This is a genomic window from Nocardiopsis sp. TSRI0078 (assembly GCF_001905145.1).
Lineage (GTDB): Bacteria > Actinomycetota > Actinomycetes > Streptosporangiales > Streptosporangiaceae > Nocardiopsis.
This window is the reverse complement of record NZ_LWLB01000034.1, coordinates 56,568-113,559: the sequence shown is the minus strand read 5'-3', so window position 1 is coordinate 113,559 and position 56,992 is coordinate 56,568. Positions and strand designations below refer to the sequence as shown.

The window sequence follows — 56,992 nt, the reverse complement described above, 5'->3', positions numbered from 1 at the left end:
CGGTCGGCCGTCGAGTGGATCATCGACCGCTACCAGGTCAAGACCGACAAGGCCAGCGGGATCGTCAACGACCCGAACGACTGGTCGGAGGATCCCCGGTACATCATCGACCTGCTGGGGCGCATCGTCACGGTGAGCCTGGAGACGGTCGACATCGTGGAGGCGCTGCCTCCCATGGAGATCCTGGACGCCTGACGGTAGACACCTTCCACGCGGCGTGTAGTGGAATACGGAAAGGCGCCCCTGGTCGAGACCAGGGGCGCCTTTTCACCTCCGGGAACGGACTGCGTCAACAGCGCCGTCCGGAGCGGGAGGACGGCCAGGCTGACAGTGCCCACCGGGAAGGCAGGGCCTCAGCCGTTCTCCTTCTGGATGCGCTGGACCAGCATCTGCTTGCCCTGCTCACCGGCCTTCTGGTTGTTCTCCTGGATCCGGCGGAACCAGCGCGCGAGTTCCTCGTCGCCCTGCTTCTCGGCGTCCTTGATGTAGGTCTCCAGGCGCCAGACGTTCTCCAGCGACTGGTGAACGGCCCAGACCAGGTTGTAGTTCTTGTCCTTCAGCGCGCTCTCCGGCTCCGAAGCCATGACAACCTCCTCGGTGTCGTGCTTTCCCCTGCCGCGAATCCCCTGCCCGAACAGGCCGGTGAGTACACACCGCTACAGGCCATGACGTTCAGCCCTTGCCGACTCTTGGCTCAGGCCGGTACGGGGATGCGCCTGAGGGCGCGTCGACCAGCACGGAAGCCCTTGAGGACGTCGGTCGGGCCGGTGGTGGCTCCCGGAATGTGTCCGCCCATCGAGCGGGCCCAGGGGCGGGTGGCGGGCGGGTCGGTGTGCGGCCACAGGGCGAGGAGGAGGGCGTCGACATCGCGGGCCTCGACCATGCCGGTGGGGGTGATGGCCCAGAAGGACTGCGTGGCCTCGCCGTAGTAGACGATCAGGTGGCGGTGGTGGGCCTGGATCGCGGCGGCCTGGGCGTGTTCGCGGCCGAACTCGGAGCGGTGGCCTCCGAGACGGGGAAGCCTCTGGGCTCGGCGGAGGCGGCAGGAGGGGTGGTCGCACACCGGGCAGACCGGGCCGATGAGCGGGGTCCGGCGCGGAAGCGGCCGGGGCATGGGGCGAAAGTCGTCCGAACGGCGGGGCGAGGGGATAGGATTCCGCATCAGATCCTCTTTCCTTACTTATGTCTGGGTTGGGTTTTGGGGGATTCAGGGCCCGGGAGAAGCGCTGCAACGCTTTCCTGGGCCCGTCTCATGTCGTCGACATGTCAGAGGTGAGGGTCACCGGCCGGTGTGGGTGTTCCAGCGGCTTCCAGCCAGATCGAAAGCCAGGTAGAACCACACGCTGCGGAACTCCGCGTTGCCGTTGTCGCCCCACTCCGAGGACAGGGCGTCCACCAGGGCCAGGCCACGACCCGACTCGGCGCTCAGGTTCAGACCGCCCTCCTTCGGCTTGAGGCGGGCGTCCTGTGTGCGCAGGCCGCCACGGTCCCGGCAGGTCAGGTGCAGCCCGGTGCGGTGGCGGTGGACGAGCAGGGTGTAGCTGCCGCCGGGCTGGCCGGAGAGGCTGTGCCGGATGGCGTTGTTGGCCAGCTCGCTGCCGAGCAGGGTGAACAGGTACCGGTAGTCGATGGACTGGGCGGCTGCGCAGGTGTCCAGGAACGCCCGGACCAGGGGCATCACCGCCGGAGTCCCGGCGAAGTCGTAGCGGCGCATCCGGTAGTGGGGCCGCTCAGGGGTCCGGGAGAAGTAGTGGCGGTGGACCGGCTGGATGAAGCTGGACAGCGGCACCGTGGCCTCTCCCAGTACGGGCGTCGGGGCGGTCGAAGGCACGACGAACACACTCCTTGCGTGGCAGAACACATGAGTAGGGGTTACGTGGGCCCGTTGGAGGAGTCTCACGGATGCCGTGATGTGCGGAACGGGCAAGGCGTAGCCTGACCGACATACACACTGGGTGATGTGTCAGTGACTACACATTCAAGCTAACCTGCATGATGCAACTATCGCAAGTGATTCTTGCATCTACTGGTAAGTAGTTAGTTAGACTGATGCCATGCAAGATCCTCGGAGTCCTTCCCTACGTCTACGCCGCCTTGCCACAGAACTCCGCCGAACACGAGAGAGCTCGGGCTTCACTGCTGCCCAGGTAGCCAAGGAACTTCGATGGAGTTCAACCAAGGTCACCAGAATGGAGTCAAAAGAAGCAAAACGCATCAAACCGGACGACCTCGACAGATTGATGGACCTGTACGGCATCACTGACCCCGAGAAGCGCGGATCCATGCAGGCCCTCGCCAAAGACGCGCGGGTGCGCGGATGGTGGTCGAAGTACAAGGACGTCTTCAAAAACGAGTCGCTACCGGACTTCGAGGCCGAAGCCTCACTCTTGAGGACCTATCAATCACAGGTCATCCCAGGGCTGTTGCAGACACCTGAGTACACGGAAGCCATCTTCCGTGGTGGAAGGTACACGGACCCTCGTGAGATCGAACGGCGTGTAGAGGCCCGCATGGGACGTCGAGAGATCCTAACCAGGTTCAGTCCCGTACACCTACGTGCTGTCGTCGATGAGTCAGCCTTCAATCGTCTAGTCGGTGGGACGGAAGTACTGGTCAGGCAACTTGAACACCTGCTTCACATGGCTCAAATGCCCCACATCGACGTGCAGATGCTTCCTCTCAGCGCAGGCGCACATTCTGGCTTGACAGCCCCGTTTACGATCTTGGACTTCCCAAACCCCTTGGACGCCTCCATCGTGTGTGTGGAGACACTAGCTGACGCGCTCTACCTGGAAGAGCCTCACGAAGTCAAGCTGTACAGTGCCACCTTCGGCGACGTGCAAGCGTCAGCTATCAGTGCTGCCGAAACAGCCAACTACATTACAGAGCACATCAAGACCCTGGAGAGCACTTCATGAGAACTCCAAAGTTGGCCTTCTACAAGAGCAGCTACAGCGGGCAAGGGGTCGACTGCGTCGAGGTCGCACACCTCCCCACCGACTTCCGCAAGAGCAGCTACAGCAGCGGCGAAGGCGAGTGTGTGGAGGTGAGCGACCTCCCCTGCGGCGCCGCCATCCGCGACTCAAAGCACCCCGACGCCGGACACCTCCCCTTCCCCACCTCCGAGTGGACCACCTTCCTCGATGCCGCTCGCGGCCAAAAGCTCTAGCGGCCCGGCACCTCTACCCGCCACCCCTGGCCCGCGACGCGCGTAACCCACAGCACCCGGCAGCCCTCACCAGGGCCGCCGGGTGCTCCGCTGCGTCCTCTGCGCCTTCCGTGTCTTTCTAGTCGAGGGAGCCCGGCGGCAGCCGGACGGTGTCCCCGCTCCCCTCCCCGACACCTTCTGCGGCCGCGACGGCCTCCGGGACACCGGAACCGCGCGCGACAGGGGCGGCGTCGCGTTCCCGGACCATCCGCTCCAGGCGCTCGACCTGCTGCCCGAGTTCCGCCAGACGCGCCATGACCGCCTCGTGCTGGACCTCCTCCACCTCCTGGTCCTCGGCCCAGCGGACCTCGCTGACCTCCTGCTCCAGCGACGTCACGATCACACCGATCACCAGGTTCAGCATGATGAACGTCGTCAGCACGATGTACAGCACGAAGAACGTCCATCCCATCGGGTGGTTCTCCAGCACGGCGTCCGAGACGTCCGGCCAGTTCTCCAACGTCATCAGCAGGAACATCGTGTACAGGGACGTGCCCAGGTCGCCGAAGAACTGCGGCACGTCCCTGCCGAACAGCTGGTTGGCGATGATCGCCGCGGTGTAGATGACCACCAGGAGCAGGCCGATCACCGTGCCCATCCCGGGCACGGACCTGAACAGCGCGGTGATGATGTGCCGCATCTGCGGAACCGCGGTGATGACCCGCAGGATCCGCAGCACCCGCAGGATGCGGAGCACGGCGAACGGGCCGATCGCCGGAACCAGGGAGATGGCGACCACGAAGAAGTCGAACCAGTTCCAACCGTCCCGGAAGAACCCGCCCCGCCAGGCGTAGAGCTTGAGGCCCATCTCAATGACGAACAGCCCGACGACGACGTGCTCCGCGACGAGCAGATACGGAAGTGCCGAACCTCCATAGGTCGCCCAGCCCAAAATCGCGGCATTGACCAGAATCACCACGAGCATCGTGTTGGAGAACCATCGGCCCTCGACCACCTGGGTGATCTGATCGCGCCTCAATGCCACTTCCCCCTCCGCAATTCCACTCCTATTCGGACATGGAGCAACCAAATATATCGAAGCGGACTTCACTTCTCCGTGGCGCGCCATCCACGGTGAGGCGCGTACACGTTCTCCTGCGTCTCCCGCGCTTCTTCGGTATCTCCACCAACACCGTTCCAGCTGGTGGCGACACCCGGAAGCTACGCCCTCGCCCGGGGCCGGCGAGAGAAGGAAAAGCCGTCGACAGGGGAAATCCGGAGTGCGACATCCCACAGCCGCGTTTTCGGCCTGAACAACGGCCAGCCGCAGTGAGACCGGAAACGCTGTGCCTGAGCCGTATCCGCGCCGCGCCGGTCGGGGGACTCCCCTCCCGCCCGGTGAACCCTTCCGGTGGGAGGGCCGGTTACGGGCGGCCAGCGGTGCTGAGCCCCTGGCCGGTCACTGGTATGTTCTCTGCTGGCCACGGCAGGAAGCCCGAGCCGTCGACAGCGCCAGCGTCAGCGCCCCCGACCCCCACCTCCGATCTAGGAAGAGACATGGCGGAGCTGAAGTACTTCACCGGGGCGATGAACTCGGGCAAGAGCACCATGGCCCTCCAGGAGCACCACTCACGCGGTGGAGAAGGCGCGCTGTACACGAGGCAGGACCGCGCGGGCGAGGGCATCATCTCGTCCAGGCTCGGCCTGAAGTCGCCCGCCATCGAGGTGACCGACGACCTGGACCTGTACGACGACGTCGCCGACCGCAACGTGCCCTACGTCATCTGCGACGAGGCCCAGTTCCTCTCCTTCAAGCAGGTGGGCCAGCTCGCGGGCGTCGTGGACGGGATGAAGATCGACGTGTACTGCTACGGGATCCTCACCGACTTCCAGGGGCAGCTCTTCCCCGGATCTCAGCGCCTGGTGGAGCTCGCGGACAAGATAGAGGTCCTGCCCGTCTCCGCGCGCTGCTGGTGCGGCGACCGCGCCACCCACAACGCGCGGGTGGTCGACGGCGTGATGGTCTACGTGGGCGAGCAGGTGCACATCGGCGGCAACGAGTCGTACGCGACCCTGTGCCGCCACCACTTCATGGCCGGAGTCGCCTGAGCCACCCAGGGCCCAGCAGACCCTCAAGCCCGCAGGATCACTGGGGAATCATAGTTCCGAGGTCATTACCCAGACGGGTCTCCAGTTTCATAACCTCGTGTGAGAACTCCCCAGGCGAAGCACCGTCTTCGGAGATCATATTGACCATGAACACCCCGCTTCTCTTCCTTGCGACCACGGTGTAGAAATTCCCCACACCGCCCTCCGGGATGCCATAGAAGTAGTGGGCCTCGTCAACCATGGGGTAGGACCCGCTCTCCTCGATGGTGATCCCAGAGGATTCAATCTCCTCGACCCAGGCTTGCATGTCCGCCTGAGCCAAATCATTCCGGTCATCATCAGGAGAGTAGATCACAGCTCGGTAGGAGAATTCGAACTCCCAGGGAACCGTATACGTCGCATCAGGGCGGACAATTCCACCGCACTCCCCCGACCGGACAAGGTCGTCCTCCGAAGGAGGGCCACCGTCGATTGATTCGTCCTCCGGTTCCTCGGACCCGGAAGTCAAACTGAGTTGGATCGCAGAGATGGAATCAATGATCTCGCAGAGATCAAACTTATCTTCCAGGAATTCATCACGGGGAGCAGTCGGCTGAGCAGCAACAGAATTGGCAGGTCCTTGGTCTTCCGAAACAAAACCGGATGACAGAGTAGAGACGAAGGTCCCGAGAATAGCGACGACGACTCCGAAGACACCGAAGGCCGCCAGGGTCCCGCAGCCGAAGACCGCCGCAGCGGCCTTCCAGCCGTGTAGCCCCTGCTTCTTGGGCGGTGCCTTCTCCTCAACCACGACTGTCCAGTGCCTCCAGCTGGGCCTTCACATCCGGGTGCTCGAACGGACGGGTGAAACCGGTGATGTCCGAACGATTGGGGTCATCGTACTCGCGCACCGCGATCGGGCCACAGTCGGTGCACCAGGCTTCGACCATCAGCCCGTCGCCGATCACCATTCCCACATGCCCGGGCCCCGGCGGTTCACCGGACCGTGTCACATTGAAGAACACCAGGTCACCGGGCTGTTCTTCTCCGCTGGGGATCTCGGGCCCGAATTTCCACTGGTCCTGGGAGACACGTGGAATGGTGACGCCGATACTCTCGTAGGCCTTCTGCATCAGCCCGGAGCAGTCGTATCCGACCGGTCCGACGCCACCCCAGATGTAGGGCTTTCCGCGCTGGTCCAGGGCCCAGTCGACCACGGCCTGGGTGAGGTTGTCGGGAGCCTGCCCGATCAGCGTTCCCGCCTCGTCGAACTGGCACATGACCGCGGTCTGGACGGAACCCGACGTGTCGTAGTTCCCGTCCGCGTACTCCTCCGCCCATCCCATGACGTCGTCCACGTACCACCAGGCGTGGTTGTAGCCGTAGATGGCCTGTCGGACGTCCTCCTTCAGACCGTGGGCGATCAGGTAGTCGGCGGCGGCCGGAATGGCGTCGGCGGGGTCGTAGACGTTGACGATCCCGTCGTCGTTGCCGTCGACGCCGTACCCCTGCTCCGGCCGCTCCTCGACGGGTTGGATCGGTTCACCGCCCCAGCTGTTGCCCGCCGCGGAGTTGTCCAGGGCGCCGAACTGCATCGGTCCGGCCGCACCCCAGTCGTTGTGCCCCTCGGTGATCCCCGGGCCCTCCCAGCGCCCGTGGTGGGACTCCACCTGTCCGACGCCCGCCAGGATGTTCCACGGAATCCCGCGGTCCTCCCCGACCTTCCGGTACAGATCCAGGTAGTTCTCGGGGATGGAGTCCATCGCGTAGCCGCTCGCGTCCGGCTGCTCTGCGTCCTCGTCCGGGTCACAGGTGAGACCGTTCGTCATCAGGGACCCGATCTGCTGTGTGGTGTTGCTGATCACGGGGATCACGAACATCGCCGCCATGATCATCAGGGAGACCGCGATGGTGACAGCGGCACCGAACCACAGACCCGCCGCTCCCCGGTCGGAGGACTCACGGGTGAACAGGGAGATCAAGGGATCACTCCTCTCCTCCGAACTGGCCGACATCAGCGGGCTGGAAGTCGAAGACGCGCCAGGAGTCACCACTGCGCACGACGGTGACGGCGAACTCTCCGAGTTCCTCGTCGAACTCCGCGTCGGCGGTCTCGGTGATGGACTGCGCCGTCACGACGAAGGTGATCGAGTCCTCCCCGAAGGTCCGCATCGAGTCGACCGTCGCCCGCCCTTCGGCGACGGCCTCGGCCTCGGACATCTGGTCCCAGAAGGCGCCGACCCTGCTCGTCTCGGACAGGACATCGGCGAACTCGTTGGTGGCCAGTTCCTCCATCGAGGCGTAGTAGCTCTCAGGCGACTGGGTGTAGTCGATGGTCCCGTAGGCCTCGGCGAAGGCACTCGCGGTCGCCCCGGCCGCACGGAGGTCCTCCTCGGTGAAGGGGAACCAGTCGAGGACGTTCACGTCATCGGCGGCGGTCGTCGGTATCGGGCTCGGTTCGACGGTGGACAGCGCGTCCGGACCGCCGGAACCTCTCGTGCCCTGCTGTCCCTGGGAGGTCTCGGACTCCGGAGGGGCCGCCGCGGGGCCCTCCTCGTCCGCGTCCGGTCCGAAGCCGCCGAAACTCAGGTACAGCCCGAACGCGACCAGCACGATGATCAGTCCGATGAAGACAGCACGCTGGGCGCGTTCGGGGAGAGGGTTGGGCATCGCTCGGGGCCTTTGTTCGTCAGTCGTCGTTCAACCAGAAGGGGACGTCGCGCTTCCGGTCCCTGGTGGGGGAGGAACTGCTCTCGCCCCAGAAGGGGGTGATGGGCGCGTTGTCCCCGCGCTTGCCGGAGCCGGTCAGCCAGCCGCCGTCACCGTCGCCCCGGCCGCGGCTCTCGCTGGAGGGCGCGGGCCGGGCCGGACGCTGCGGAGCGGGACGCTCGCGCTTGTCCCTCGGGACGCTCCAGCGTGAACCACGGGCGTTGGGGTTCCCCCGAGGCGGGGTCTCCTCGCGTCCGCTGAAGATGCCCCGCCCGCTGCTGGCGTCGGGCCGTTCGGAGCCCGCCGCACGGCTGTTACCGGAGACGGATCCGCCGCCGAACATGGCACCGCCGCCGCCTCGGCCACTGGCGCTGTCGCCGCCGCGCCGGTCGGAACCGCCGCGGCTTCCGGTGCCGGTCCCGAACACGGAGGCCCAACCGCTGTCCCCTGTGCCGGTGTAGCCACCACTGGGACGGGGCGGGATGGAGCCCGCAGCCGATCCGCTGCCGGAAAGGCTCGGAGCCTGGTCCCCGCTGCGGCTGGGAACGCCGTTCCGGGTGCCGCCACCGCCGGCACCACCTGTGGGGGCGCTCTTGGTGACGTTGAGGGGCGGGGCCGCGTTGTCCCGCACCCTGCCGTACCCGGCGACTCCACGTGCCCGTGCACCCTCTGCGCGGACCGGTCCGCCATCGGGAGAGGTGTCCTCGGCGCCGCCGACATCGGTTCCAGCGGCCGGTACTCCTCCGCCGCCCGCCGGCACCCCGGCGGCCACTCCCGCGATCTGGGGCCCCCGCCGCAGGCCCCAGGCCTGGGCCTTCAGGTTGGCGACCGGAGGCAGGACCACCGCGCTCCTGCTGAGCGCCTGGCTCTGCGCGGCGTCGCTGACGATGCGCGAGGTGAAGGTGTTCGCGTTGACCGAGGTGAAGAGGTAGGCGAAGGGCTTGCGGTAGACGAACAGGGCCACGGTGAAGAGGGCCAGCAGGATCATCTGCAGGCCCCAGCCGAGGCTGGTGGACATGACCATGCCGTAGCACATGACCAGAAGGGAGATCAGGAGCACGATGAAGATCTGCTTGAGCAGGAAACCCACCATCAGTTCAACCCAGCGCAGCAAAACCAGACGCCCGTAGCCAGGGTGGATGCCGATGAGCAGGAAGATCGGTGACAGGAGGAAGAGAAGCAGAAAGGCAATCTTCAAAACGATGAGTGCCACAGAACCGGCAAGGATCAACCCTCCAGCGAAGATCGATGCGAAAAGCGCGAGTGTGGCAACCCCTAGACGGCTACCCTGGTCTTCTCCCGAGAAGAGAGGGTAAAGGCTGGGGTAGTACTCCTGCACGTCAGCAGCAATGGCTTCATAGGCCCCCTGCTTCTCCGAAATAAGGGTGTTAGCGTCGATCTCTTCGTCAACAATCTGCTGCTGTTCGATTCGGCTGATTCCCTGAGCTGCAATGAGGTCAGTCCCATGAACATAGGCTGCTGACTCGGCTATGTCTCCGTTTCCGAACTGGCCAGCGATCCAGGGTTGGCACACCAGGCTCGACCACAGCATGTCCGCGTTGCGCCTGACCTGGAAGTCCGCCTCCGACTCCCATTCCGCCCGCTCTGGGGCATCGGCACCAGGCGGGCAGGTCCCCGAACCGCCCCCGTAGGGCACCTGCCCAACGGCACTGGTCACCAACTGACTGCCGGAGTTCACCAGGCTGCTGGCCATACCCATGATCTGCGCCGGGTTGACCATGATCCACAGACCGAGCGCCGTCGCGGCGACCATCCAGATGCTGGATTCGATCGTGAGCGTCATCCGCTTTCGGATGAGCCCGTACCAGCCCAGCCACAGCGCGCCGAGAATGACGACGGTGGGAACCAGTGGCCGCCAGATTCCCTCCCTCAGCGTGACCACGACGTTCTCGACCAGTTCGTTGAAACTGGCGAGGAGGCCGTCGGATGTGGCGGCCTGGTAAACCGTGATCGTCGACTGGTTGATGGTCTTCGAGAGGTCCCAGGCCGTGTTGGCGAGAGTGGCCTGTGCACCGTTGCTGATCCCGTCGACGCAGGACTCGGTGATCATGTGCCACTGCTGGCCGGCGGTGCCGTACTGGCCGTACATACTGGCGTCGGGCGGCAGGCCGTCCGGGGAGCCCTCGATGGAGGACTGCGACTGCGGAGGCACCAGCAGACCGTCCGAACCGCTCCCCGCCGACTCCGGCAGCGGCGCGGGCTCCCCCGGGCACAGGGGAGCCGCCTGGGCGCCGCTGAGCGGCAGCACGAGGATGCCCGCCAACATCAGGAACGTCATCAGGATGCGTCGCCATCCGCGCCGTCGGACGTGCTGATGCGTCATCTGCTGGCTCCTGCGTCGTGGTTCGGACCGGGGTGGACGTTCGCAGACACGGGGCCCTGCTGGTCACACCCGCGCACGCGTGCTCGACGCACGCGGCCGTGCGCGACCGCAGGGCCCCCGCATGTCTTTACCCCATCCTCTATGGTGCGTCATCACCCGCCGAGGAGATGAGTGCAACGCGACGGATTTTCCGCTTCCTGCCACCCAAACGATCAGAACCCGGTGGACAAAACCGACTCCTACCAATGTTTGCGCAGGTAGTAGACGCGAACGGCCTTCCGAAACACCCCAAAACCGCGAGGCCACAATTCGCCAGCCCCCTCGGCACTATGAGGGGCGTCACACACAGTTTCATGTCCAAAAGTGGACACCACGTCTTAAACCGGACTGACACCCGGTACCAGTTCCGCCTTCGGTGAGAGCCCGAGTCCCCATTGCCGTAGGACCGAAACCTGACGTAGGACCACGGCTACATCACCCGCACCACCAGTGCCCCTTGCGTCACAACCAGCCTCTTCGTCCTCTCCACCTGCTCCGGCTTCGCCGACTCCTCAGGACTTCGGCACTCCCGCCTTTCCAGACCCCGCCGCCCTTCGGCCGACCACACGGAATGCGGGATATCGACGCGCCACGGGGAAGGGGAACAGGACCACCCCGTCCCGTCCGCGACCGGAGGTCCCCGCCATGGCCGCTGAGCCCACTCCCCCGTCCGGACCATCCAACCCCCCGGGCCCGTCCCCGTCCTCCCCACCGGGGCCCGCCCGCCGACCCCTGTCCGGTGGGGGCACCATCGCGCTCGTCGTGAGCGGCGTCCTGTACCCGCTGCTGGTCTCGGGCCTCCTCCTCGTGGGCGGGGCCCTGGTGCTGTTCGCCCTCACCACCGGGGCCGCCTGGCTCGCCGCGGGTACCGCGCTCGCCCTGTGCGTGCTGGTCCCGGGCGCCCACCGGCTCCTGCTGCTGCTCCTGCGCCGGGCCCGTGTCCCCCGCCCTGGGGCCACCGCCGCCCTGTTCGCGGGGTCGGTCGTGCTGGCGTTCGCCCAGGTGGCGTTCTCGACCTTCGTCCTCGGCACCGGCTGGTTCGGGAGCGCGCCGCTCACCGCGGCCTTCCAGGGGGTCGTCGCCGCCACCGTGCTGGCCGTGAGCCGGGGCCGCGCGCTCGGCCGGGCCTGGGCGGCGGTGTGCGCGGTGATGGTGGCGGCCGCGCTGGTCTCCTTGTAGGCCCCCACGTGCGGGCCCGCCGGCGACGGCCCAAAGGCATGGGGCGGACACACTCCGCAGGGCGGCACGGTGGAACCTCAGCGGCCTACCGCGAGGACTGCGCGCACGAGCGCACCAAGGACGAGGACCCGCGGAGACCATCGCGCGAACCGGGCGAGACGGTGCCTTCCCGTCCTTCCCCTCGCCTTCCCGTCCTTCCCCTCCCCCGGTCCGCACGGCTCCCCCTCAACCCGGAAGCGCCCGAAGGCGTCACACCAGAGCCCCCCTTCCCCGGCTTCCGTGAGGGCCCATGAGCGGCCTCCCCGCATCACCGCCCGCGTTCGCCCCCGCCCTCACCCACAGCACGGGGGCCGTGTGGACGATGGTCGCGGCCGCCGTCATGTACCCGCTCCTGGTGGGCGCGGTCCTGTGGGTCGGCGGACTGCTCGCCCTTCTCGACGTGCTGCACTACGGCTGGGGTTACACGGCCTCGCTCGGCGTGGTCACCCTCGCGTTGACCGGCGCCGGGCACCACCTGCTCCTGCGGACCCTGCACTGTCTGCACGTCCCCCGGCCTTGGGAGTTCCCCGTGGTCCTGAGTACGGCGGTACTGATGGCCGGTGCCCAGGCGATGGTGGCGTTGGTCCTGGACCTCATCACCTTCATGCTCCTGCCGGTCATCTGCCTGGCGCTGTCCCTGCTCGGGTGCGCCGTGTGGACCGCGTCCAGGCGCAGTCCCCGTTTCTCCCCCGTGCTCCCGCTCTCTCCCGTCGTCGCGGTGGCGCTGCTGCTCTCGGGTACCTGGTGGATGGGCGCCGAGGAGAAGCTCCGGCAGGAGCGGGACGAGCTCCTGCGGGACACCGCCGCCTTCCCGTCCACGATCGCCGTGCTGGACTCGGCCGGCTGGAGACCGTCGACCATGCTCTTCAGCCACAGCCTTCGGGAGGCCGGCATCATCGTCGAGGACGAGTTCCGTCAGTCCACCACCGTCTACGTGCCCGCCGAGCCCTCCCCCGGGCTCGACGGGTTCAGCCTCACCCTGAACAGCCTGGCGAAGGAGGACGCGGGTGACAGGCGCCTGCACCAGGGGTGCGAGGCCGAGGGCGGGACGTGGACGTGCGAGGAGCACGGGGACACCGTCATCGCCACCGTTACGCGGGAAGGCGCGGTCGAGATGATGGAGGCACGCAAGGAGTTCGCCGGCGAGGTCGTCGCCATACTCAGTGCGAACCTGCCCAGGGACGACCGGGGGAATCCGACCCTGGAGTTCCCCGGCATCGACATGGCGGAACTGGCGGAGCGTGTCCGGCCCGAGAATCCGGGAGAGGCCGAGGAGATCGCCTTCACGGTGACGGACTGACCCGCGGGGACGGGGACGCGCACCCGCCTCGGGGCCGGGTCCCGGCGGGGGAGCGCGCCCTCACCAGGAGGTGGTCCGCAGCTCCCCCAGGTCCGCCAGGGCGACGCGGCCCTCCTCCGCCAGGACGCGCACCATCTCCTCGGCCTCGGGCAGGGTGACGTGGCGGCCCCGGGACACTCCCTCGGCGGGCGAGGGGCTCTCCATCCACAGCAGGGGCCCGCTCTCCCACATCATCTGGACGACCTCGCCGTTCGCGGCGGTGAACACCGCGAACGTGCCCTTGGCGGGGGTGAGCTGGTAGACGAGCTGGCGGGCGGCGGCCGTCTCCAGGGGCTCGGCGTAGTCCATGAACCCCATGCCCTCCTCGGCGGTGTCGGCGTAGTTCACCTCCAGCAGGCCGGTGTGGGAGGAGCGGGCCTCCTCGCGGGGCCAGACGGCGCCGACCGCCCAGCGGCTGAGCGGCTCCTCGACGCGCTCGCGCGAGAGCGCGGGGCCGTGGTCCACGCGCAGGAGGTCGAAGTCGCGCTCCAGAGTGATGCTCTGGCCGCGGTCGCTGCTCAGGGTGGCCGTGAAGAGGCGCGGCAGCCAGGGCAGGACCATCCGGGACAGCTCGCGGACGCTCACGCGGCCCTCGTAGCGGGTGATCCACTCCGGGACGCCGTAGGGGCCGGGGTCGTTGAAGGAGACCCGGACCATCGGCTCGCCGTCCGAGGCGGGGCCGGGGAAGGCCGCCTGGCGGCCGAAGCGGCGGCGGCTCCAGTCCATGGGCACGCGCAGGCCCCGGTCGGGGTCGCCGTCCCAGTCGACCGTGAGCCCGTGGGCGCGCAGCGCCTCGGCGGTCTCCTCTCCCACGGCCGCGCGGCGCAGCGGGTGGGTGGCCTCGAAGCGGATGGTCAGCGGGCTGCCCGCGGCCGCGTGCGCGCTGTCCTGGGCGTGGTAGAACGCGTAGCCGCGCGCCGCCTGGCCGCCGGGGTCGGAGTTGCGGGCGGCGAGCTCGCCGTTCAGGGCGCCCCTGGCGCAGCCGTCGCAGCAGGTGAAGTCCTCCCGGGCGATGACCCCCGACTCGTCCAGGGCCCGGAAGGCCCGGGTGAGGCGCTCGCCGTCGGTACGGGAGGGCCACCGGCGCTGCCGGTTGACGTGGTCGGCCATGACCCGGTCCACGTGGTCGTGCAGCTGGGAGAGCGCCTCGCGGACCTCGGGCGAGTCGGGGTCCTGGTCCTTCTCCAGCGCGTCGACCAGGTCCTGCCGTGCGTGCCGGAGGATCTCGGCGAACCCGCCCCTGCCCGAGGCCACCCGTACGGTCACGGCCTCCTTGGCGGTGGTGAGGGGGTGGCGGATGCTCTCACAGACTTCACTCATTCGCCCAATGTGTCAGAAGCCGAAGGTGTTTGGGACCGATTGTCGAAGAGGTCGCTGTCCGCAACCGGACAACCACGGAACCACCGGTCACCCCGGGTGCAGGGATCGTGACCCCGGTGATCTCCGTCTCCCGCGCCGGTGTTCCCGGCGGATCCCGGTGGGTCCCTGCGGCGGGCCCCGGCGGGTCCGTCCGGCGCGGGCGGGGCTCAGGCGCGGAGGCGGTCGCGGCGCCCGTCCGCGTCCGCGGCCGGGGAGCCGTCCGCCGCTGAGGTGTCCTGCCCGGCGGCGCCCGACCCCTCGTCCGTTCCCGTGCCGCCGGGTCCCGTGCCGTCCGATCCGGCGCCAGCCCGCCCGGTGCCGGCCGGTCCGGCGCCGTCGGCTCCGGTGGCGACCGGTCCGCTGGACGCGGCCAGGCGGCCGCCGACCAGGAGTGCCTGCCCGACGCGCTCGTCGCGGACCCTGCGGGCGATCGCGGCGGTGGCGGCGAGTTCGCAGACCTGCGCGGAACGAGCGCCGAGGAAGGACGCCGAGGCCAGGTGGTCGGCGTACTCGGCCGTGGAGTCCACCGCCTCCTGGCACTGCTCCCACTCGCGGTGGGCCGCCACGGCCTCCCTGACCAGGCGCCCGTACTCGCTGATCTGGGCGACGCGGGCGCGCACCGCCTCCGCGACGGCGTGCAGGTGCTCCCGCTGGGGCTTGAGCGCCTCCCGCACGCGGGGCGAGACGGCGCTCTGCCAGCGGCGCAGATGGGCGCGGCGCAGTTCGCGCTGGCGGGCCAGGAGCGAGGCGATGCGCCACTCCTCCTCGCGCAGGACGGCCAGCGCACGGTCGGTGTCCAGGGCCTCCCCGCCGAGTTCGTCGCGGGCCGCGTCCACGAGGCCGATCACGTGCTGCACCTCCAGGAGGAGGGCGTGGTCGCCCCCGCTGAGGTCGTCGGGCAGCACGACGTGTTCGCGGTACCGCTCCCCGGCGGCCTCCCGCGCCCCCGCCGTGAGGGTGTCGGCGACGACCATGGCGACGAGCAGTCCGAACAGCACCCAGGGCATGCCCGGGAAGGGGTCCTGGGGGACGGTGTCCGTCAGCCACGCCGGTGCGGAGGCCACCGTGCCGACGCCCGCGAGGACGCCCGCGGCGCGCGTGGCGGGGTGGGTGTCCCCGCGGCGTGCCATGACGGCGACGTAGGCGACGAGGCTGATGCTGGTGATCAGCATGCCCAGGTACCAGCCCGCGGTGAGCAGGGCCAGGGCCGTCGTGAACCCGACGCCGAACAGGTGGATGCCGCACTCGCGCATCCGGACCAGGCGGGTGAGGACCTCCCCTCCGCCGCGTGGGACCGGGGGCGGGGCCTCCGCCCTCCGCAGGACCTCCTCGCGCTGGTCCTCGGGCAGGTCGGGGTCGACGACGGGTCGTGGCCGGATGACGTCCTCACTCATGGGCGGTCCCTTGTGAGTGCTGGGTCGGTCGGGGGTGCGGGGGGCGGGCACCCGGGGAGGAGCCCGACTGGGTAGGAGATGCCCATCCCCGGCGTGCCCCGAACCTGGCATCTTGCATGCCTTTGCCGTGATTTGTCCGCGCGTGGTCCGGAACCTGCCCGAAGACCGTCCCGGACCGCCCCGGACCCCGTCCGGGGCCGCCCGCCGCCCGTCCGGAGACCGCTCCGGAACCCGTCCGAAAACCGCTCCGGGCCGCCCGGGAGGTGCCCGCCGGAGCACTCCGGCGGACACCTCCGGTGCTCGGAGCCGGTCCCTACACCTGCCCGTCGCGCCCGCCCGAGGGCACCAGGTCCTCGTCCTCCTCGCCGGGGCGCTGGCGGGTGGGGTTGGTGTCCAGCCAGCGCGTCAGGTTCTCCGAGACCAGGTCGACGCCGATCCGCCCGGACCTGCCGTCCAGGTCCCGGAACAGGCACTCGCCGTTGCCGAGGTTGCGCAGCACCGCGAGGTGGTCCTCGTTGGGCTCGATGCCCAGCAGGGACATGACGCTCTCCACCTCGAAGCGCTCGCTGGAGCGGAAGGCGAACACCGAGGACAGGCAGTTGGTGACCTGTTCGTTGAGGAGGTCGCCCGCGTTCTGGGAGACGAGGATGAGCGCGGTGTTGCGGGAGCGGCCCATGCGGGAGACCTCGGGGACGAGCTTGGCGCCCTCGGGGGTGGAGGTGACCGCCCAGGCCTCATCCAGGAAGATCGCCTTGGGCAGGTGCCGGTCCAGGCCGTTCATGAGGCGGCGGGCGAACTGGGACACCAGGTAGAGCAGGGCCACCGACAGGCGCTGCTCGTAGGAGTAGTCGTCGCGCCCCACGCCGGAGTCGGGCAGGGTGAGCCCGCCCAGGGTGAACACGGTGGTCCAGCCCTCGGTGTCGATCTGGGCGTCGCCCTGGGGGTCGAAGCACAGGCTGGCCAGCCGCATCTCGGACATGGACTGCAGGACGGCGCCCAGGTTGCGCGAGGCCGCCCCCGAGGAGGAGACCAGGTGGTCCACGACCTTGGCCAGGGAGGGCTGGGGCTGGTTGGCGACGGCGGCGACCGCCTGGATCATGGCGGACTCGCGCTCCTCGCTCATGCGGGGCAGGAGCAGGCGCAGGGTCTCGGTGGCCATGGTCTTCTTGGCGGGCAGGTCGTCGCCGAAGGCGAAGGGGTCGAGCAGCCCGGGCTGGGCCGACCCCAGGGACATGACGCGGGCCTTGCGGCCTCGTCTGCGCAGGAGTTCGACGAGGGACTCGGCGTCGCCCTTGGGGTCGATGGCGGCCACGGTGACCCCGCGCAGGGCGAGCTGGTAGATGAGCAGGAGGGCCAGGGTGGTCTTTCCGCCGCCGGGCTCGCCGGTGATGGCGATGGCGGTGGGCCGGTTGCGGGCCGCGGCGACCATGGGGTCGAAGTGGACGATGGAGCGGGCCCGGCCGAGGGTCTCGCCGATGTAGGGGCCGATCCAGCCGCCGCCGGTGTGGTCGACGCGGTCGCCGACGTCGACGGTGGCGGTGGGCATGCCGCCCGCGATGGTGCGCAGCGGCTGGCGCTGGGCGTAGGCGTTGAGGCGGATGCGGTCGCCCGGCAGCGACTCGTTGAACAGGGAGAACTGGTCACCGGTGGAGTTGATGACGTCGATGCCGATGTCGCGGTAGTGCTCCACGACCGCCTCGACGTGCTGGAGGAGGAGGCGCTCGGTGGGCGCGGACACCATGAGGCGGTGCCAGCCGTAGACGAAGGGCAGGCGCTCCTTGGTGATGCCGTGCTCCAGCATGCGGGCGGCGTCGATCTGCTCGGCGAGCGCGATGGGCGCCTCCACCCCGGCCTCGCGGATGTGGGCGTCCATGTCGCGGGCGTGGGCGAGCTTGCGGCCGACGTCCTTGGACGCCTTGGCGGGCGGGATGAGCTTCATGCGCAGGGACATCTCGACCGGGAAGGGCAGCGCGTCGGCGTGGTGCATCCACGGTTCGCCGTCCGGGAAGGGCATCAGGTCCGGGAAGCGCGCGAAGGACAGGAACGCGACGTGGGTGGAGCCGGCGGGCTGTTCGAGGCGGAGCATGGAGCGGCCGTTGTGCACGACGCCGTCGACGAGCGCCTCGATCTCGCCGCGCCCCCAGGTGCGCCGGCCCGCGGCCGAGGGCCGGATCTCCTCGGCTGTGCCGCTGACGGCGTGCCGGATGAGCCAGGCGATCTCGTCGGAGGTGGCGTGGCGGGCGTGCAGGGAGCTGGCCGCCAGGGCGCGGCCGAGCCGCTCGGACTGGTCGGTCCAGCGGGCGATCTCCCTGTCGTCCACGGCGTCGTCGTTGATGCCCAGGACCTGCTCGGTGCGCTGGTAGGCGCCGAAGAGCTGGGAGAACAGGCCGAGCCCGGCGCCGGGGTTGCGCTGGCCGAGGCGGACGCCGAGGTAGACCTCCTTGGTCCAGAAGTCCTTGGCCCACACGTGCCGGTACATCTCGTCGAGGTAGTCGTACCAGCCGGGACCGGAGTCGGAGGTGCCGTCGAGCCGGGTGGCCCAGTCCGCGGCCGGATAGGTGCGGTGGGCGACGCGCAGGTGGACCTCGGCGTCGTTCATGCGGATGGCGGCGAGGGCGATGGTGATGTTGGTGGCGAGTGCCTGGCGCTCCTCGGGGGTGGTGAACTCGTAGGAGACCGTCGGCAGGCGGAAGTAGGCCCAGGCCTCGCTGTCGCTGAACAGCACGCGGTCGTCGAAGTAGCGGACCGCGAGGCGGGTCGCTCCGCGGGTCCCCCTGGTGCCGGTCATCTGGTAGCCCTCCTGGTCGCGTCGCGTGGCGGGTGCCCCGGGGTGGTGCGAGGGACACTCCCCGGAGGGCGTGCCCGGCCGGGCGCCTGTGCCACGCCCCCATAGTGGAGCATCGTGCCGGAGCCGTAGAAGCGGACAGGGTTACGGCGCGCCAGAATCTTCGCGGAAGGGGCCCGGAGAGGGCACGGACGGGCTCGGAGGGACGCGGCGGGGTACGGGGAAGCGCTCCAGGCCGCCTCCGCGGTCATCCCGGTGCCGGAGGACGCGGCGGGTGCGGAGAAGGACCGGCCGGAGCGGTCCCCGCTCCCGGCCCCACCGTCGGCGCGCCGCGGTGCCACCGGGAGCGGGATCACGGGTGAGGGGCCCCGCGCGTCACGCCCGGGACCCCTCACGCTCCGGAGCGCCTCCGGCCGGCGTGCTAGCAGGCGGTGTTGATGGTGCTCTGGATGGAGGACTTCTCCGACCAGGTGACGGTGAGGTCGTACCGGTACTTCACGTTGACCCAGGCCTTGACGTAGTCGCAGTGGACGGCCCTGTTCTGCGGCATCCACTCGGACGGGTCCTTGTCGCCCTTGGAGCTGTTGCTGCTGACGGTGACCGCCCACAGCTGGGGCGAGTCGACGTCGTTGGCGAAGTCGCGGCGGCGGTCGGTCGTCCAGTCGGCGGCGCCGGTCTTCCACGCCTCGCTGAGCGGGACCATGTGGTCGACGCTGATCTGGGAGACGTCGCCGCCCCACCACACGTTGTCGAAGGCGCTGTACCAGCGGCCGGAGGTCGGCTGGCAGCGGCTGTCGGTCACCACGCTGTGGCCGTCGCGGACCAGCACGTACTGGCGGGCGCTGCAGGGGCTGTCGACGACGTTCCAGTGCGGGAAGAGGCTTCGGTCATAGCCGGTCTGGGGCCCCTTGGCCCGGACCGTGAGGGAGTTGAGCTGGCTCTGGGCGGCGGAGGTGCCGGGGATGCCCGGGGGCAGGACGTGGTCGGCGGAGGCCGGGGAGGCCCAGCCGAGAACGGCGGCGAGAACGGCCGCCGCGGCGGCCGCGAGCGCGCGGGGGAAGGGGGACATGTTTTCTCCTCATCGAGCGGGCAGAGGAAACAAAGACCCCACTACTGTGCGGCGCCGCGGCTTTTCGCGCCATCCCTTCGAGGGAAACTCCCGCCGAATCCGGGATGGCGTCCCGGACACACGGAGATTATGAACCACCCTCTGAACCATGTCCATGTGATTTAGTGCACAAGAAAAGTGCGCTCTGTAATGAAGCTCCGGAGGGACGAGAGCTGCAACCGGACGACCTGGGACGATGTGAACACCATTCCACCCCTGATCACACCGGGTGAAAAAATGCAGGTAAGCGGTCGGGCGCAAGAGGAAGGGGGATGGCGGGGCACGGAAGCGCAAGAAGACTTCCCCCCATATAGTATGGCTGTCATACCCAGAAAGAACTTTGCTAAACAAAGCTTTTCTCGGGCGGTGAATGAGCGGTGCCCGGCATTTGTTAAGTTCCCATGTCGTAGGAAAAACCGTCGACCTCAGAGAGGATGAGCCCCGAGAGGGGATCGACCATGACTCTGCAGATGGATCTTCCGACAACGACCGCGGACGAGTACCCGACCCGAAAGAGCACCGAGCCCGCCCTGCTGTACCGCAAGGACCCCACCGTGTGGGGTTCCGGTGACGGCCCCTTCTCCTCCGACGAGATCAAGGGCTACGAGGCCCGCGGTTACACGCAGGTCGAGTCCCTCGTCACCGACGACGAGGTCAAGGCCTACCGCGCCGAGCTGGAGCGGCTCAGCTCCGACCGCCAGCTGCGCAGTGACGAGCGCGTGATCGTCGAGCCCACCTCCGACGAGGTGCGCTCGGTGTTCGAGGTGCACAAGATCAGCAAGGTCTTCTCCGACCTGGTGAACGACCCGCGCCTGGTCGAGCGCGCCCGCCAGATCCTCGGTTCGGACGTGTACGTGCACCAGAGCCGCGTCAACTACAAACCGGGCTTCGGCGGCGGCTCGTTCTACTGGCACTCGGACTTCGAGACCTGGCACGCCGAGGACGGGATGCCGAGGATGCGCGCGGTCAGCTTCTCCGTCGCCCTGACCGAGAACTACACGCACAACGGCGCCCTGATGATCATGCCGGGCTCGCACAAGACGTTCGTCTCGTGCGTGGGCGAGACCCCCGAGGACCACTACCGGTCCTCGCTGAAGAGCCAGCACGTGGGCACGCCGGACCAGAAGTCCCTGACCTACCTGTCCGACCAGCACGGCATCGACGTGCTCACCGGCAAGGCCGGCGGTGTGACCGTGTTCGACTCCAACTGCATGCACGGTTCGGGCGGCAACATCACGCCGTACCCGCGGTCGAACGTCTTCATCGTGTTCAACAGCGTCGAGAACGCCTGTGAGCAGCCGTTCAGCGCTCCCAGCCCGCGTCCGGAGTTCCTCTCCGCGCGTGACTTCACCCCTGTGGGTCGCTGAGCCGACACCTCCTGAGCCCCCGTATGGGGCGGGCCTCGAGCCCGCCCCGTACGGGGGCTCCGCTCTTGTCCGGCCCGCCCGCCGCCGCGCCGCCGGCTGCCGCCGGGTGAGGGCTACTGCTGGGTGAGGGAGTTGACCAGGACCCCGCCCAGGGCGCCGTGGGCGCGCTTGGTCGCCGGCCGCAGGGCACCGACGTCGATCCTGGTGTAGGACGAGCCCAGGTGGTCGTCCCACGGGATGCGGACGATGGCGCGGCAGCGGCCGCGCGCCACACGCTCGGCGGCGTCCACGGCCTGGAGGCTGCGCTTGCTGACCCCGTTGACCACGAGCACGGACCTGGCCCGCAGGGAGCCGTAGCCGTTGCCGTCCAGCCAGTCGAAGGTCATGGAGACCGCCCGCTCGGCGTCGGCGTTGGCCGGGGCCACCAGCACCAGTCCATCGGCGACCGGCAGGGCACGCGCCACGCCCGTGGCCGCCGGGTCCAGCAGGGTGATGCCGTAGAAGCCGCCGAGCAGGGAGGCCAGCTGGCCGTAGTCGCGGTCGTCCAGGGTCTGCACGTAGGGGTCGTCCAGGGTCTGCACGACCTCCAGGCCCGTCCCCGTCCGGCTGGTGTAGCCGCTCATCCGGGAGTAGTCCTGGACGTCCCCGGCGTTGGCGAGCAGCGCGGTGAGGGTCTCGGGGTTCTGCGCGCCGATCCGGCGGGAGAGCCCGTTGGGCCCGGGGTTGACGTCGACGGCGACGACGTGGTCGTCGCGGTGCGCGGCCAGGGTGTGGCCGATCATCAGCGTGGTGACGGTCTGCCCGGCGCCGCCGGTGCAGCCCAGCACGACCAGGCTGCGCGGACCGTCCAGGGGGGTGCGCAGGCGCTCGATGTCGCCTGCGGGCAGGTCGGAGCGCACGGGTGCCGCGCCTCCGGTGACGACCTTGGCCAGGCGCCGCCAGCCGCGGGTGCCGCCGGAGTCGGCGGCGGGCTCCTCCGGGCGGGCCCCGGCCGTCTCGGAACCCTGCGAGGGGACGCCGTTGGGCGTGTCGCCCAGGCGCTCCTGCTCGCCGGTGCCGTGGTCGAGCTCCAGTTCGGGCTTGGGCTCGGAGCCGGGTCCGGCGCCGGTCTCGCGCTCGTGCCCGGGCCTGTGCGACTCGGGCTCCTCGCCGGGCACGGGCTGGCCGAAGAGCTGGCCGAGCCTGCGGGCGTTCTGCGCGACCCGGTGGAAGACGCCGTCGCCGGGGCCGCCGGCCTCGTGCGGGTCCGGGTCCGCGCCCTCGGAGGGCGCGGGGGGCTCCGGGACGGCGTCCTCGGACGGGTCCCGGTCCTGTGCGCGGGGTTCGTCGCGAAAGACGCGGGCGAAGGCGCGTTCCGCGGCCAGGGCCTCGGCCATGCTGGGGTTGGACCGGGGGTCGCGGACGGCGCCGCCTCCGTCTCGGGAGGCGGGCGGCCGCGGGTCCCCGGAGGCGGGGGCCGCGGCGCCCCGCTCCGGGGAGGGGGAGCCCTCACCGGGCTCTTCGGAGGCCGAGGGCCGGGAGGCGCCGGGCCCGGGTGTACCGGGCCGGTCGGCCTCACCACGGGCGGCCTCGGACCGGGAGTCACTGGGCCGGGCAGCGCCTGGCCGGGAGGCTTCGGATCGTGAGGCTTCGGCCTGCTCTGCTTCGCGGCGGGCGGCCTCGCGACGGCGTGCCAGGGCCGCGGCCTCGGCCTTCTCCAGGTCCGCGGCGGTACGGCGGCGCGCCGACTCGGCGTCGGCGTCCGCGCGGACGTTGGCGTCGCCGCGCCCGGAGTCGTCCCGGACCTCCACGAAACTGACGAGTTCGCCGGTCCCGTGGTCGAGCTGGGTGGGCGGCTTGGACTCCTCGGCACGCGCCGGGGCGTCCGTCTCCGGCCCGGCGGCGGCCTCCTCCGTGCCGGAGGCGTCCCCGGCCTTCTCGGGCGCGTCTTCGGCCCCGGACGCGGCGGCGTCCTCCTCGCGCAGTTCGCTCGCGGGGATGACCGGGTTGCCGCGGTCACCGACCTTGGGCTGGTCCGGATGGCGCTTCCTGCCGTCCTCGAACCACTCCGAGGGGTCCTTGACCTCGCCCTCGCGCCCCCGCTTCGGCACGGCGTCGGCGAACTTGGGGCGCGGCGGCGCCGGGGTGTCCGCGGTGCTCAGGTGCTGGTCGAGCACGGACATGTGCTCGTTCCACGCCGGGCCGCGGTCCCCGGGCTCCTCGCGCGGCTGCACGGGCATGGCCTCCTGCTCGCCCGTGCCGTGGTCTAGCTGCAGCGGGGGCTTACCGGAGGACTTGGCGGAGGACGCGGTGGAGGGCTCCTCGGGCCTCCCGGCGCCGGTACCGCCCGCCTCCTCCCCCGCCCGGGGCGCGTCCCCGTGCTCGGGCGCGGGGACGCCCCGCTCGGAGGGGGACTCCCGGGTCTCCTGCTCGGCGGAAGCCCCGCGCGACTCCTCCTTCGGGGCGGCGGAGGCGGGGGGAAGCCAGGGCACGGCGCCGGCGTCGGCGGCGGGGCGCCCGGTGGCGGCCGCGTAACGGGCCGCGTAGTCCGACAGGTCGGCGTAGCCCGCGGGCTCGGCCTCACCGCCCGCGCGGCCCCCCGGCTCCTTCTCGTCCTTCTCCTTCTCTGTGCCGCCCTTCTCCCCCAGTTCCCAGGGAGCCGCGTGGGGGCGGCCCCTGCGCCGGGGCTCCTCCGGAGCGTCGCCGGTGTCCGGGAGTCCCTGGCCGCGGGCACGGACGGTCCGCTGGTCCTTCGGGCCGCGTTCGCGCGTCCTCTCCGAACGGCGCTCCTCCAGGTCCTTGGCGACCCGGATGCCCTGCGTCCGCCCGCGCAGGCGCCGGGCGGCGGACGTCTCCTCACCGGTGTCGGAGACGGGGGCGTGCGCCACCTCCTCGGCGCGGGCCCGCTCGCGGGCGCGTTCACGGGCGCGTTGCCGCTCGGCCACCGCGTCGGCCATCTCGTCACGGCTCATGGCGGCGGTGTCGCCGACGCTGTAGGCGCCCTTGGAGGTCAGGCCGACGGGGGTCTCGCCGGAGGAGGCGCGCAGGCGTGCGAACCACGCGTCGCTGTCGCGCTGCTCCTCGCCCTCGGTCGCGTAGACCGCCTCCCCGGTGAAGCCGTCCGCGTCCGCACGGGGTTCGTCCCGCCCGTCCGGTTCGGGGGCGCGGTCCTCCTCCCGGGGCTCGTACTCGTCCGGTTCGAGGCCGATGCCGAAGTAGTCGAGCATGCGGCGGCCGATACCGCGCCGGGGCGGACGGCCTCCGCCTCCGGTGCCGGTGCCGCCGCCGGAGGCCTCGGACGCGCGGGGCACCTCCTCGGGAAGGCGCGACGGGTTCCGCCGCTCCTCGGGCTCCGGGCGCGCGGCGACGGCCACGGGGGCACGTTCGGACGGGGCGGGGGCGCTCTCCTGCTCGGCCGGTGCCCTCCGGAGGGGTGCCGCGTCCGACCTGGCGGGGGCGGCGTCCGACCCGACGGGCGTCCTCGCGGTCCGCTCCGCCCGCTCCCGGCTCTTCGAGCCCTTCGGCCCCCTCAGTCGCGCGGGCGCCTCGGCCGGGGTCCGCTCCGCGCGGGCCGCCGTCCCCTCGGCCGGAGCCTCCCCGGGCCCGGCCGGTACGTGCGCCGGGGCGTCCCCGGCCACGGGCTCGTGTTCGGCGGGAGCGGCCACGCCCCGCAGCGGGGGCGCCTCGGAGCGGTCGGGTCGGACGGGGGCGTCCTGGGCGACGGCCTCGTCGGCCACGGGGGCGACCGCCTCACGCTCGGCACGGCGCCGCCGTCCCGTCAGGGGCAGGGGGCCGGCCTCCGGGGCGCGGTGCCACACGCGCACCGCCACGCGGACCTCGGCGGGCTCGTACTCGGGCGCCAGACGGTTGTACACCCGCGCCTCGGCGAGGAAGCGCGCCTGCGAGATGAGCAGTTCGGTGAGGCGCTTGCCCTCGACCACCGGCCGTGTGGCCAGCACCGTGATCACCCCGGGTGGGACCACCCACAGGACCAGGTGCCAGCCGTTGCCGAACACGAACGGCGCGTTGAGGAGGCTGAGCAGGACCACCCAGAGCGCGAACACGCCCAGGGCCACCCCGAAGGTGCCCACCGGGAGCGGCATGGGCAGCCGGAAATCGTAGAGCTTGTAGAGCCGCTTCTCGATACGCCAGATGTTGGTGTACGTGGGCAGATCCACGTTCCCGGCCTCCCTCGCCTATTCCGTCGATACGCCCATCGCTCGGGCGAGCGCCACCGCGATGACCTCGATGATGCCGGGGACGTAGAAGACGATCCCGATGAAGATCGCCAGGATGATGAACTGCGCGAACCGCGTGATCTCCCTCGTGAACAGGAAGAACACCGCCACGATGGACACGATCACGAGGAAGAGCGGTCCGAAGAACCCGCGCAGGAAGTCGGCGAGGCCTCCGGTGTCGGGGGCGTCCTGGGTGGCCTCCGTCGCGAGGAAGAGCAGGTCGGCACCTCCGGCGGCGTGGAACACGTCCGGTGTGGAGGACATCAGGGGGAGCATGTCAGGAGCCACCCCCCGGTGTCGTTGCTGGTGTGCGCATGGTCCTTCTCTTCTCCTTGCCTACAGGCCCCGTCACTCGCCGAACGAGCGCGGGGCGCCCTGGATGTCACGCACGTGCCACTCACTGCCGGAGTTCACGACGGTGACCAGGTAGTTCTGCGTCAGCTGTCCGGCCTCGTCCCCGTCGGGGGCCGGGAGGTTCCACCGGACTGTGACCGCTGCCTGTCGTATGTCATCATTCCCGTTCGAGGCCTGGGATGGCACCGTGATATCGGACAGTTCAGCGAATTCCAGACTGTTCTCCGGAAGCGGGGCAATCGCGGCACCCGGTTCCAGGTAGCGCTCCAGGTGCGCCGGTTCCCCCGCGTAGGCCTCGAAGAAACCGGGCAGCACCTCCTCCAGCTGCTCCCGCGCGCGCGGGTCGGTCTCGAAGGAGGACCCCTCGGGCAGGGAGGCCCGGGTGGGCGCGGCCAGCAGGGCGGGGCTGCCGGAGACCACCAGGGCGTCGCCGTCGGCGTAGACGGGCACGTCCAGGCGCATGGGCTCGCCGTTCACGTCGGCGCGCACGACGACGAGGGCGTTGTGGTCGTCGGCCACGTCCACGGCGACGACCGTGAGGTTCTCGCCGGTGAGGCTGTCGGCCGGGACGTCGAGGTCGGCGGCCTCCCCCTCGGGGACGAACGCCGCCAGGTCGGACAGGCGCTCCTCGGGGTCGGCGGTGTCGAGGTAGGCCTCGGCGAACCGGAGGCCGAAGGCCGCGGCGGCGGTCTCCGGGTAGGCGACGGTGTCGCTGCTCTCGGGCTCCTCGGACGCGCTGGGCAGGGCGAAACCGCCGCGCAGGGGGAACCAGATGCCGTTGAAGACGACGACGATGATGAACGCCCACAGGACGGCGCGTCCCACGCCGACCCACCAGCGTCCGCCGGCTCCCGCCCGCAGTTTCCGGGCGCGGGGGGCGTCGAACTCCCCGCCGCCGTCCTCCCGGTCACGCGCGGCGGTGCCGCGCCGTGACGCATTCGCCATCCCCGCCTCCTGCACACAGTTCCCTGCCGCCCGGTTCGGACGGCGTATCCGCCATGCCCTTGTCTACCCCATCCCTATAGTGAGGCATTGTGCGGGTTGGGAGCGTCCTTGGTGACTCCGCGTTTCCCCCTCAACCGCGCATTGCGCGCACAGGCTGAACTTCTCAAAAGGTGCACAATACGGCAATAGTCCAGCTAACTCATCCTGTGGTTGTGCACTTCGCCGCAATTATGGTCGGACCGGAAAGGAGTTAGTTTCCTCGCAGTGAGGAAGGTGTGTCCCCAGGGACGGGGGAGGCCGCGGACCGGACGCCACCGGAGTTCCCACCGAACCGCCCGGATCCCCTGTCAGGTTCCGGTCATGCACGCAACAGACGCCCTGTTGGCGCGGATCCGCGCCGCCACGGGACCATCGACCGAGCGGGCCGGTCCGGTCCCAAGCGCGGGTCCACCGTCTGCGCCCGGGGACGTGCCCTAGATTGACGTCATGCTCCGATACCTCGCGGCCCGGATGTTCTGGTCCCTCAGCCGGTGGAAGCTGACCACCGGGCCCAAGCCCGACCGCCCCACCGTGCTGATCGGTGCTCCACACACCTCCAACTGGGATTTCGTGTTTATGCTCGCCATCTCCTGGCGCCTCGGCCTGGAGCTGCACTGGCTGGGGAAGCAGAGCCTGTTCACGGGCTGGCGCGGCCCGATCATGCGCGCGCTCGGCGGGATCCCCGTCGATCGCGCGGATCCCAGCCGGGTCGTCGACGACGTCGTCCGGCGCGTGCGGTCCGGCGAGACCTTCGGCCTGGTCATCACCCCCGACGGCACCCGCGGGACGCACACGCACTGGAAGTCCGGCTTCTACCGCGTCGCCCGCGAGACGGGGATGCCGGTGACGCTCGGTTTCGTCGACCGCACCACGATGACCACCGGGCTCGGCCCGACCTTCGAGCTGACCGGCGACGTCGCGAAGGACATGGACCGCATCCGCTCCTTCTACGCCGACAAGGCGGGGCACAGCCCGAAGCGGCGAGTCGAACCGCGCTTGCGCGAGGAGGGCGCCGCCGACTGACCCGCGTCCGGGCCCGACGGTCGGTCCCTCACCACGAGACGGAAGCCGTCGGCCCTCGTGCGATGGAGGTCGCACAAGGGCGCTTCCTCGCGGGCTCTGCCGCGAGTGGAGACGTACGACGACCTGGCCACCGAGGCGGAAACCGTCGACGTCACCGGTTGGGGCATCGACCGGCTCGCGAGACTCCTCCATGAGCGCCACAGCGCCTGGCCGAAATCGCCGCTGCCGAGGGATGGCCTCGGACTGAGCCCCTGCCGCCGCGGCAGATCCGTCTGCTCAGCAGAATGGTCTACGGGACCTGTGGACCCCTCGGGCCGCGGTGGTACGCGGTCCCCCTCGCCGGCTCGCGGGCGGATCAGACGTTGAAGCGGAACTCCACCACGTCGCCGTCGGCCATCACGTAGTCCTTGCCCTCCATGCGGACCTTGCCCGCGGCGCGCGCGGCCTGCATGTCGCCCGCCTCGACCAGGTCGTCGAAGGAGACCACCTCGGCCTTGATGAAGCCGCGCTGGAAGTCGGTGTGGATGACGCCGGCCGCCTCGGGGGCGGTGGCGCCCTTCCTGATCGTCCAGGCGCGGGCCTCCTTGGGCCCGGCGGTCAGGTAGGTCTGCAGGCCCAGGGTGGCGAAGCCGACCCGGGCCAGCTGCGCCAGGCCCGACTCGGTCTGGCCCATGGACTCCAGCAGCTCCTGCGCCTCGTCCTCGTCCAGCTCGGCCAGCTCGGCCTCGATCTTGGCGTCCACGAAGATCGCCTCGGCCGGGGAGACCAGGTCCTGGAGCTTGGTGCGCAGGGCCTCGTCGGCGAGCTCGTCGGTGTCGAGGTTGAACACGTAGATGAACGGCTTGACCGTGAGCAGGCTCAGCTCGCGCAGGCGGTCCAGGTCCACGTCCTTGGCCACGGACAGCGAGGTGCCCCCGTTGAGGACCTCCTGGGCGTCGCGGGCGGCCTGGAGCAGTTCCTGGGCGTCCTTGTCCTTGGCGTTGCGCTTGGCGTCCTTCTCCAGGCGCGGGATCGCCTTCTCCAGGGTCTGGAGGTCGGCGAGGATCAGCTCGGTGTTGATCGTCTCGATGTCGCGGGAGGGCTCGACGTCGCCGTCGACGTGCGTGACGTCGGGATCGTCGAAGGCCCGGATCACCTGGCAGATGGCGTCGCTCTCGCGGATGTTGGCGAGGAACTTGTTGCCCAGGCCCTCACCGGTGGAGGCGCCGCGCACGATGCCCGCGATGTCGACGAAGTCCACCGTGGCCGGGAGGACCTTCGCCGAGTCGAAGATCTCGGCCAGCTTCCCGAGCCGGGCGTCAGGCACGCCCACGACTCCGACGTTGGGCTCGATGGTCGCGAACGGGTAGTTCGCGGACAGAGCGTCGTTCTTGGTCAGCGCGTTGAAAAGGGTGGACTTGCCGACGTTGGGCAGGCCGACGATCCCGATAGACAGACTCACAAGGACAGAGTCTATGCGGCTCCGCAGGTGGGACGATCCGTCCCTGGCAGGCAGACCCTGAGGGAAAACAGGGCCAATCACCGAAACACTGTGCACAGGAGCAGCTACTCACAGTAGGTTCGACGGACGCTGCCAGGGATCCTGGAACGGAGGCCGCCGGTACGCACGGGCCGCTCGTCGCGTGCCCCGGCCCCGTTCCCGGACCGAGACACGGCCTCTGGCACGGGAGAACGAACGGCCGCTCCCGTGGCGGCCTCGTTCCTGGGGGGAGACGACTGTGGTCACCGACCAACTGAGGGCGCTCGTGCGCCGCTATCCGCTTGTCCGGTTCGCGACCCGGAAGCTCCGTGTCCGCCTGCCCAGACGGCTGGGCGGGCTGGACCCCGAGCGGGTCCCGCCGTGGAGCCGCCAGGTGGCCTTCTCCCTCCCCCGACTGGAGTCCGACACCCGCCGCCTCGGTCCCGACGGCCTCACCCTGCGCCTGCCCGGCGACCTCACCGTGCCCCGGAGGCTGGCCGCGTTCGGGCTGGCCAGGCACGAGCCCGACAGCCTGGCCTGCTTCATGGCGATGCTCGAGCACACCCGGCCCGGAGCGGTGTTCGACGTGGGCGCGAACATGGGGGTGTACTCGATGCTGGCCGCCGCGCGCACGCGCCGTCCGGTGTTCGCGTTCGAGCCGACCCCGGAGATCGCCTCCGCGGCCCGGGCGGTCTCCTCCTCGGCGAACCTGGGCTTCACCGTGGTGGAGCTGGCGCTGAGCAACCACACCGGCACCGCGCACCTGCGGCGGTCCCGGCACAACGACATGTGCAACACGCTGGCACGCTCGGCCCGCACCGACCTGTCGCACACCACCGTGCGGGTGACCACCCTGTCGCGGTGGAACGAGACCGCGGCGGCCTTCCCCACGGTCCTCAAGATCGACACGGTCGGCACGGAGCCGGACGTGGTCGCCGGAGGCCTGGAGGTCCTGCGGAGGTACCGTCCGTGGATGCTGGTGAAGGTCCGCCCCGACCGGGGCGTGGAGGAGCGCCTCATGGCGCTGCTCGACCCGCTGGAGTACACCTGGTACCCGGTGGGCGGGCCGCCGCCCTACGAGCCGCGCACGGAGATATCGGGGCGCGCCTCACCCGCCTGGGAGCGGATGTGGCTGTTCGCCCCGGAGCCCGCCCCCGCGGAGTTCTGGCCCTCGGTACGCGCCTGGCGCGAAGCCCTGAAGGCCTGCGTCCCCGGTTCCCGCGAGGCCTTCTGACCCCGTGGGGAAGGGCTCCTAGAGCCACTCCTCCAGGGCAGTAGGGCTCCTAGAGCCACTCCTCCAGGGCAGTGAGGAAGCCGGGCAGGTCGTCGCGGTGGACGCAGTGTCCGGCGTCCTCCACCACCCGGACCGTGAAGCCGCGCCCCTCCAGTTCGCGGCCGTCCCGCGGGGTGACGGTGACGCTGTTCCCGCCGCGCAGGACCAGGGAGGGGACGACCGGCTTCTCCGGGAGGAAGTCGTTCCCGGCGACCTCGGCGGCGACGAAGTCGAAGAACTCCGGGTCGAAGGCCGCGAAACCCCTGACCTCGCTCTCGACGTCGGCGTCGCTCCACCTGGGGTTGCGTTCGCGTACGTGGGCGGCGTCGGCGACGGCGAAGAGCTGCCGCATGCGCTCGCCGGCGTCGGCCCGCATGGGGGGCTGGCGGAAGGCCGGGTCGACGTAGACCGCGCGGCCCGGGCGCAGCCGGTCCACGGCCAGGGAGAGCGCCACCCCGCCCATGGAGTGGCCGACGGCCAGGTCGGCGCCGGCCGGCAGGGAGTCCACCAGGTCGTCCCCGAGGGCCGCCACGGAGTAGTCCCCGCGCGGGCTGGCTCCGTGTCCCCGCATGTCGACGCTGACCACCCGGTACCCGCGCCGGACCAGTTCGGCCCCGACGGCGTGCCAGGTCTCGTGGCTGGACATGGATCCGTGGACGAGGAGGGCGGTTCGGTCACCGGTACCTCTGGTGTAGGTCTCCAGTTTCATGGGAGAGGGCCTCCTGGGGAAGTGAGGAGCTGCCGGAGGGCGGGAGCCGGTGAGGGGGCCGGCCGCCGCATGGACGGAACCTCCAGAGTCCCGAAAACTTTTGCGCGAGGAAAGAGGATGACCGGAACCGGCCGCGCGTCCCGGATCCCCCGCCCCTCGTCGCCACCCCCTGCCAGGAGGCCTGGACGCGGCGGATCCCCGCCCCCGCACGGTGTGGTGTACGGGGGCGGGGACGGCACGGAGGTCTTCCCTCAGCCGCCGCCCGGCGGCTCCACGGCCCCGGGGCGGTGGACATGCCGGACTTGGCGGGTCTGCTCACCGATGTCCTGCGTGGCGGGGAAGCTCGCCCCGGCGCGGGCTGACACCATAGACGGCCATGGACGGCCTCGTACTCGTACTCGTGCTCCTGACCGGCCTGGCGGTCGGCGTCGCCATGGGCTGGGCGCTGGCGCGCGCCCGGGACGCCGAGACACGGGCCGAGGCACGCAGCGCCCGGGAGCGCGCCGCCTACGTGGAGGAGCAGCTCGCCGACCGGTTCCGCGCCCTGTCCGCGCAGGCCCTGGACCAGAGCAGCCAGCGCTTCCTGGACCTGGCCGAGGGGCGGATGCGCGCGGTCAGCGCGGAGGCCGGCGGCGACCTGGACGAGCGGCGGCGGGCGGTGGAGCGCATGGTCGAACCGCTGACCGAGACCCTGAACCGGGTGGAGCGACAGCTGCGGGAGGTGGACGCCGGGCGGGCCGCCGCTCACGCGGAGCTGGCCAAGCAGGTCGAGTACGTCCGCGAGGGCTCGGAGCGGCTTCGCGAGCAGACGCAGTCGCTGGTGACGGCGCTGCGGCGGCCCGAGGCGCGCGGCCGGTGGGGCGAGCTGCAGCTGCGCCGGGTGGCGGAGCTGGCGGGGATGGGCCCGCACTGCGACTTCGAGGAGCAGGCCGCGACCCGGGACGGGTCGCGGCGGCCGGACATGGTGGTGCGCCTGGCGGGCGGCAAGAACATCGTCGTGGACTCCAAGGTTCCCCTGGCCGCCTACCTGGACGCCGTGGAGGCGGGCCAGGACGAGGCCGTCCGGCACCTGCGCGTCCACGCCCGGCACCTGCGCACACACGTGGACCAGCTGGCGTCGAAGTCGTACTGGACGGCCTTCACCCCGGCCCCGGAGTTCGTGGTGCTGTTCATCCCAGGTGAGGCCTTCCTGGCCCCGGCCCTGGAGTACGACCCGGAGCTGCTGGAGCACGCGATGGCGCGGCGGGTGCACATCGCGACGCCGACGACGCTGATCTCGCTGCTGCGGACGGCGCAGTACGCGTGGCAGCAGGAGGCGTTGAGCGAGAACGCGCGGGCGGTGTTCGACCTGGGCAAGCAGCTGCACGAGAGGCTGGGCACACTGGGAGGGCACGTGGAGGGGCTGGGCCGGGCACTGACCCGGACGGTGAGCGCCTACAACCAGACCGTGGGATCGCTGGAGAGCCGGGTGCTGGTGACCGCGCGCCGGTTCGGCGAGCTGGGTCTGGTGGACGGGGAGCTGGACCCGCCCTCCGGAGTGGAGGAGCGGCCGCGCACGGTGGCCGCGCCCGAGCTGTCCGACCCGGGCGCCCGGGAGCCGGAGGCGGACCCCGCGGCGGGCTCCGGCGGAGGGGCGCGCCACGCCGGGGGGAAGGCCCCCGGCTGGGACGGGGTCCGGCGCGTGGACGGAGGCCGGGCGGGCCCGCCCCGCGAGGAGCGGGGCGAGAGCGTCCACGGGCCCTGAGGGCTCGGGAGCCCACGGGGCCGGCGCGGCGCGGATCCGGCCGTGCCGTGGAGGACCTCCCGGACGATCGGACGTCAAGCACCCGCAACCACGGCGGCCCGTCCCGGTGTCCGAGCACAGGAGGGCGTGTTCGTGGCTGAGGGGGGCAGGTACCCCGAGGATCGACACGGTCTCCGGGAAAGACACCGTATATTCACTACAAGTGACACACTCGATACTGTGAGTAACACACTTGGGAGGCGAACAGCTATGCCCCCGCAAAAGGCGCACGGTCCGGATCCCGGGCAGGCACCCTACTTCGTGCGGCCCGACGGCCGGAGCCGGAACGTACCGCGCGCCGGGCGACGGAGCCGCACCGCCCCGGGGCCGGAGGCGGGCCCCCCGCGGCGCACGCCCCGCCTGACCGGGCGCGGCGGCGTCCTGGCCATCGCCGTGTTCAGTTTCGCCGGGATCATGGTCGCGCACTGGGCGGGAATCCCCGCCGCCCCGGGCGTCGCCTTCACCCTCGCCTGCCTGCTCGGTGCGGTCCTGGTCCGGCCGGGCGACCTTCTGTCCCTGTCGGTGAGCCCGCCCATCGCCTTCTTCGCGGCCGTGGTCGCCGCCGAGGGCCTGTTCGCCCTGGGCAGCGAGGGCTTCACGCGGACGCTGCTCCTGGGGCTGGCCTCGCGGCTGGCCGAGGTCGCGCCCTGGCTGTTCCTGGGCACGGCGCTGGTCCTGGTGATCGGGGTGTTCCGGGGCCTGCCCGGCAACATCCGCAAGCTGGGGGACGAACTGAACGGCCGCAGGTAGCGCGGACCGCCCGACCGGGGAGCCCCACCCGGGGGAACCCGGCCGACCGGGAGGGCCCGCCCGGAGGCGGACCGGCCGGGATCAGAAGGGCGTGTCCCCGTCCTCGGGAGAGTCGCCCCGGCGCTCGTCCATCGCGGCGGCCAGCTTGGCGCGGGCCCCCTCCAGCCACTGCTCGCACACGCGGGCCAGCTCCTCGCCGCGCTCCCACAGGGCCAGCGACTCCTTCAGGCTGAGCCCGCCGGACTCCAGCTGGCGCACGACGCTGTTCAGCTCCTCCCGGCTCTCCTCGTAGCTCAGCTCCGGCTCGGCGGTGCCCTCGTCCCGGGTCCCGGCTTCCTTGGCGGCCATCTCTACTCCCCCTCGGCGGTGTCTTCGGTGTGGACTGACTCCACGGTGGCGGTCAGGCTGTCCTCGGCGAACCGCACGCGCAGGGTCTCCCCCGTGTCCGGCTCCCCGGCGGAACGCACCACCGACCCGTCCTCCCTCTGCACGATCGCGTACCCGCGCGCCAGCGTGGTGGCCGGGGACAGGGCGTGCAGGCGCGCCCGGGTGTGGCCCAGGCCGTCGGCGGCCCGGTCCAGCGACACGGTCAGGCTCCGGCGGGCCCGGTCGCGCAGGTCCCCGACCTGCTCGGTGAGCCGGTCGATCTCACGCACCGGGCTGGCCAGCACCGGCCGGGAACGCATGCCCTCCAGCCAGGCGAGCTCGCGCTCCACCCCGCCCTTGAGCACGCGCCGACCCCGGTCGCGGAGCTGGCGGATGATCTCCAGCTGCTCGCCGACGTCGGGAACGGTCTTCTTGGCGGCGTCGGTGGGGGTGGAGGCGCGCACGTCCGCGACGTGGTCGAGCAGCGGGGCGTCCTGCTCGTGCCCGATCGCGCTCACCACGGGAGTTCCCGCGGAGGCGACGGCGCGCACGAGGGTCTCGTCGGAGAAGGGGAGCAGGTCCTCCAGGGAGCCGCCGCCCCGGGCGATGACGATGACGTCGACGTCCGGGTGCGAGTCCAGGTCCTTGAGCGCCTCCAGCACCTCGCGGACCGCCCGGTCGCCCTGGACCGCGACCGGGCGCACCTCGAAGCGCACGGCGGGCCAGCGGCGGCGCCCGTTCTCCAGCACGTCGCGTTCGGCCGCGGAGTCGCGGCCGCAGATGAGCCCGACGGTGTTGGGCAGGAAGGGCAGGGGGCGCTTGCGCTCGGCGTCGAAGAGGCCCTCGGCGGTCAGGGTGCGGCGCAGCTGTTCCAGCCGGGCCAGGAGCTCGCCCAGGCCGACGTGGCGGATCTCCAGGGCGCGCAGCGAGAAGGTGCCGCGGACCTCGTAGAAGTCGGGTTTGGCGTGCACGACGACGCGCGCACCGGCCTCGGGCGGCGGACTCTGCGCGTCCAGCACCGAGGTCTGGCAGACCACGCGCACCGACACGTTGGCGACGGGGTCGCGCAGCGTGATGTAGGCCATGCGGCCGCGCCGGTTCAGCTCGGCGATCTGGCCCTCGACCCAGATCCGGCCCAGACGGCCGATCCACTGGCCGACGGCGTTGAGGACGACGCGCACCGGCTGCGGCGCCTCGGCGGAACTCTCCATGCCCATGTCAACCGAGCCTAGGCGAGGGCGGTGACAGTTCGGGGCAGGCCCGCCATGCGGTTATGGGCGTCGGGGCGGGCGGCGTGGTCAGACGGTCGCGTCGCCGCCGGCGGAGACGGTGTTGTTCACACCGATGTCGGTCACCTCCGGCTCACCCTCGGCGTGGTGGACGGTGTTGTCGGTGCCGGCCACGTGGATGGAGCCGGCGCTGCCGACGTGCACCGTGAGCCCGCTGCCCAGGATGGAGACCTCGCCGCACTCGCCGTTGAGGACGACCTCGGCGTTGCCGGCGGTGATGTTGACGTTCCTGCCCTCGCAGTCCTCGGTGACGCTGCCCTCGACCGCGGCGACGACCAGGTCGCCGGTCTCCCTGTCCACGGACACGCCCCCGCCCTCGTCGAGGGTCACGCCGCCGTCCCCGTTGCCGACCGAGACGTCGCCGTCGGACTCGACGGCGACCTCGCCGTCCTCGTTGCCGACGGACACGCCGTCGGGGTCGACGTTCACTTCCTGGTCGGTCCCCGGGATGCCGACCGAGCATCCGGTCAGCCAGAGTGCGGAGGCCGCGAGGAGTGCGGCGGTGGAGGTGGCGGAACGCATGGGATCAGTCCCCTTCGGACGGAGGGCGTCGGTGTGCTGCCGTCAGGTAGGACGTTCGGCCCCGCGTTCCGGTTCCGTGCCGGGCGGGGCCGCCGGTCGCCCGCCGGCGGCCCTCACGCCACGTCGAACCGTACGCGCACGTCAGGCCCCGGCCTCCAGCTTGTTGATGCGGTTGTCGTACATCTTGATGAACTCGGGGCGGCCCTGGTGGGCGACCTCGTAGGCGCGCAGGTCGCGGACCTGCTCGATGGTGAGCTTGCGCAGGCGGGCGCGGACCGACGGCAGGGTGAGCTCGTCGTAGGTGGGGACGGCGAGCTCCTCGGCCGAGGGGGCGGCGCCCTTGCGGACCTTCTCCAGGACCTCGTCGCTGGCGACCTTGGTGTGCGCCTCGGCGACCTCCAGCTCCTCGGCGATGGCCGAGCCCTCCTCGGAGATGTCCGCGGTGGCCGGGGTGGCGGGCTCGGTCCGGGGCTCCGGGCCCTCCTCCGCCTCCGCGGCCCTGCCGCCCTCGGCGGCCTCGGCGGTCTCCTCGGCGGGAGCGGTCTCGACGAGGGCGGCGGCCTCGACGGGCTCGCTCTTCACGGCCCCTTCCTCCTCCGGCTCCGCGGCGGGGGCCTCCTTCGCCTCCGCCTCGGCGGACCCGGTCTCGGCGGGTGCGGTCTCGGCGGCCTCGGCCTTCTCCGCCTTCGCGGCCTCCCCGGTCTTCTCCGCGGGGGCCTCCTTCGCCTCGGCCTTCTCCGCGGGGGCCTCGTCCCGGGTCTTCTCTGGCGCGGTGGGGGCCGCGGTGGTCTCAGCCGTCTCCTTGGCGGCGTCCTCGGACGCGGGGACGGTCTCGTTGCGCCCGAAGATCCCCTTGACCAGGGTGACCAGCTTCGTGGCGAGTGTCGGATTCGACATAGGGCGGGGGCTCCTGATGCTGTCGGCGGGTGGGGTGAGCGGCACGCGTCCAGCAAACCAGCAGGGCCGAGTTGAGGGCGGACCGCCTGTAACAGATGCGATGGTGAACCAGGATAGAGGAGGGAGGAACACCATGAGCAGGGGATAAGTGAACGATTTCGCCACTTCGAAGCCCAACCGGGTGCACCTCGTTGCGATACCGTCATTTTCGGCCCCGGTTCCACGCCGGTTCGACCACCGCGGTGCCTCATCCCACACAGCCGGGTCGTACACCGCTCAAGCAACCTAGGATGTAAGCATGACTGCGATGACGACTGCCACGAACCAACGGCGTGTGCTCCTCGCCAATCCCCGGGGTTACTGCGCCGGTGTCGACCGCGCTGTCATCACCGTCGAGAAGGCCCTGGAGCAGTACGGCGCGCCGATCTACGTGCGCAAGCAGATCGTGCACAACACCCACGTGGTGCGCACGCTGGAGGAGCGCGGCGCGATCTTCGTGGAGGAGACCGAGGAGGTGCCCGAGGGCGCCATCGTCGTCTTCTCCGCGCACGGCGTCGCCCCGGCCGTCCACGAGGAGGCGGAGAGGCGCAGCCTGAAGACCATCGACGCCACCTGCCCGCTCGTCACCAAGGTCCACAAGGAGGCCAAGCGCTTCGCCTCCGAGGACCGGGACATCATCCTCATCGGCCACATCGGCCACGAGGAGGTCGAGGGCACCAGCGGCGAGGCCCCCGAGCACATCCAGATCGTGGAGAGCCCGGACGAGGTCGACAAGGTCCAGGTGCGCAACCCGGACAACGTGTCGTGGCTGTCGCAGACCACCCTGTCGGTCGACGAGACCAACCAGACGGTGGACGCCCTGCGCCAGAAGTTCCCGAACCTGCTCGACCCGCCCAGCGACGACATCTGCTACGCGACCTCCAACCGCCAGGACGCGGTCAAGGCGATGGCGCCCGAGTGTGAACTCGTCATCGTGGTCGGCTCCGACAACTCCTCGAACTCGGTCCGCCTGGTGGAGGTCGCGCTGGAGGCCGGCGCCGACGCCGCCCACCTGATCGACAACGCCTCGCTGATGGACGACTCCTGGCTGGAGGGCGTGACCACCGTCGGCGTGACCAGCGGCGCCTCCGTGCCCGACATCCTGGTGCACGAGCTGCTCGACAAGCTGTCCGGCCACGGGTACGGCACGGTCACCCCGGTGACGACCGCCGACGAGACGCTGACCTTCTCCCTGCCCAAGGAGCTGCGCCGCGACCTGCGCGCCGAGTAGCGCGCAAGAGGTCACGGGCGGCGCGTTCCCGCGGCGCGGAACCCAGCGAACGAAACGGAGGGCGCCCGGCCGACTCGGCCGGGCGCTCCGCCGTGTCCGGGCGGCCCCTCAACCCGCCAGGGCGGCGTCCGCCTCCGACAGCAGCCGGGCCCTCGACCGCGCGCCGACCATCGTCAGCACCGGCCGCCCGCCGAGGAAGAGCATCAGGGTGGGCAGCGACATCACCTGCTGGTCCCGGGTGGTGAGGGGGTTCTCGTCGGCGTTGATCCTGCGGACGGTGAGCGAGTCGGCGCGCTCCTCGGCGATCCTGGCGACCACCGGAGCGGCCATGCGGCAGGACGGGCACCACTGTGCCCAGAAGTACAGCAGGACGGGCCCGTCGTGACCGATGACCTCGCGTTCGAAGCTCTCGTCCGTCACCGCGGGCACCTCGGCGGGCATGTTCACGGGTGACATCACGGCTCCTCCGTGTCGCTTACTCCACCGGTACGCGGTCCCGCCGCGCCGCGTCCCACCGCACGCCTGGCCAGGGCCTCCGACAGCTTGGCCGAGAGACTGCCGCGCATCGCCTCGAACCGCTCCAGGAGGGCGTCCACCTCCGCGAGCTTGCGCCGGTAGACCTGGATCGAGTCGGGACAGGGGTCCCCGGTCTCGTGGCCGGAGCGCAGGCAGTCGACGAGCGGCCTGGTGTCCTCCAGGCTGAACCCGACCGACTGGAGGGTCGGGATCTCGCGGACGAGCCGGTACTCCTCCTCGCCGTACTCCCGGTGACCGTTCGCCGAGCGCCGTGCCCCGATCAGCCCCTGGGACTCGTAGAAGCGCAGTGCGCGCGTCGTCGTCCCGGTACGTCTGGCGAGTTCACCGATGCGCATGCGCCGACCGTAGACCTTGACGTTCACGTCAAGGCAAGGGACGGCTGGCGCGGTGACCGCGAAGGCCCACCGGTTCGCCCCATGAGCCGCGATCTTGTACCTGTGGCGAGTTCGGGCGCCCGGACTCGCCACAGGTACAAGATCGTCCGGGGTCGGAGCACTCCGGACACACCGGCAACGTATCCGGTCAGTACGACTAGGCGTCGCCCTCGTCCCCGGACTCCGCGCCGTCCCGCGGCTCCGCGCCGCCGTCGGCGGGGTCGGTCTCCAGGGCCTCGGCCATGCGGGTCAGCTCGTCCATGTCGGCGGGACCCGCGACGACCAGGGTCACGCCCTCCTCGCGCCGGACCAGGGCGTCCCAGTCCTCGGAGTCGTAGTGCTCCCACTCGCTGCCGCCGGCGGAGACCGTGCCCGCCTCCTCGGCGCCCCTGGTCCCCTCCGCGACGACCGCGTCCGGGTCGGCGCCGCTCTGGGTGAACATGACGTGGCTGTCCTTCGCGGTGGCAAAGCCCACACTCCACGCGGCCGGCCCCGACTCGGCGACCTCCAGCGTGGAGCTGGTGGGCGTCCACCCCTCCCGCACGAGCTCCTCGGAGGGCACCGTCACCGGGTAGTCCGCGGAGTCCCGCAGGACGTCGGCGTCGGGCTGGTAGTCCACCGAGGGGATGTTCTCACCCGAGCGCGTGGCGACCACGAACGCCAGGACCAGGACGATACCGACGATGACCCCGAGGGAGATGGCGTAGTTCTTGAAGGTCGCGTTGGACCGGCTGTGCTCACTCATGACACAGTCCAGCTTGCCGCAGGTCCGGGACCTCCCCGACCCGGGGTGTCCTTGGGGCGTGCCCGCCGGGCACGCCCTAGCGCTCGGGTTCGAGCCGGGTGAGCAGCCGGGTGATGTCGTCGGCGAGCTTGTGCGCCTCGGCGTCGTCGCGCTGGACCACCTCGGCCACGGCCAGGAGCATGGCGCCGCTCACCACGATGAGCAGCGCCTCGTCCACGGGCTCGTCCGCCTTGCGGAACAGCGCCACGTTGCGGTCGGTCCACCGGGTGAGCCGGGACCGCAGCTGGTAGTCGAACCCGGGCGGGCCGTCGCCGCTGAAGAACAGCCGCGTGGTCTCCCTCTCCTCGATGCATCCGAGCAGGTAGGCGCGGGCGGCGATGTTCATCAACCGCGTGGGGTCCTTCTCCCCTGAGGCGCGCGCCTCCACGACCGCCTGGTGGGTGCGCTCCTGCTGGCGCTGCTGGAACTCCTCGTACAGGGCGAGGTAGAGGTCGGCCTTGCCGGTGAAGTGGTGGTACAGGCTGCCGACGCTGGCGCCCGCCACGGACACGACCTCGCTCACCCCGGCCCTGGCGAAGCCCACCGTGCGGAACACCTGGGCGGCCGCCCTGAGCAGGGCGCTGCGGGTGGCCGCGCCACGCGGGGAGATGCGTGCGGGCTTCGCGGGCTTGTCCGTCTTGTCCACTGTCACGCCCTCACTCCAGTCCGGCCGGTCCCGCCAGAGTAGACCTTCCCCGCCGACCGGCGGCGGGGGCGGGTGGCGCCGAGGCACCCGTGGCCGTTCGGGGATCACGTCGGGTGACTACCCTAAGACCTGCAACCCCGCCTTGTTCCCTGACGGAAGGTGTCACATCCATGTCGCAGCCCGGCAGCCCGTCCGAGCAGTCCACGGCCCCCGACCGCAACCTCGCACTGGAGCTGGTCCGCGTCACCGAGACCGCCGCACTGGCCGCGGCGCGCTGGGTCGGCAGGGGCGACAAGATCGGCGCGGACGGTGCGGCGGTGCGCGGCATGCGGCACATGATCAGCACCGTGTCGATGAACGGGACCGTGGTGATCGGCGAGGGCGAGAAGGACAACGCCCCGATGCTCTACAACGGTGAGCGCGTGGGCGACGGAGGGGGCCACGACTGGGACGTGGCGGTCGACCCGGTCGACGGCACCACCCTGACCGCCATGGGCATGCCCAACGCCATCGCGGTGATCGCCATGAGCCCGCGCAACACCATGTTCGACCCGTCCGCGGTGTTCTACATGGAAAAGCTCGCCACGGGCCCCGAGGCCGCCGACGCGGTCGACATCGCCGCGCCCGTGGCCGACAACATCCGTGCCGTGGCCCGGGCCAAGGGCAAGTCGCCGCAGGACGTGACGGTCGTCATCCTGGACCGCCCCCGTCACAAGCAGCTCGTGCAGGACGTGCGCGACGCGGGCGCCCGCATCAAGTTCATCAGCGACGGCGACGTGGCCGGCGCCATCATGGCCGCCCGCGCCGGTACCGGTGTGGACCTGCTGCTGGGCATCGGCGGGACCCCCGAGGGCATCATCACCGCGTGCGCCATGAAGTGCCTGGGCGGCACCATCCAGGGCCGCCTGTGGCCCAAGGACGAGGAGGAGCGGCAGAAGGCGGTCGACGCCGGGCACGACGTGGGCCGTGTGCTGTACAACGACGACCTGGTCCGCTCCGACGACGTGTTCTTCGCCGCGACCGGCATCACCGACGGCGAACTGGTCGGCGGTGTCCGGTACGAGGCCTCGCGCGTCATCACCGACTCCCTGGTCATGCGCGGGCGCAGCGGCACCGTCCGGCAGGTGCTCAGCGAGCACCGCCTGGGCAAGCTGGCCTCCTACAGCGGCGTGGACCTGACCTCCGCCCCCCAGCGCGGCGACGAGTCCTGACCCGGTCCCGCGCGCCCGGGCACCCCGTCACCGCCGGTACGGGGCGCCCGGTGACACCTGTTCTCTCCCAACCCGCCCCGCAAAGCAGACGCGGAACGCGAACCACACCGGGGTGTGCCTGCATCAGACCCGGCGTCGGCTACGCGGTCACGCGCAGAGCAATCCCTCGTCGGAGGTTCGATGTCCTACCCTGATCCCCCACAGCAGCCCCAGTGGGGGTCCCCGCAGCCCGGGCAGCCCGGGCAGGGTTTCCCTCCCCCGCAGGGCCCCGGCCAGCAGTTCGCGGGCCCGGGCTTTCCCGGCGGCGGTGCGCCCGGCGGGCCGCCGCCCGGCGGACAGTTCCCCGGTGGCCCCCCGCCCGGAGGCCCGTTCCCGGGAGGCCCCCACCCGGGCGGGCGGATGCCGCCCGGTGGCGGCGGTGGCGGCCGCGGGCGCTGGCTGATCCCGGTCGCCGCGGGTGCGGCGGTCGCCGTGATGGCCACGACCGTGTGGGCCACCGTCTCCCTGGTCGGCTTCGGCGGACCGCAGCCGGAGGAGGTGCTCCCGGCGAGCTCGGTCGCCTTCGCCAAGCTCGACCTGTCGATCGACGGCTCCCAGGCGGTGGAGCTGGTGCAGTTCGTGGACCGGCTCCCGGACGAGGTCACCGAGGAGATGGGCCAGACCGACGGCGACATGGGGGAGCTGTTCGCCGAGGGTTTCCTGGAGACCTTCCCCGACAGCCCGCAGAGCCAGGACGAGGTCGCGCGGTGGATCGGCCAGCGCGTGGGCTTCGGGATGTGGCCCGCCAGCGGTGAGGCCCAGATGGAGGACGGGGCCGGCGTGGCCGGCGTGGTCGCGCTCGCGGTGGAGGACGAGCAGCTGGCCGAGGAGGGCCTCGGCGAGCTCAGCGGGGAGTACGACGACCTCTCCTACGAGGTGGTCGACGGCTTCGCGCTCCTGACCAACTCCGACGCGGCTCTGGACGACCGGCGGTCGCAGGTGGAGGAGCACGGTTCCCTGGCGGACTCGGAGACCTTCTCCGGCGACATGGCCGACGTGTCCGGCGGCAGCCTCGCCGTGGGGTGGTCGGACTTCACGCGTTTGATGGAGGTCGAGGAGCTCGCCCAGGAGCTCGAGGCCGATATGGCCGCCGAGGCCGGTGAGCTGAGCGGCCGGGCGACCGCGACCCTGCGCGTGGACGGCGACTACCTGGAGGCGCGGATGGACGTCTTCGACTTCGAGGTGGACGGCGCCGGTATGGCGTGGCTGGCCGAGACCCCGGGCGCGAGCGTGGCGGCGCTGGAGTCGCTCCCCGAGAGCACGGTCGTGGCGCTCGGCGCCAGCGGACTGGACACGGCGCTGGCCGACGCCTACGAGAACGACGAGCTCCCCTTCGTCACCAGCAGCGGCCAGTTGCAGGAGATGGAGCGCGCGTTCAACGGCATGGGCGCCGGCCTGCCGGAGGGCTTCACCCAGCTGCTGGGATCCTCGACCGCGTTCGGTGTCACCGACATCGACATGCAGAGCTTCTTCGGCTCCTACGGCGGCGGTAGCGAGGACCTCTCGTTCCAGTACCGCGCGGTGGGCGGCGACGAGCAGGTCCTGAGCGACTTCGTCGAGAACGTGCTCACCGACCCCTACGCCACTCCCCCGGGCGTGGACACCGACGGCGACGCCGTGGTGGTGTCCCAGGGCAGCAGCGCCACGGGACGCCTGGGCGACGACCCGGTCTTCCAGCAGACCATGCAGGAGATGGACGACGCCGTGGTCGCCGGGTACTTCGACATGCGCCGGGTGCTGACCGGGAGCGACGTGCAGGACCCCGGCCAGTGGGGCGCCCTGGGCATGGCGCTGAGCGTCACCGAGGAGGGGCAGCGCAGCAGCTTCGAACTGCGGTGGTCCCCCAGCGGCGGCGAGTAGCCGGGCGGCCGCGGAGGCGGCCGCGACGCACGGACGGCGTGGGAGGGCGGCCTCCCACGCCGTCGGCGTTCCCGGGCCGTCGGTCTCCTCGGATCCGGCCGGTACCGCCCCGGTCCTTCGTCCCCGGCCCCTCACGCCAGTGGGCTGACCGGATACGTCGCCGGTGTGCCTGGAGTGCTCCACCCCCGGACGATCTTGTACCTGTAGCGAGGTCGGGCGCCGAAGTGCGCTACAGGTACAAGACCACGGCTCATGGGGCGGGCCGGCGAACCCTCGCGGTCACCGCGCTAACCGACGACGCGGCGGCGCATCTGGAAACCGGCCAGGAACCACATCAAGGCGATGAACCCCAGCAGTACTCCGACGTGGACGAGCGCCGGGCCGGCGCCGAGCCCGCCGAAGACCACCCCGCGGATCAGCTCGACCGCGTGGTAGAGCGGGTTGGCCATGGCCGCGTTCTGCACCCAGCCGGGCAGCTCGGTGAGCGGGAAGAACGTGCCCGCCACCAGGAACAGCGGAGTGAACAGGCCGCTGAACACGTAGTCCATGGACCGTACCGACGTGATCACGGCGGAGATCCAGATGCCGAAGAGCGCGAAGGCGAAGCCGGCGAGGAAGGCGATGAACGGCACCAGCAGCATGCCGGGGCCGGGGCGCAGCCCGAAGCCGATCGCGACCAGCAGCGGGACGCACCCGTACACACCCGAGCGCATCGCCAGCCACAGGGCCTCACCGGTGACGAGTTCGCGTACGTCCACGGGTGTGGCGAGGATGCCCTCGTAGGTGTGCAGGAAGCGGCGCTTGATGAAGGTGTTGATGACGGCGGGCATCATCGACTGGAACATCACCGACACCGCCACGATGCCGGTGCCGAGGAAGTCGATGTAGCTGTACCCGGCCAGGGTTCCGATGAGGGCGCCCATGCCGAAGCCGAAGCAGAGCAGGTAGAGGGTCGGCTCCACCACCGCGGCGAAGGTGGTCGCCCGCCAGGACTGGCCGTACAGGATCCACTCGCGGGCGACGACGCCCATGACCGCGTCGGCCTCGAACCGGCCGGGGCGCGCGTGGACCTCCGGGCGGGCGTCCTCCCGGGCCTGCTGTTGCTCGACGGTCATTCCACACTCTCCCCGGTCAGGGTCACGAACACGTCCTCCAGGTTGCTGGCCCTGCGCAGCGGTACGTCCAGCCTGTCGCGCAGGGACTGGGGCAGCTCCTCCGCGCGCAGGACCGACACGGTGGTACCGGTGCGACGGGTGGTGAAACCGTGGCTGCGGAGGAGTTGCTCGAAGGCGTCCACCCCCTCCTCGCCCGGGATGTACTCCTCCACGGTGGCGCCCGCGTACTTGGCGACGAGGTCGGCGGGGGTGCCGCGTTCGACGACCCTGCCCTTGGCCATGAGCGCCACCTCGTCGGACAGACGCTCGGCCTCCTCGATGTAGTGCGTGGACATCAGGACGGTGACGCCCTCGTCGCGCAGCGCCGAGATGACGCTCCACAGGTCCTGGCGCACCTGCGGGTCCAGGCCGACGGTGGGCTCGTCCATGAGGACGAGTTCGGGCCGGTGCAGCAGGGCACGGACGATGAGGAGGCGGCGGCGCATCCCCCCGGACAGGTCGTCGACCAGGGTCGCGCCCCGGTCGCTGAGCTGGGCCAGCCGCATGGCGCGGGCGATGGCCTCGTTCCGCCGGCGGCGCGGGACCCGGTAGAGGAAGGAGAACATCCGCAGGTTCTGCTCGACGGTGAGCTCCTCGTCGAGGTTGTCGTGCTGGGGGACGACGCCCATACGGGCCCGGGCCCACTTGGACTCGGCGGGGATCCCGTGGCCGAGGATGCGGATCTCGCCCTCGTCGGCCAGGGCCTGGGCGGTGAGCATCTTCATGGTGGTGGACTTGCCCGCGCCGTTGGGTCCGAGAAGCCCGAGGACGACCCCCTGGGGGACCTCCAGGTCGAGCCCGTCGACGGCGGTGAGGGAGCCGAAGCGCTTGACGACGCCCCGGAGCAGCAGAGCGGGCACGGCCGACGTGTCGCGGGAGGTCATGGACGCGCTCCCGGGCAGGCGGCGACCGGGATCAGGTGTGGTCATGGGCCAACGGTAGACACGCGGTGGGACGAATTTCCACCGGATTTCGGCCCGGCGGGCGCAGGGTGCCGATCTCCATCGCGGTCCTGCGCGGCGGCGCGTGGATGCTCGTCCACCGGTGCGTGCGGTGCGGCGAGCCCGGCTCCAACCGCGTGGCGGGCGACGACAGCGCCCGTGCCCTGGTCAGGGTGGCGGTCAGGCCGCTGCCCGCCGTCTCCGGCTCCGTGGCCAGGCGGGCACTGATCGAACTGTAGCGCGGCGGTCGGGCGGGGCCGGAGGGCTCCCGGGCCCGCCCGGCTCCGCGGCCTGCCGTGACCGGCCCCGTCCGGGGGATCCGTCCGCCGGTTTCCCCTAGTGTTGACGGTGTGAGTGAGGAAGTGTCCCCTGAGCGGCTCCGCGCCTCCGACACCGACCGTGAACGGGTGCTGAAGGCCCTGCGCGAAGCCGTCGCCGACGGGCGCCTGGACCTGGAGGAGTTCGAGGAGCGCTCCTCCCGCGCACACGAGGCGCGCACCCTCGGTGAGCTGCCCGGGATCACCGCCGACCTCCTGCCCCCCGAAAGGCAGCCCATCCGCCTGGACCCGCAGCCGCTCCTCGGCGTGTTCGGCGACGCCAGGCGCGGAGGACGCTGGGTGGCCTATCCCGGCGAGCTGGCCGTGGCCCTCCTCGGCAGGGTCGAGGTGGACATGCGCGAGGCTCTCCTCATGCACAACCACCACCGGATGACCGTGACCGCCGTCCTGGGCCGCGTGGAGATCGACGTCCCCGAGGGCGTCGAGGTGCGGCTGAACGGCTGGTCGTTCCTGGGCAGGCGCACCACCACCGCCCGCCGCTCGGACCTGTCCCACCCTCCCGTGCTGGAGATCGACGGCTTCTCCCTCCTCGGCGTGGTGCGCGTGCGCGCGCCCAGGCGCCGCGGCCTCCTCGGCTGGCGGCGCCGGGACCGCCGCCGCGGTATCGGTGCCTGAGACGTGGCGGTGACGCCTCCGCCACGGCCGCTGACCAGCGGCGCCCGCCGGGACTGTCAACATGATGCGCGCAACACCGCCAACCCCGGGTGAGGTGGTGGTGTGCTCCCGTGCGTCTGGCAGGCTTGGGCTCACAGGTTTTCCCAGGAGAGATGGGTTGCAATGAGCGAGTTCCGTATCGAGCACGACTCGATGGGTGAGGTCAGGGTTCCGGCCGAGGCCAAGTGGCGGGCCCAGACGCAGCGTGCCGTTGAGAACTTCCCGATCTCTGGCCAGGGCCTCGAAGGCGCCCACATCGCCGCCCTCGGCCAGATCAAGGCCGCCGCGGCCAAGGTGAACGCCGAGCTCGGCGTCATCGGCGAGGACCTCGGCAAGGCCATCCGCGAGGCCGCCCTGGAGGTCGCCGAGGGCAAGTGGAACAGCGAGTTCCCCGTCGACGTCTTCCAGACCGGCTCGGGCACCTCCAGCAACATGAACACCAACGAGGTCGTGGCGTCGCTGGCCACCGAGCGCCTCGGCTCCCCGGTGCACCCCAACGACCACGTCAACGCGTCGCAGTCCTCCAACGACGTGTTCCCCTCCTCCATCCACATCGCCGCGACCTCGGCCGTCCAGAACGACCTCGTTCCGGCGCTGCGGCACCTGGAGCAGGAGCTGACCGGCAAGTCGGCCGAGTTCGCCACCGTGGTCAAGAGCGGCCGCACCCACCTGATGGACGCCACCCCGGTCACCCTGGGCCAGGAGTTCGCCGGGTACGCCGCCCAGGTGCGCTACGGCGTGGAGCGGCTGGAGGCCGTGCTGCCGCGCGTGGCCGAGCTGCCGCTGGGCGGCACCGCCGTCGGCACCGGCATCAACACCCCGGAGGGCTTCTCCGCCCGGGTCATCGCCGAGGTCGCCGCCAACACCGGCCTGCCCCTGACCGAGGCCCGCGACCACTTCGAGGCGCAGGGTGCCCGCGACGGCCTGGTCGAGCTCTCCGGCCAGCTGCGGACCATCGCGGTCGGCTTCGCCAAGATCGCCAACGACATCCGCTGGATGGGCTCCGGCCCGACCACGGGCCTGGGCGAGATCTTCCTGCCCGACCTCCAGCCGGGCTCCTCGATCATGCCGGGCAAGGTCAACCCGGTCCTGTGCGAGGCCATGCTCCAGGTCTCCTCGCAGGTCGTCGGCAACGACGCCGCGGTGGCCTTCGGCGGCGCGAGCGGCAACTTCGAGCTGAACGTGCAGCTGCCGATGATCGCCCGCAACGTGCTGGAGTCGATCCGCCTGCTCTCCAACGTCTCGCGCGTGTTCGCGGACCGCTGCGTGGCCGGGATCGAGGCCAACACCGAGCAGTGCCGCACCTACGCCGAGTCCTCGCCCTCGATCGTCACCCCGCTCAACCGCTACATCGGCTACGAGGAGGCCTCCAAGGTCGCCAAGCAGTCGCTGAAGGAGAAGAAGACCATCCGCGAGGTGGTCCTCGAACGCGGCTACGTCGAGGACGGCAAGCTCACCGAGGCGCAGCTGGACGAGGCCCTCGACGTGCTGAGGATGACCAACTCCCAGTAGTCGGACCGCACGAAGGTCCAGGCGCCGACCGCCCGCGGCCGGCGGTTCGAGGGACACCCCGCGCACGTACGCGGGGTGTCCCTTTGCCGGGGCGGGAAGGGCGCGGGGAAGGCCGGTTCCGGTCCCCGCTCCGGGAACCTTCCGCGCACGGGAGGCATCCGACATTCTTGGAAAGAGCACCGGGAAGCCCGCCTTTCGAGAGGGCAGTACATGTCGAGCAACAGCGGCAGTGAACGCATCGTCGCGGACCGTTACGTCCTGCGCCGCGAACTCGGGCGCGGCGGTATGGGCGTGGTCTGGGAGGCCCTCGACTCGTCCCTGGACCGCGTCGTGGCGATCAAGCAGGTGCTCCTCCCCGACCACTTCACCGACTCCGAGCGCGCCGACGCGCACGGCCGGGTCCGGCGCGAGGCGCGGTCGGCCGCGCGGATCAACCACCCCACGGTGATCACCGTCCACGACGTCTTCGAGCACGGGGGCGACCCCTGGGTGGTCATGGAGCTGATCGAGGGCGGGTCCCTCCAGGAGCGGCTCGACGAGCTGGGCGCCCTGCCGGTGGACGCCGTCGCGGAGATCGCGGAGTCCCTGCTCAAGGCGGTGCAGGCGGCGAACTCCGCCGGGGTCCTGCACAGGGACATCAAGCCCGGCAACATCATGATGTCCCTGGACGGCCGGGTGGTCCTCACCGACTTCGGCATCGCCACGGTGGAGGGCGGGCCGAGCATCACCCGTACCGGCGCGCTGGTCGGCTCCCCCGAGTACATGCCGCCGGAGAGGCTGGAGGGCGCTCCCGCCGACCACCGGGGCGACCTGTGGAGTATCGGCGTGACCCTGCTCGCGGCCGTGGAGGGCGTGTCCCCGTTCCACCGGGACAGCCTCACGGCGGCGATCGCGGCGGTGATCTCCGCGCCGCTGCCGCCCATGACGCGCGCCGGATGGCTGAGACCGGTCATCACGGGGCTGCTGGAGCGCGATCCGGACCGGCGGCTCACCGTGGACGGGGCGTTGGCCCTGCTGCGCGAGCGCGGCGGCTCGAACGGCGGGTCCGGGGGCGGCAGCGGTCCGCAGAACGCCCACCACGCGCCGGGCGGCGGGCACTCCGCGTTCGGCGGGCCGCCCGGCGGCCTCCCCGTGACACGGACCCCGCTGCCGCAGGGCCCTCCCCCAGGGCACGCGGGACCCGGCGGCCCCGGTGGAGCCGCAGGTCCGAACGGTCCGAGTGGGCCCAACGGTCCGATGAACCCGTCGGCGCCGCTCCCGTACGGTCCCGGGCACCGGTCGGCGCCGCCCTACCAGCACCAGCCGATGCACGCCGGAGGCTACGGCGGCCCTGGCGGTCCCGGTGGCCCCGGCATGGGACACGGTCCGCTCCCCGCGGGCGGGAACGCGCGGCCGGGCTCGGGGGGCACCAAGGTCCTGCTCGGTGCGGGAGCGGGTGTGGTGGCGCTGCTGCTCATCGCCACGGTCGTGGCCGTGGTGGCCGTGCGCTCGGGCCAGGAGCCCGGCGGTCCCACCACACTGGCCGATCCGCCCGCGAGCCAGGCTCCTCCGACCGAGTCCTCCGCGGGCGGGGAGGCCAACGCGGGGAACGGCAACGCCGGGCAGAGCGGCGGGGAGGGCCAGGAGGGCGACGGCGGACAGGACGGCGGCGAGGGGGGCGGCGGGGACGACGGGGAACCGCCGTCCTACGACGACTTGGCGACCTTCGACTCGACGTGGTTCACCGTGGAGTACCCGGCGGGGTGGCAGGTGGACGACAGCCAGATCGACAACACCCTGGCGGTGTTCGTCGCGCCCGGCGGCAACCACCAGGTGTGGGTGACCGGGTGGACCGAGGAGGAGTTCACCGGGACGAGCGCCGACTACCTCCGGGAGACCAAGGGCGGCACCGACGTCTCCGGCGACGTCACGACCGGCTTCACGCAGTTGGAGCTGGAGGACTTCGACGAGGACGACTTCGGGGAGGGCTGGGACGTCGCGCTGGTGGAGGCCGACCTCACCAACGACACCTGGGCCACCCCGGAGCGGCGCTTCTGGGCCTACGCGATCAGCATGGACCACGAGGGCAGCCGGGTGTTCTACCTGGTCAGTGTGAACGTGCCGCGCGGGGACGCCGACTACTACGAGGACCTGCACGAGGACGTCATCGAGACGTTCGTCCCGCACCTCTGAGCGCGGGCGGGCGCACGTGCGCCCGCCGACGGAGAACGGCCCCCGCCAGATCGCGGGGGCCGTGTCGGTCCGGTGGCCGGGCGGCCGGGGAGCGCGCGTCCCGCCGCCGGGACGCGGAGCAGCACGCGGCCGGCGGATCCGGCGGGCCCCTGTCCTCCGGTCAACCCCGTACGGGGCGCCGGTGGTAGGGGCTGTGGACGAGCCCGGCTCAGTACGCGCCGGTGGCTTGGGACTGGGCCCAGGCTCCGCACGGGTCGCCGTAGCGGCCCTTGATGTAGTCGATGCCCCAGGCGATCTGGGTGGCGGGGTTGGTCCGCCAGTCGTCACCGTGGGAGGCCATCTTCTCACCGGGGTAGGACTGCGGGATGCCGTAGGCGCCCGAACTGGGGTTCTCCGCCAGGGGGTTCCAGCCGCTCTCCTTCTCCCACAGGGGTTCGAGGCAGTCGTGGAACTGGCTCTCGCCCCAGCCCTCGGCCAGGACCATCTCCAGGGCGATGCCCTTGGGGTCCCCGGAGAAGACGGGGGCCTCCTCTTCCTCCTTCTCCTCCTCGATGTCGCTCCCCTCGACCTGGGCCGTCTGGACCCCGGCGCCGAGAGCCGCCTCACGCTGTTCCCGGGCCTGCTCGCGCAGGCTCTGGATCTCTTCCGGGCTCAACGCCTCGGAGAAGAACTCGTTCTCGCCGACGGCGGTGTCGGCTGCCTCGCCGTCCCCGGTGCCGGCGGATTCCTCGGTGTCCGGCGTGGCGGCGCTGGCCGCCATGTCCGGGGCGACGTCGTCGTCCGCGAAAGCGGAGACGGCGAAGGCCGCACCCGCGACGAGGGTCGCCGCACCGACCGCTGCCGTGCTGCGCAGCGACATTCGGTTGAGTAGCACGATTGCCTTTCCCAAGAGGGGGTCATGGGCAGGGAAAGCCTTATTAATACCAGTTGTTGGCCTGGGAGTGGGACCAGGCTCCGCACGGGTTGCCGTAGCGGCCCTTGATGTAGTCGATGCCCCAGGCGATCTGGGTGGCGGGGTTGGTCCGCCAGTCGTCACCGTGGGAGGCCATCTTGCTGCCGGGCAGGGACTGCGGAATACCGTAGGCGCCCGAGCTGGGGTTCTCCGCGGTGTGGTTCCAGTTGCTCTCCTTCTCCCACAGGGGTTCGAGGCAGTCGTGGAACTCACTGGCGGCCCAGCCCTCGTCGAGGACCATCTGGAGGGCGATCTCCTTGGCGGACCCTGAGGGGGCCGACGCGGTCGAGGCCCCGCCGGAGGAGTCGGAACCGCCGGAGGAGCCGGTCTCGGCCTCGGGCTCGGGCTCGGGTTCGGGCTCGGGGATCTCGCTGCCCTCCCCGCTGGCGGACTGGAGGGCCCCCTCGACCGCCGCCGCGGCCAGCTCCCGGTTCTCCTCGCGCTGGGCCTCCTGGTCGCCGCCGTCGGGCTGCGCGGCGAAGAAGTCCTCGGCGCCTCCGCCGTCGCCTCCCCCGGCGGGCTTCTCGGGTGCGGCCGCCTGCCCGGGGGCCACCGCGGCGGAGGTCAGCCGCCCGGCGTCGACCGCGCCGCTCGACGAGGTCGCGGCGACCGCGAACGTACCTCCGGCGACGAGGGCCGCGGCGCCGACGGCACCCGCATGGCGCAGTGAGATCAGATTGAGTAGCAAGATCGCCCTTTCGCGTAGACGCACACGTGCCCCACGGGGTGTTCGTGTGTTGTGCTTCGCCGCTGCTGACCACGTGGCCCGGGATGGTGTGCGCGGTGGGACGGACCTGCCGTTCGACCGACCGCGACGCGGGTCGCATCACGTGGGAGGGGATGTGTGTGCAGCGGGTTCAGACTGCACCATCGTCACGATGAAGTAACACCAGTTTTACTGTGCCTTGGCTCACATTACGGAATGCACCTGAAATGTGAGCCTTTGACCTGGCCTTCGACACGCAGAGTCAAAGGAGGGTCAAGGCGCTTCGGGGGTGTGGCAAGGGTCTCGGGGCCCGGAGAGGAGACGAGTCCCACCGAACGGGGGAGCTCCTGAGTACCCGTACGGATGTGCGCGGCCCCGCCGGGAGACGAGGATGGCGCCATGAACGTCCACGGATCCCCACCCTCTCCCGCGGGGCCCGAACCCAGGTGTCCGGACTGCCATGCCCCACTGCCCGTCCGGCCCCGGAGCTGCCCGCGGTGCGGACTCCTCCTCGTCGGCGACACGGCCCAGCGCCTGTGGCGGATCGACTCCGAGATCGCGCTGCTCGACGGCCGCAGGCAGCAGCTGCACGGTGAACGCGCCGCCGTGGTGGGGCTCCTGCGCGAGGAGTCGGCACGGGCCGCCTCCCGCGCGGACGCCCCGGCCGCGGTCCGCGCCGTCGGTGCACCCGGAGCTCCCGGTGCGGTCCACGCCCACGGCACGGCCGAGGCGGCCGGTGGGCGGGAACAGCGGCCCCCGGGCCCGGTGCCCGCCGCCCCCGAGCACCTGCGGGCAGGGGCGGCGCACTCCCCCGCGCACCCCGCGGCGGCTCCGTCGGCAGGGGAGGTCACCCGGCGCTCCGCGCAGAACATCATCCTCGGACTGGGCGGCCTGCTCGTCGGCATCGCCGCCCTGGTCTTCGCCATCTGGACGTGGAGCGACATGGGCACCGGCGCCCGCGCCGGGGTCCTCGGGATCACCACCGCGGCCTTCGCCGCCCTGGCCCTTCCCCTGCACCGGCGCGGCCTGAGGGCCACCGCCGAGACCTTCGGCTGCCTGGCGGCCGCGCTGCTGTGCGTCGACGCCCTCGCCCTGTGGCTGCTGATGTCCGACCGGCTCGGAGGCGGGCCCGGCTACACGGCCGGGGCGCTGGCCGCCATCGGTGCGCTGACGGCGCTCTATCCGGTGCTCGTTCCGCTGCGGTCCCCGCGCGTCATCGCCGCCCTGATGTGCCAGCCGGTCCCGGTCCTGCTGGTGTTCTCCCTTCCCTTCGGGACGGTGTGGTTCTGGGCGCTGCCCGCCCTCGCGGCGACCGCGCTCGGCGACCTGCTCGTGGCCCGGCGGCTCGGCGACCCCCGCCCGGGCCGTCCCGTGCGCACCCTCCGCACCACCGCGGCCGTACTGTGGATCGCCACACTGCTCCTGACGGCCGTGCTGGTCCTCGCCGGACCCGGATCCGACGTTCCGCGGATCCGTTGGGCCCTGACCGCCGCCCTGCTGCTGTCGGGCGCGACCGGTCTGCTGCTCGCCCGCCGCCCGCTCGCGGCCACCGCCGCCGGGAAGGCCGCCCACACGGTCACCGCGCTCCTGGCCCTGGGCATGGCGCCGCTGGCCGCCGGCCCCTCCCACCTGCCCGTACTGCCCCGGGTGCCCGCGGCCCCGTGGCACGGCGGCCCCTCCGCCGCGACCGATCCCGTGCTCCAGGTGCTGGGCCTGTACGGTCCGACGACCGGGCAGGCCCACGGCCCGGCCCTCCTGGCCACCGTCCTGGTCGGCGCCGCCCTGGCCCTGGGCACGGCGGCCCTGCTGCGCCGCGACGCACTCGTGCCCGCCGCCGCCCTGGTCGCCCCGCCGACGCTGCTGGCGTTCCCGCTGCTGCTGGGGCTACCGCACGTGGTGGCGACCGTGTGGGCGCTGCTGGTCGGCGCCGCCCTGGTGCTGGGCACGGCCCTGCTGCCGCGCCACCGCACGGCCTGGGTTCCTGCGGCCACCGGAGTCCTGACCCTGGTCACCGGTCTGCTGTGGTCGCTCCCGGACCGGTACACCTCCCTGGGGGCACTGCTGTTCCTGGGCGCGACCGCGCTGGTGGCCGTTCTGCTGTACCGACGCACCGCTCCTGGGGAGGCCCCCGCGACGGTGCTGTACGGGGCGGGGCTGCTCCTGTGGTCACTGGCCCTGCTGACCGGAGCGTTCCTCCTGCTGGGGCTCGTGATCTCGGAGGCGGTGCCGCCCCCGGCGTGGTGGCTGGTCGCCGGCGCGGGCCTGCTGGCCGGGGCGACCGCGCTGGTACTCGGCCGGGTACCCGCCCCCTCCGCTCCGGCGGACCGCTCCGCGCCCGACCCGCGGACGCTGTTCACCCTCCTCGGCCTGCTCCTGCTGGCGACCGCACCGCTGCTGGCCGGGCGCGCCCAGGGTCCCGGCCTGCCGCTCCTCCCCCGTGTCGAACCGTGGTCGGAGCCCGTGTCGGCGATGTGGGAGCCCGCGTACCCGGTCCTGGGGCTTTCGGCGCAGGCGGACGCCGCGGCGGCGGTCGGCACGGCGGCCGGGGTGCTCGCGGCCGGTGCCGCCGCGGTGGCGCTGGTCCGTCTGCTCGACCGGCGCCGGACGGCGGCCGCCGTCGCGCTCGCCGTACCGACCGCGCTGGTTCCGCTGCCGCTGATCCTGGGGATGCCGTACGTGGTGGCGGTGGTGTGGACGGTCCTGGTGGGCGCGGCCCTGGTGCTGGGCGCCGCGCCCGCCGCCCGGCACGGGTCCGGCCGGGTCCCGGCGGTCTCGGGACTGCTCACCCTGGTGCTGGGGCTGCTCTGGGCGCTGCCCGAGTGGTACACGACCCTGGTCGCGCTCATGCTGGTGGCCGCGACCGCGCAGGCCGAGTCCCTGGTGCTGCGCCGCCTGGGCCTCCGGCGGACCGGGGGGCCGGTACCGCTGGTGTACGCCGTGACGCTGGCGCTGGGCGCGCTCGCCCTGTCCACCGGTCTCGTGGCCCTCGCCTCCACCTTCGCCGCGGACGCCGTCGCCGATCCGGTGTCCTGGTGGCTCCTGGGCGCGGCCCTGCTCCTGGTCGCGTCGGCCTCGACGGTGCTCGGCCAGGTGCCGTGCCCGTGGGTCCCCGACGCGTCGGCGCCCGCTCCGGCGGGGCCCCGTCCGGCTCCGGTGGTGTCACCGTTCACCGTGGTCGGCATGCTGCTGCTGGCCTGCGTTCCGCTGGTGGTGGGACCGCGCACGCTGCCCGCTCTGGCGCTGTTCTCCCGGGCCCGTCCCCCGGCCTCGGCTCCCCCGTCGGCCCTGACGGAGTCCGCGCACGCCTTCCTCGGCCTGGCCGGACCGCCGCCGGCGGCCGTCGCCGTGGCGGTCGGGGTACTGGTGTCCGGGCTGCTGGCCGCGGGAGTGGCCGCGCTGCTGGCCCGGCGGTGGGCACCGCACACGGCCGCCCTCGTCGCGCCACCCGCTCTGGCCCCCCTGCCGGTGGTCCTGGACGCGCCCTTCCTCGCCGCGCTGGTGTGGGCGTTCGCGGTGGGCTCGGCCCTGGTCCTGTGGTCGGCGCTGGCCCGGGACCGGTGGGTCGGACGGCTGGCGGGGGCGACCGGGCTCCTCACCCTGGTGCTGGGGCTGAGCTGGGCGCTCGCGCAGGAGCACGCGAACACCGGCGCCCTGATGGCGGTCGCGGTGGTCGGCGCCGTGGCGGCCGCGCTGGCGCGGACCACCGTCCCGATGGTCGGCGCCACGGCGGTGGCCACGGCGGCGACGGGGGCGTTCGCCCTGGCCCTGCCGCTGCTGCTGGGGGCACCCGTGGAGTACGCGGCCCTGGCCCCGATCGCGATGGTCGCCGCCGTGGCCGTGGCGGCGCCGAGGCTGCGCGGTCCGCTGGTCCTGGCGGCGGAGGTCCCGGCGTGCCTGTGGGCGGTGGTGGCGCTGGTCGTCACCGTGTCGGCGGGGGCTCGGCCGGAACTGGTCGCGCTGGCGCTGGCGGTGGTCGGCGTGGTCGCGCTGGCAACCGCCGTGCGGCCGAACCGGCGCTGGTCCGCGCTGGTGGGGACCCTGCTGATGTTCGCCGCGCTGTGGACGGTGCTGGCGGCGTGGAACGTGGCCGCGCCCGAGGCGTACACGGTGCCGCCCGCCCTCGCCGCGCTGGCCGTCGGCTGGGAGTGGAGCCGCAAGGCGGCCGAGGCCCCGTCGAGCTGGGCGGCCTACGGCGGTGGGCTGATGCTGCTGTTCCTGCCCACGGTGGTGTTGGTGCTGCTGGACGGAGACATGGTGTGGAGGGTGCCCGCCGTGCTCGTGCTGGGGCTGGCCGTGGTCGTGTGGGGTCTGCGACGGCAGCTCCAGGCGGCGCTGGTGCTGGGCGGACTGGTGCTGGTGGCGACATCGCTGCGGGCGTTCGGACCGCCGTTGTGGGACCTGACCCGGCTGGTGCCGAACTGGCTGCCCTTCGCCGTCGCGGGCGTGCTGCTGCTGGTGATCGGCGCCCGCTACGAGGCGAGCCTGGAACGGCTGCGGCGCCTGGGCCGGCTGGTGATGGGCATGCGCTGAGCCGGCGGGCGGGGGCTTGACCCCAACAGCGGTTGAGGCCGCAGAATCGGCCCGTCCGAGGACCGAGAATCAGGAGGGATCGCCGTGCCCGACACAAGCACCCCGGCACCCGCGCCCGCGCCCGCGCCCGTGCCCGACAGCGTCTCCGACCGGCTGCGCACCGACCGGAACGTGTGGCTGTGCACCCTGCGCCGCGACGGCTCGCCGCACGTCACGCCCGTGTGGTTCGCCCACCTCCGCGACCGCTGGTGGATCAGTGTGGGCGCCGGGTCGGTCAAGGCCCGCAACGCGGCCGCCGACCCCCGGGTGTCCCTGGCCCTGGAGGACGGCGACGCGCCCGTGGTGGCCGAGGGCCGGGTCACGGTGCGCGCGGAGGGCTTCCCCGAGGACGTGGTCGGGGCCTTCCGGGAGAGGTACGGCTACGACATCCGCACACCGTTCCCGGGAACCGCGGACACCCGCGCCCTGCTGGAGGTGGCGGTGACCCGCTGGTTGCTGGACGGCACGGCGCAGTAGGCGGGGCCGGCTCGGGCCGGCCTCACCGTTGAGGGGCCCGCCGCCGCGCTCTTGGCGGGGGAACGCCGTTGTCCGAAACCTTTGCCCCCGGACCGTCGGTCCCGGCCCCGGGGGAGGGGCCCCGGACGGTACCGTCGGCGCTACTGGGACTCGTCGACCCGGATGTCCCACGTGACAGTGCCGCCGTCGACCGAGGTCGTCGCGACGGTGACGTTGTGCAGAACGCCGTCCTCGAAGAAGTTGCAACTCATCTCGGCTCCCACCTCCGCGCG

49 protein-coding genes and 1 pseudogene (2 of these 50 only partly in view) are annotated in these 56,992 nt (G+C 71.4%); 20 read left to right on the top strand and 30 right to left on the bottom strand.

The genetic code is table 11. The annotated features are described in order from the left end of the window. Window positions 1–195 (top strand): annotated as a pseudogene (locus A6A08_RS21780) (type ISP restriction/modification enzyme) (its annotated part extends 720 nt beyond the left edge of the window); the annotation flags it as partial. A 158-nt stretch (window positions 196–353) separates the two neighbouring features. Here A6A08_RS21780 and A6A08_RS21775 read toward each other — a convergent pair. From A6A08_RS21775 to A6A08_RS21765, 3 genes are all read right to left on the bottom strand, one after another. Then, entirely contained in the window at window positions 354–584 is a 231-nt protein-coding gene (locus tag A6A08_RS21775; protein WP_073704498.1) for a hypothetical protein, read from the bottom strand. Between the two features lie 110 nt (window positions 585–694). Next, window positions 695–1,162 carry a hypothetical protein gene (locus tag A6A08_RS21770; protein WP_378698120.1) on the bottom strand — a complete coding sequence of 156 codons (468 nt, stop codon included), beginning with the start codon at window positions 1,160–1,162 and terminating at the stop codon, window positions 695–697. A 117-nt stretch (window positions 1,163–1,279) separates the two neighbouring features. Then, on the bottom strand, window positions 1,280–1,831 hold the full coding sequence (locus A6A08_RS21765) for an ATP-binding protein (RefSeq protein WP_073704704.1): 552 nt from the start codon (window positions 1,829–1,831) through the stop codon (window positions 1,280–1,282). A 223-nt stretch (window positions 1,832–2,054) separates the two neighbouring features. Between A6A08_RS21765 and A6A08_RS21760 the strand changes: the two genes are divergently transcribed. Both A6A08_RS21760 and A6A08_RS21755 read left to right on the top strand, forming a co-directional pair. Next, a complete protein-coding gene (locus tag A6A08_RS21760; protein WP_073704497.1) occupies window positions 2,055–2,918 on the top strand; it encodes a helix-turn-helix transcriptional regulator in 864 nt (287 codons plus the stop codon). Beyond that, the gene (locus A6A08_RS21755) at window positions 2,915–3,169 is read left to right on the top strand and encodes a DUF397 domain-containing protein (protein WP_073704496.1); all 255 of its coding nucleotides are present in this window, start codon (window positions 2,915–2,917) and stop codon (window positions 3,167–3,169) included. Before A6A08_RS21760 ends, A6A08_RS21755 begins: the two co-directional genes overlap by 4 nt. Before the next feature lie 118 nt (window positions 3,170–3,287). On the opposite strand, the gene A6A08_RS21750 is transcribed toward A6A08_RS21755, so the two are convergent. Next, window positions 3,288–4,187 carry an ion transporter gene (locus A6A08_RS21750; protein WP_073704495.1) on the bottom strand — a complete coding sequence of 300 codons (900 nt, stop codon included), beginning with the start codon at window positions 4,185–4,187 and terminating at the stop codon, window positions 3,288–3,290. 518 nt (window positions 4,188–4,705) lie between these two features. On the opposite strand from A6A08_RS21750, the gene A6A08_RS21745 reads away from it, so the two are divergent. Beyond that, a complete protein-coding gene (locus A6A08_RS21745; protein WP_073704494.1) occupies window positions 4,706–5,257 on the top strand; it encodes a thymidine kinase in 552 nt (183 codons plus the stop codon). A 37-nt stretch (window positions 5,258–5,294) separates the two neighbouring features. Here A6A08_RS21745 and A6A08_RS21740 read toward each other — a convergent pair whose 3' ends face one another. Genes A6A08_RS21740 through A6A08_RS21725 form a run of 4 tightly spaced genes read right to left on the bottom strand, consistent with a single transcriptional unit; the run spans window position 5,295 to window position 10,289 of the window. Beyond that, a complete protein-coding gene (locus tag A6A08_RS21740; RefSeq protein WP_073704493.1) occupies window positions 5,295–6,047 on the bottom strand; it encodes a hypothetical protein in 753 nt (250 codons plus the stop codon). Beyond that, complete coding sequence (locus tag A6A08_RS21735) at window positions 6,040–7,218, bottom strand: bifunctional lysozyme/C40 family peptidase (protein ID WP_242422792.1); 1,179 nt, start codon at window positions 7,216–7,218, stop codon at window positions 6,040–6,042. Before A6A08_RS21735 ends, A6A08_RS21740 begins: the two co-directional genes overlap by 8 nt. Window positions 7,219–7,222: 4 nt before the next feature. After that, the gene (locus A6A08_RS21730; RefSeq protein WP_073704492.1) at window positions 7,223–7,906 is read right to left on the bottom strand and encodes a hypothetical protein; all 684 of its coding nucleotides are present in this window, start codon (window positions 7,904–7,906) and stop codon (window positions 7,223–7,225) included. Between the two features lie 19 nt (window positions 7,907–7,925). Beyond that, window positions 7,926–10,289: a conjugal transfer protein TrbL gene (locus A6A08_RS21725; RefSeq protein ID WP_073704491.1), complete on the bottom strand. Its 2,364-nt coding sequence runs from the start codon at window positions 10,287–10,289 to the stop codon at window positions 7,926–7,928. Between the two features lie 801 nt (window positions 10,290–11,090). Here A6A08_RS21725 and A6A08_RS21720 point away from each other — a divergent pair. Next, a complete protein-coding gene (locus tag A6A08_RS21720; RefSeq protein WP_073704490.1) occupies window positions 11,091–11,507 on the top strand; it encodes a hypothetical protein in 417 nt (138 codons plus the stop codon). 289 nt (window positions 11,508–11,796) lie between these two features. After that, window positions 11,797–12,846, top strand: a complete 1,050-nt coding sequence (locus A6A08_RS21715) for a hypothetical protein (RefSeq protein ID WP_073704489.1) — start codon at window positions 11,797–11,799, stop codon at window positions 12,844–12,846. Window positions 12,847–12,906: 60 nt separating this feature from the next. On the opposite strand, the gene A6A08_RS21710 is transcribed toward A6A08_RS21715, so the two are convergent. From A6A08_RS21710 to A6A08_RS21695, 4 genes are all read right to left on the bottom strand, one after another. Then, a complete protein-coding gene (locus tag A6A08_RS21710; RefSeq protein WP_073704488.1) occupies window positions 12,907–14,205 on the bottom strand; it encodes a DUF6891 domain-containing protein in 1,299 nt (432 codons plus the stop codon). Between the two features lie 206 nt (window positions 14,206–14,411). Next, complete coding sequence (locus A6A08_RS21705; protein ID WP_378698131.1) at window positions 14,412–15,638, bottom strand: hypothetical protein; 1,227 nt, start codon at window positions 15,636–15,638, stop codon at window positions 14,412–14,414. 313 nt (window positions 15,639–15,951) lie between these two features. Next, the gene (locus A6A08_RS21700) at window positions 15,952–18,426 is read right to left on the bottom strand and encodes an ATP-binding protein (RefSeq protein ID WP_073704487.1); all 2,475 of its coding nucleotides are present in this window, start codon (window positions 18,424–18,426) and stop codon (window positions 15,952–15,954) included. 418 nt (window positions 18,427–18,844) lie between these two features. Continuing rightward, window positions 18,845–19,492 carry an HNH endonuclease family protein gene (locus A6A08_RS21695; protein WP_073704486.1) on the bottom strand — a complete coding sequence of 216 codons (648 nt, stop codon included), beginning with the start codon at window positions 19,490–19,492 and terminating at the stop codon, window positions 18,845–18,847. Between the two features lie 497 nt (window positions 19,493–19,989). On the opposite strand from A6A08_RS21695, the gene thpD reads away from it, so the two are divergent. Then, complete coding sequence (thpD, locus tag A6A08_RS21690; RefSeq protein ID WP_199867011.1) at window positions 19,990–20,898, top strand: ectoine hydroxylase; 909 nt, start codon at window positions 19,990–19,992, stop codon at window positions 20,896–20,898. 113 nt (window positions 20,899–21,011) lie between these two features. Here thpD and A6A08_RS21685 read toward each other — a convergent pair whose 3' ends face one another. From A6A08_RS21685 to A6A08_RS21675, 3 genes are all read right to left on the bottom strand, one after another. After that, a complete protein-coding gene (locus A6A08_RS21685) occupies window positions 21,012–25,055 on the bottom strand; it encodes a TcpE family conjugal transfer membrane protein (RefSeq protein WP_073704485.1) in 4,044 nt (1,347 codons plus the stop codon). Window positions 25,056–25,073: 18 nt separating this feature from the next. After that, window positions 25,074–25,391, bottom strand: coding sequence for a hypothetical protein (locus A6A08_RS21680; RefSeq protein ID WP_073704484.1), 318 nt, complete (start codon window positions 25,389–25,391; stop codon window positions 25,074–25,076). Between the two features lie 72 nt (window positions 25,392–25,463). Then, window positions 25,464–26,414 (bottom strand): conjugal transfer protein, encoded by a 951-nt coding sequence (locus tag A6A08_RS21675; protein WP_073704483.1) that lies wholly within the window; start codon window positions 26,412–26,414, stop codon window positions 25,464–25,466. 486 nt (window positions 26,415–26,900) lie between these two features. On the opposite strand from A6A08_RS21675, the gene A6A08_RS21670 reads away from it, so the two are divergent. Beyond that, a complete protein-coding gene (locus A6A08_RS21670) occupies window positions 26,901–27,476 on the top strand; it encodes a 1-acyl-sn-glycerol-3-phosphate acyltransferase (protein ID WP_073704482.1) in 576 nt (191 codons plus the stop codon). Window positions 27,477–27,831: 355 nt separating this feature from the next. Here the strand turns inward: A6A08_RS21670 and ychF are convergent, their stop codons facing one another. Next, on the bottom strand, window positions 27,832–28,917 hold the full coding sequence (ychF, locus tag A6A08_RS21665; RefSeq protein ID WP_073704481.1) for a redox-regulated ATPase YchF: 1,086 nt from the start codon (window positions 28,915–28,917) through the stop codon (window positions 27,832–27,834). 277 nt (window positions 28,918–29,194) lie between these two features. On the opposite strand from ychF, the gene A6A08_RS21660 reads away from it, so the two are divergent. Next, window positions 29,195–30,169 carry an FkbM family methyltransferase gene (locus A6A08_RS21660; RefSeq protein ID WP_073704480.1) on the top strand — a complete coding sequence of 325 codons (975 nt, stop codon included), beginning with the start codon at window positions 29,195–29,197 and terminating at the stop codon, window positions 30,167–30,169. 49 nt (window positions 30,170–30,218) lie between these two features. On the opposite strand, the gene A6A08_RS21655 is transcribed toward A6A08_RS21660, so the two are convergent. Further along, on the bottom strand, window positions 30,219–30,917 hold the full coding sequence (locus A6A08_RS21655) for an alpha/beta fold hydrolase (RefSeq protein ID WP_073704479.1): 699 nt from the start codon (window positions 30,915–30,917) through the stop codon (window positions 30,219–30,221). 376 nt (window positions 30,918–31,293) lie between these two features. On the opposite strand from A6A08_RS21655, the gene A6A08_RS21650 reads away from it, so the two are divergent. After that, entirely contained in the window at window positions 31,294–32,661 is a 1,368-nt protein-coding gene (locus tag A6A08_RS21650) for a DNA recombination protein RmuC (RefSeq protein ID WP_073704478.1), read from the top strand. A 249-nt stretch (window positions 32,662–32,910) separates the two neighbouring features. Continuing rightward, the gene (locus A6A08_RS21645) at window positions 32,911–33,450 is read left to right on the top strand and encodes a DUF6542 domain-containing protein (protein ID WP_073704477.1); all 540 of its coding nucleotides are present in this window, start codon (window positions 32,911–32,913) and stop codon (window positions 33,448–33,450) included. 81 nt (window positions 33,451–33,531) lie between these two features. On the opposite strand, the gene A6A08_RS21640 is transcribed toward A6A08_RS21645, so the two are convergent. The 4 genes from A6A08_RS21640 to A6A08_RS21625 form a co-directional block, all read right to left on the bottom strand. Beyond that, window positions 33,532–33,798, bottom strand: a complete 267-nt coding sequence (locus A6A08_RS21640) for an exodeoxyribonuclease VII small subunit (RefSeq protein WP_073704476.1) — start codon at window positions 33,796–33,798, stop codon at window positions 33,532–33,534. 2 nt (window positions 33,799–33,800) lie between these two features. After that, window positions 33,801–35,033 carry an exodeoxyribonuclease VII large subunit gene (gene xseA / locus A6A08_RS21635; protein WP_199867010.1) on the bottom strand — a complete coding sequence of 411 codons (1,233 nt, stop codon included), beginning with the start codon at window positions 35,031–35,033 and terminating at the stop codon, window positions 33,801–33,803. Between the two features lie 81 nt (window positions 35,034–35,114). Beyond that, window positions 35,115–35,627 (bottom strand): DUF3060 domain-containing protein, encoded by a 513-nt coding sequence (locus A6A08_RS21630; protein ID WP_073704474.1) that lies wholly within the window; start codon window positions 35,625–35,627, stop codon window positions 35,115–35,117. A 141-nt stretch (window positions 35,628–35,768) separates the two neighbouring features. Continuing rightward, entirely contained in the window at window positions 35,769–36,524 is a 756-nt protein-coding gene (locus A6A08_RS21625; protein ID WP_073704473.1) for a hypothetical protein, read from the bottom strand. A 298-nt stretch (window positions 36,525–36,822) separates the two neighbouring features. Between A6A08_RS21625 and A6A08_RS21620 the strand changes: the two genes are divergently transcribed. Next, window positions 36,823–37,794 (top strand): 4-hydroxy-3-methylbut-2-enyl diphosphate reductase, encoded by a 972-nt coding sequence (locus A6A08_RS21620; protein ID WP_199867009.1) that lies wholly within the window; start codon window positions 36,823–36,825, stop codon window positions 37,792–37,794. 108 nt (window positions 37,795–37,902) lie between these two features. Here A6A08_RS21620 and A6A08_RS21615 read toward each other — a convergent pair whose 3' ends face one another. From A6A08_RS21615 to A6A08_RS21600, 4 genes are all read right to left on the bottom strand, one after another. Continuing rightward, entirely contained in the window at window positions 37,903–38,250 is a 348-nt protein-coding gene (locus tag A6A08_RS21615; protein ID WP_073704471.1) for a co-chaperone YbbN, read from the bottom strand. Then, window positions 38,250–38,666, bottom strand: a complete 417-nt coding sequence (locus A6A08_RS21610; protein ID WP_073704701.1) for a MerR family transcriptional regulator — start codon at window positions 38,664–38,666, stop codon at window positions 38,250–38,252. Before A6A08_RS21610 ends, A6A08_RS21615 begins: the two co-directional genes overlap by 1 nt. A gap of 196 nt (window positions 38,667–38,862) precedes the next feature. Further along, window positions 38,863–39,450 (bottom strand): DUF4245 domain-containing protein, encoded by a 588-nt coding sequence (locus tag A6A08_RS21605; RefSeq protein ID WP_073704470.1) that lies wholly within the window; start codon window positions 39,448–39,450, stop codon window positions 38,863–38,865. 76 nt (window positions 39,451–39,526) lie between these two features. Next, a complete protein-coding gene (locus A6A08_RS21600; RefSeq protein WP_073704469.1) occupies window positions 39,527–40,135 on the bottom strand; it encodes a TetR/AcrR family transcriptional regulator in 609 nt (202 codons plus the stop codon). 170 nt (window positions 40,136–40,305) lie between these two features. On the opposite strand from A6A08_RS21600, the gene glpX reads away from it, so the two are divergent. Together glpX and A6A08_RS21590 are read left to right on the top strand one after the other, a co-directional pair. After that, window positions 40,306–41,346 carry a class II fructose-bisphosphatase gene (gene glpX, locus A6A08_RS21595; RefSeq protein WP_073704468.1) on the top strand — a complete coding sequence of 347 codons (1,041 nt, stop codon included), beginning with the start codon at window positions 40,306–40,308 and terminating at the stop codon, window positions 41,344–41,346. 180 nt (window positions 41,347–41,526) lie between these two features. Continuing rightward, window positions 41,527–43,245, top strand: coding sequence for a hypothetical protein (locus A6A08_RS21590; protein WP_073704467.1), 1,719 nt, complete (start codon window positions 41,527–41,529; stop codon window positions 43,243–43,245). 287 nt (window positions 43,246–43,532) lie between these two features. On the opposite strand, the gene A6A08_RS21585 is transcribed toward A6A08_RS21590, so the two are convergent. Both A6A08_RS21585 and A6A08_RS21580 read right to left on the bottom strand, forming a co-directional pair. After that, window positions 43,533–44,360, bottom strand: coding sequence for an ABC transporter permease (locus tag A6A08_RS21585; RefSeq protein ID WP_073704466.1), 828 nt, complete (start codon window positions 44,358–44,360; stop codon window positions 43,533–43,535). After that, on the bottom strand, window positions 44,357–45,283 hold the full coding sequence (locus A6A08_RS21580) for an ABC transporter ATP-binding protein (protein ID WP_073704465.1): 927 nt from the start codon (window positions 45,281–45,283) through the stop codon (window positions 44,357–44,359). The genes A6A08_RS21585 and A6A08_RS21580 overlap by 4 nt, the downstream gene beginning before the upstream one ends. Window positions 45,284–45,348: 65 nt before the next feature. Between A6A08_RS21580 and A6A08_RS28935 the strand changes: the two genes are divergently transcribed. The 4 genes from A6A08_RS28935 (at window position 45,349) to A6A08_RS21560 (ending at window position 50,016) form a co-directional block, all read left to right on the top strand. After that, the gene (locus tag A6A08_RS28935) at window positions 45,349–45,579 is read left to right on the top strand and encodes an RNHCP domain-containing protein (protein WP_378698149.1); all 231 of its coding nucleotides are present in this window, start codon (window positions 45,349–45,351) and stop codon (window positions 45,577–45,579) included. Window positions 45,580–45,702: 123 nt separating this feature from the next. Then, entirely contained in the window at window positions 45,703–46,293 is a 591-nt protein-coding gene (locus A6A08_RS21570; protein WP_073704463.1) for a DUF1707 domain-containing protein, read from the top strand. Window positions 46,294–46,455: 162 nt separating this feature from the next. Further along, window positions 46,456–47,844, top strand: a complete 1,389-nt coding sequence (locus A6A08_RS21565; protein WP_073704462.1) for an aspartate ammonia-lyase — start codon at window positions 46,456–46,458, stop codon at window positions 47,842–47,844. A 210-nt stretch (window positions 47,845–48,054) separates the two neighbouring features. Beyond that, a complete protein-coding gene (locus tag A6A08_RS21560) occupies window positions 48,055–50,016 on the top strand; it encodes a serine/threonine-protein kinase (RefSeq protein WP_073704461.1) in 1,962 nt (653 codons plus the stop codon). A gap of 208 nt (window positions 50,017–50,224) precedes the next feature. On the opposite strand, the gene A6A08_RS21555 is transcribed toward A6A08_RS21560, so the two are convergent. Both A6A08_RS21555 and A6A08_RS21550 read right to left on the bottom strand, forming a co-directional pair. Then, on the bottom strand, window positions 50,225–50,890 hold the full coding sequence (locus A6A08_RS21555; RefSeq protein ID WP_073704460.1) for a transglycosylase SLT domain-containing protein: 666 nt from the start codon (window positions 50,888–50,890) through the stop codon (window positions 50,225–50,227). A 43-nt stretch (window positions 50,891–50,933) separates the two neighbouring features. Next, window positions 50,934–51,656 carry a lytic transglycosylase domain-containing protein gene (locus A6A08_RS21550; RefSeq protein ID WP_073704459.1) on the bottom strand — a complete coding sequence of 241 codons (723 nt, stop codon included), beginning with the start codon at window positions 51,654–51,656 and terminating at the stop codon, window positions 50,934–50,936. Between the two features lie 417 nt (window positions 51,657–52,073). Here A6A08_RS21550 and A6A08_RS21545 point away from each other — a divergent pair, with 417 nt between their 5' ends. Then, a complete protein-coding gene (locus tag A6A08_RS21545) occupies window positions 52,074–56,204 on the top strand; it encodes a zinc ribbon domain-containing protein (protein ID WP_073704458.1) in 4,131 nt (1,376 codons plus the stop codon). An 84-nt stretch (window positions 56,205–56,288) separates the two neighbouring features. Beyond that, window positions 56,289–56,720, top strand: a complete 432-nt coding sequence (locus A6A08_RS21540; RefSeq protein WP_073704457.1) for a pyridoxamine 5'-phosphate oxidase family protein — start codon at window positions 56,289–56,291, stop codon at window positions 56,718–56,720. 140 nt (window positions 56,721–56,860) lie between these two features. Here A6A08_RS21540 and A6A08_RS21535 read toward each other — a convergent pair whose 3' ends face one another. Continuing rightward, window positions 56,861–56,992, bottom strand: partial view of a DUF4333 domain-containing protein gene (locus tag A6A08_RS21535; protein WP_073704456.1) — the 3' portion only. Its footprint extends 537 nt past the window's final position; only the last 132 of its 669 coding nucleotides appear in the window; its start codon lies beyond the right edge, outside the window; its stop codon occupies window positions 56,861–56,863.

Coding starts and splice junctions, on each gene's coding strand:
- A6A08_RS21775 (WP_073704498.1), bottom strand. CDS start 584: ATGGCTTCGGAGCCGGAGAGCGCGCTGAAGGACAAGAACTACAACCTG.
- A6A08_RS21770 (WP_378698120.1), bottom strand. CDS start 1,162: ATGCGGAATCCTATCCCCTCGCCCCGCCGTTCGGACGACTTTCGCCCC.
- A6A08_RS21760 (WP_073704497.1), top strand. CDS start 2,055: ATGCAAGATCCTCGGAGTCCTTCCCTACGTCTACGCCGCCTTGCCACA.
- A6A08_RS21755 (WP_073704496.1), top strand. CDS start 2,915: ATGAGAACTCCAAAGTTGGCCTTCTACAAGAGCAGCTACAGCGGGCAA.
- A6A08_RS21745 (WP_073704494.1), top strand. CDS start 4,706: ATGGCGGAGCTGAAGTACTTCACCGGGGCGATGAACTCGGGCAAGAGC.
- A6A08_RS21730 (WP_073704492.1), bottom strand. CDS start 7,906: ATGCCCAACCCTCTCCCCGAACGCGCCCAGCGTGCTGTCTTCATCGGA.
- A6A08_RS21725 (WP_073704491.1), bottom strand. CDS start 10,289: ATGACGCATCAGCACGTCCGACGGCGCGGATGGCGACGCATCCTGATG.
- A6A08_RS21715 (WP_073704489.1), top strand. CDS start 11,797: ATGAGCGGCCTCCCCGCATCACCGCCCGCGTTCGCCCCCGCCCTCACC.
- A6A08_RS21710 (WP_073704488.1), bottom strand. CDS start 14,205: ATGAGTGAAGTCTGTGAGAGCATCCGCCACCCCCTCACCACCGCCAAG.
- A6A08_RS21705 (WP_378698131.1), bottom strand. CDS start 15,638: ATGAGTGAGGACGTCATCCGGCCACGACCCGTCGTCGACCCCGACCTG.
- A6A08_RS21700 (WP_073704487.1), bottom strand. CDS start 18,426: ATGACCGGCACCAGGGGGACCCGCGGAGCGACCCGCCTCGCGGTCCGC.
- A6A08_RS21695 (WP_073704486.1), bottom strand. CDS start 19,492: ATGTCCCCCTTCCCCCGCGCGCTCGCGGCCGCCGCGGCGGCCGTTCTC.
- thpD (WP_199867011.1), top strand. CDS start 19,990: ATGACTCTGCAGATGGATCTTCCGACAACGACCGCGGACGAGTACCCG.
- A6A08_RS21680 (WP_073704484.1), bottom strand. CDS start 25,391: ATGCTCCCCCTGATGTCCTCCACACCGGACGTGTTCCACGCCGCCGGA.
- A6A08_RS21675 (WP_073704483.1), bottom strand. CDS start 26,414: ATGGCGAATGCGTCACGGCGCGGCACCGCCGCGCGTGACCGGGAGGAC.
- A6A08_RS21670 (WP_073704482.1), top strand. CDS start 26,901: ATGCTCCGATACCTCGCGGCCCGGATGTTCTGGTCCCTCAGCCGGTGG.
- A6A08_RS21655 (WP_073704479.1), bottom strand. CDS start 30,917: ATGAAACTGGAGACCTACACCAGAGGTACCGGTGACCGAACCGCCCTC.
- A6A08_RS21650 (WP_073704478.1), top strand. CDS start 31,294: ATGGACGGCCTCGTACTCGTACTCGTGCTCCTGACCGGCCTGGCGGTC.
- A6A08_RS21645 (WP_073704477.1), top strand. CDS start 32,911: ATGCCCCCGCAAAAGGCGCACGGTCCGGATCCCGGGCAGGCACCCTAC.
- A6A08_RS21640 (WP_073704476.1), bottom strand. CDS start 33,798: ATGGCCGCCAAGGAAGCCGGGACCCGGGACGAGGGCACCGCCGAGCCG.
- xseA (WP_199867010.1), bottom strand. CDS start 35,033: ATGGGCATGGAGAGTTCCGCCGAGGCGCCGCAGCCGGTGCGCGTCGTC.
- A6A08_RS21630 (WP_073704474.1), bottom strand. CDS start 35,627: ATGCGTTCCGCCACCTCCACCGCCGCACTCCTCGCGGCCTCCGCACTC.
- A6A08_RS21625 (WP_073704473.1), bottom strand. CDS start 36,524: ATGTCGAATCCGACACTCGCCACGAAGCTGGTCACCCTGGTCAAGGGG.
- A6A08_RS21620 (WP_199867009.1), top strand. CDS start 36,823: ATGACTGCGATGACGACTGCCACGAACCAACGGCGTGTGCTCCTCGCC.
- A6A08_RS21615 (WP_073704471.1), bottom strand. CDS start 38,250: ATGTCACCCGTGAACATGCCCGCCGAGGTGCCCGCGGTGACGGACGAG.
- A6A08_RS21610 (WP_073704701.1), bottom strand. CDS start 38,666: ATGCGCATCGGTGAACTCGCCAGACGTACCGGGACGACGACGCGCGCA.
- A6A08_RS21605 (WP_073704470.1), bottom strand. CDS start 39,450: ATGAGTGAGCACAGCCGGTCCAACGCGACCTTCAAGAACTACGCCATC.
- glpX (WP_073704468.1), top strand. CDS start 40,306: ATGTCGCAGCCCGGCAGCCCGTCCGAGCAGTCCACGGCCCCCGACCGC.
- A6A08_RS21590 (WP_073704467.1), top strand. CDS start 41,527: ATGTCCTACCCTGATCCCCCACAGCAGCCCCAGTGGGGGTCCCCGCAG.
- A6A08_RS21585 (WP_073704466.1), bottom strand. CDS start 44,360: ATGACCGTCGAGCAACAGCAGGCCCGGGAGGACGCCCGCCCGGAGGTC.
- A6A08_RS21580 (WP_073704465.1), bottom strand. CDS start 45,283: ATGACCTCCCGCGACACGTCGGCCGTGCCCGCTCTGCTGCTCCGGGGC.
- A6A08_RS21565 (WP_073704462.1), top strand. CDS start 46,456: ATGAGCGAGTTCCGTATCGAGCACGACTCGATGGGTGAGGTCAGGGTT.
- A6A08_RS21560 (WP_073704461.1), top strand. CDS start 48,055: ATGTCGAGCAACAGCGGCAGTGAACGCATCGTCGCGGACCGTTACGTC.
- A6A08_RS21545 (WP_073704458.1), top strand. CDS start 52,074: ATGAACGTCCACGGATCCCCACCCTCTCCCGCGGGGCCCGAACCCAGG.